The sequence below is a fragment of the Nocardia sp. NPDC059177 genome (assembly GCF_042755165.1).
Classification (GTDB): domain Bacteria; phylum Actinomycetota; class Actinomycetes; order Mycobacteriales; family Mycobacteriaceae; genus Nocardia.
The window spans coordinates 101327-156898 of the sequence record NZ_JBHZBX010000012.1; the positions used below are offsets into that span (position 1 = coordinate 101327).

The 55572-nt window shown below is 70.2% G+C and carries 55 protein-coding genes and 2 pseudogenes (2 of these 57 only partly in view); 29 read left to right on the forward strand and 28 right to left on the reverse strand.

The features are described 5' to 3' along the window. A protein-coding gene (locus ACFXK0_RS17080) for a LysR family transcriptional regulator (RefSeq protein WP_379411278.1) crosses the window boundary here: on the reverse strand, positions 1–335 show its beginning. 664 nt of this gene lie to the left of the window's left edge; the window shows 335 of its 999 coding nt (coding positions 1–335); the start codon lies at positions 333–335; its stop codon lies beyond the left edge, outside the window. Between the two features lie 34 nt (positions 336–369). Next, positions 370–954, reverse strand: coding sequence for a YdcF family protein (locus ACFXK0_RS17085; RefSeq protein ID WP_379411280.1), 585 nt, complete (start codon positions 952–954; stop codon positions 370–372). Positions 955–1014: 60 nt separating this feature from the next. Between ACFXK0_RS17085 and ACFXK0_RS17090 the strand changes: the two genes are divergently transcribed. From ACFXK0_RS17090 to ACFXK0_RS17105, 4 genes are read left to right on the forward strand one after another with little or no spacing between them, the layout of a single operon-like run. Next, complete coding sequence (locus tag ACFXK0_RS17090; RefSeq protein WP_379411281.1) at positions 1015–2076, forward strand: YeiH family protein; 1062 nt, start codon at positions 1015–1017, stop codon at positions 2074–2076. A 60-nt stretch (positions 2077–2136) separates the two neighbouring features. After that, positions 2137–2808, forward strand: coding sequence for a FadR/GntR family transcriptional regulator (locus ACFXK0_RS17095; RefSeq protein WP_379411283.1), 672 nt, complete (start codon positions 2137–2139; stop codon positions 2806–2808). Continuing rightward, positions 2805–3587 carry an ABC transporter ATP-binding protein gene (locus ACFXK0_RS17100; RefSeq protein WP_379411284.1) on the forward strand — a complete coding sequence of 261 codons (783 nt, stop codon included), beginning with the start codon at positions 2805–2807 and terminating at the stop codon, positions 3585–3587. Before ACFXK0_RS17095 ends, ACFXK0_RS17100 begins: the two co-directional genes overlap by 4 nt. A 53-nt stretch (positions 3588–3640) precedes the next feature. Further along, positions 3641–3904, forward strand: a complete 264-nt coding sequence (locus tag ACFXK0_RS17105) for a hypothetical protein (protein ID WP_379411286.1) — start codon at positions 3641–3643, stop codon at positions 3902–3904. Between the two features lie 7 nt (positions 3905–3911). Here ACFXK0_RS17105 and ACFXK0_RS17110 read toward each other — a convergent pair whose 3' ends face one another. Both ACFXK0_RS17110 and ACFXK0_RS17115 read right to left on the reverse strand, forming a co-directional pair. Beyond that, positions 3912–4400 (reverse strand): hypothetical protein, encoded by a 489-nt coding sequence (locus tag ACFXK0_RS17110; protein WP_379411287.1) that lies wholly within the window; start codon positions 4398–4400, stop codon positions 3912–3914. A 46-nt stretch (positions 4401–4446) separates the two neighbouring features. Further along, a complete protein-coding gene (locus ACFXK0_RS17115; RefSeq protein WP_379411289.1) occupies positions 4447–5097 on the reverse strand; it encodes an HAD family hydrolase in 651 nt (216 codons plus the stop codon). A gap of 193 nt (positions 5098–5290) precedes the next feature. Here ACFXK0_RS17115 and ACFXK0_RS17120 point away from each other — a divergent pair, with 193 nt between their 5' ends. From ACFXK0_RS17120 to ACFXK0_RS17155, 8 genes and pseudogenes are all read left to right on the forward strand, one after another. Then, a complete protein-coding gene (locus ACFXK0_RS17120; protein ID WP_379411290.1) occupies positions 5291–5965 on the forward strand; it encodes a PaaI family thioesterase in 675 nt (224 codons plus the stop codon). Between the two features lie 190 nt (positions 5966–6155). Continuing rightward, positions 6156–6918 (forward strand): annotated as a pseudogene (locus ACFXK0_RS17125) (GntR family transcriptional regulator). After that, on the forward strand, positions 6918–7145 hold the full coding sequence (locus ACFXK0_RS17130) for a ferredoxin family protein (RefSeq protein ID WP_379411292.1): 228 nt from the start codon (positions 6918–6920) through the stop codon (positions 7143–7145). Before ACFXK0_RS17125 ends, ACFXK0_RS17130 begins: the two are co-directional and overlap by 1 nt. Before the next feature lie 16 nt (positions 7146–7161). Then, positions 7162–8586 carry an ABC transporter substrate-binding protein gene (locus ACFXK0_RS17135; protein WP_379411293.1) on the forward strand — a complete coding sequence of 475 codons (1425 nt, stop codon included), beginning with the start codon at positions 7162–7164 and terminating at the stop codon, positions 8584–8586. Then, the gene (locus ACFXK0_RS17140; protein ID WP_379411295.1) at positions 8583–9545 is read left to right on the forward strand and encodes an ABC transporter permease; all 963 of its coding nucleotides are present in this window, start codon (positions 8583–8585) and stop codon (positions 9543–9545) included. The genes ACFXK0_RS17135 and ACFXK0_RS17140 overlap by 4 nt, the downstream gene beginning before the upstream one ends. Then, entirely contained in the window at positions 9542–10282 is a 741-nt protein-coding gene (locus ACFXK0_RS17145) for an ABC transporter ATP-binding protein (protein WP_379411296.1), read from the forward strand. Before ACFXK0_RS17140 ends, ACFXK0_RS17145 begins: the two co-directional genes overlap by 4 nt. Further along, positions 10279–13005, forward strand: coding sequence for a fumarate reductase/succinate dehydrogenase flavoprotein subunit (locus ACFXK0_RS17150; protein ID WP_379411298.1), 2727 nt, complete (start codon positions 10279–10281; stop codon positions 13003–13005). Before ACFXK0_RS17145 ends, ACFXK0_RS17150 begins: the two co-directional genes overlap by 4 nt. 143 nt (positions 13006–13148) lie before the next feature. After that, entirely contained in the window at positions 13149–14402 is a 1254-nt protein-coding gene (locus ACFXK0_RS17155) for a serine hydrolase (protein WP_379411299.1), read from the forward strand. A 30-nt stretch (positions 14403–14432) separates the two neighbouring features. On the opposite strand, the gene cynR is transcribed toward ACFXK0_RS17155, so the two are convergent. Together cynR and ACFXK0_RS17165 are read right to left on the reverse strand one after the other, a co-directional pair. After that, positions 14433–15323, reverse strand: a complete 891-nt coding sequence (gene cynR / locus ACFXK0_RS17160; protein ID WP_379411301.1) for a transcriptional regulator CynR — start codon at positions 15321–15323, stop codon at positions 14433–14435. An 82-nt stretch (positions 15324–15405) separates the two neighbouring features. Then, positions 15406–15687 (reverse strand): hypothetical protein, encoded by a 282-nt coding sequence (locus ACFXK0_RS17165; protein ID WP_278262560.1) that lies wholly within the window; start codon positions 15685–15687, stop codon positions 15406–15408. A gap of 279 nt (positions 15688–15966) precedes the next feature. Here ACFXK0_RS17165 and ACFXK0_RS17170 point away from each other — a divergent pair, with 279 nt between their 5' ends. After that, on the forward strand, positions 15967–16113 hold the full coding sequence (locus ACFXK0_RS17170) for a hypothetical protein (protein ID WP_379411302.1): 147 nt from the start codon (positions 15967–15969) through the stop codon (positions 16111–16113). A 54-nt stretch (positions 16114–16167) separates the two neighbouring features. Here the strand turns inward: ACFXK0_RS17170 and ACFXK0_RS17175 are convergent, their stop codons facing one another. Both ACFXK0_RS17175 and ACFXK0_RS17180 read right to left on the reverse strand, forming a co-directional pair. Then, positions 16168–16812, reverse strand: coding sequence for a response regulator (locus tag ACFXK0_RS17175; RefSeq protein WP_379411303.1), 645 nt, complete (start codon positions 16810–16812; stop codon positions 16168–16170). Beyond that, the gene (locus tag ACFXK0_RS17180) at positions 16809–17957 is read right to left on the reverse strand and encodes a sensor histidine kinase (RefSeq protein ID WP_379411305.1); all 1149 of its coding nucleotides are present in this window, start codon (positions 17955–17957) and stop codon (positions 16809–16811) included. The genes ACFXK0_RS17175 and ACFXK0_RS17180 overlap by 4 nt, the downstream gene beginning before the upstream one ends. A gap of 109 nt (positions 17958–18066) precedes the next feature. Between ACFXK0_RS17180 and ACFXK0_RS17185 the strand changes: the two genes are divergently transcribed. From ACFXK0_RS17185 to ACFXK0_RS17200, 4 genes and pseudogenes are all read left to right on the forward strand, one after another. Then, positions 18067–18615, forward strand: coding sequence for a hypothetical protein (locus ACFXK0_RS17185; RefSeq protein WP_379411307.1), 549 nt, complete (start codon positions 18067–18069; stop codon positions 18613–18615). Beyond that, positions 18588–18713 carry a hypothetical protein gene (locus ACFXK0_RS17190; protein ID WP_379411308.1) on the forward strand — a complete coding sequence of 42 codons (126 nt, stop codon included), beginning with the start codon at positions 18588–18590 and terminating at the stop codon, positions 18711–18713. The genes ACFXK0_RS17185 and ACFXK0_RS17190 overlap by 28 nt, the downstream gene beginning before the upstream one ends. 173 nt (positions 18714–18886) lie before the next feature. Beyond that, complete coding sequence (locus tag ACFXK0_RS17195; RefSeq protein WP_379411310.1) at positions 18887–20347, forward strand: alpha/beta hydrolase; 1461 nt, start codon at positions 18887–18889, stop codon at positions 20345–20347. 27 nt (positions 20348–20374) lie between these two features. Next, positions 20375–20842 (forward strand): annotated as a pseudogene (locus ACFXK0_RS17200) (MFS transporter); the annotation flags it as partial. Positions 20843–21014: 172 nt separating this feature from the next. On the opposite strand, the gene ACFXK0_RS17205 reads toward ACFXK0_RS17200, so the two are convergent. Both ACFXK0_RS17205 and ACFXK0_RS17210 read right to left on the reverse strand, forming a co-directional pair. After that, a complete protein-coding gene (locus ACFXK0_RS17205) occupies positions 21015–22022 on the reverse strand; it encodes a hypothetical protein (RefSeq protein ID WP_379411311.1) in 1008 nt (335 codons plus the stop codon). 133 nt (positions 22023–22155) lie between these two features. Then, positions 22156–23550, reverse strand: a complete 1395-nt coding sequence (locus ACFXK0_RS17210; protein WP_379411401.1) for an amino acid permease — start codon at positions 23548–23550, stop codon at positions 22156–22158. Positions 23551–23716: 166 nt separating this feature from the next. Between ACFXK0_RS17210 and ACFXK0_RS17215 the strand changes: the two genes are divergently transcribed. Then, the gene (locus ACFXK0_RS17215) at positions 23717–24709 is read left to right on the forward strand and encodes an LLM class flavin-dependent oxidoreductase (protein WP_379411312.1); all 993 of its coding nucleotides are present in this window, start codon (positions 23717–23719) and stop codon (positions 24707–24709) included. Between the two features lie 5 nt (positions 24710–24714). Here the strand turns inward: ACFXK0_RS17215 and ACFXK0_RS17220 are convergent, their stop codons facing one another. Next, on the reverse strand, positions 24715–25542 hold the full coding sequence (locus tag ACFXK0_RS17220; RefSeq protein WP_379411314.1) for an NADPH-dependent oxidoreductase: 828 nt from the start codon (positions 25540–25542) through the stop codon (positions 24715–24717). Between the two features lie 128 nt (positions 25543–25670). Between ACFXK0_RS17220 and ACFXK0_RS17225 the strand changes: the two genes are divergently transcribed. Continuing rightward, positions 25671–26303 (forward strand): pyridoxamine 5'-phosphate oxidase family protein, encoded by a 633-nt coding sequence (locus ACFXK0_RS17225; RefSeq protein WP_379411315.1) that lies wholly within the window; start codon positions 25671–25673, stop codon positions 26301–26303. Here ACFXK0_RS17225 and ACFXK0_RS17230 read toward each other — a convergent pair. Next, positions 26252–27244 (reverse strand): SMP-30/gluconolactonase/LRE family protein, encoded by a 993-nt coding sequence (locus ACFXK0_RS17230; RefSeq protein WP_379411317.1) that lies wholly within the window; start codon positions 27242–27244, stop codon positions 26252–26254. The two genes, ACFXK0_RS17225 and ACFXK0_RS17230, sit on opposite strands and share 52 nt — an antisense overlap. Positions 27245–27365: 121 nt before the next feature. Here ACFXK0_RS17230 and ACFXK0_RS17235 point away from each other — a divergent pair, with 121 nt between their 5' ends. Beyond that, positions 27366–28112 (forward strand): M50 family metallopeptidase, encoded by a 747-nt coding sequence (locus tag ACFXK0_RS17235; protein WP_379411318.1) that lies wholly within the window; start codon positions 27366–27368, stop codon positions 28110–28112. Here the strand turns inward: ACFXK0_RS17235 and ACFXK0_RS17240 are convergent. Continuing rightward, entirely contained in the window at positions 28103–28585 is a 483-nt protein-coding gene (locus tag ACFXK0_RS17240) for a gluconokinase (protein WP_379411402.1), read from the reverse strand. The genes ACFXK0_RS17235 and ACFXK0_RS17240 overlap by 10 nt on opposite strands. Positions 28586–28707: 122 nt before the next feature. Here ACFXK0_RS17240 and ACFXK0_RS17245 point away from each other — a divergent pair, with 122 nt between their 5' ends. Then, positions 28708–29625: an LLM class F420-dependent oxidoreductase gene (locus ACFXK0_RS17245; RefSeq protein ID WP_379411320.1), complete on the forward strand. Its 918-nt coding sequence runs from the start codon at positions 28708–28710 to the stop codon at positions 29623–29625. Positions 29626–29637: 12 nt separating this feature from the next. On the opposite strand, the gene ACFXK0_RS17250 is transcribed toward ACFXK0_RS17245, so the two are convergent. After that, positions 29638–31677 (reverse strand): CocE/NonD family hydrolase, encoded by a 2040-nt coding sequence (locus ACFXK0_RS17250; RefSeq protein ID WP_379411322.1) that lies wholly within the window; start codon positions 31675–31677, stop codon positions 29638–29640. Positions 31678–31928: 251 nt separating this feature from the next. Between ACFXK0_RS17250 and ACFXK0_RS17255 the strand changes: the two genes are divergently transcribed. Further along, on the forward strand, positions 31929–32732 hold the full coding sequence (locus tag ACFXK0_RS17255) for a VOC family protein (RefSeq protein WP_379411324.1): 804 nt from the start codon (positions 31929–31931) through the stop codon (positions 32730–32732). 3 nt (positions 32733–32735) lie between these two features. Here ACFXK0_RS17255 and ACFXK0_RS17260 read toward each other — a convergent pair whose 3' ends face one another. Next, positions 32736–34649 carry an alkyl/aryl-sulfatase gene (locus ACFXK0_RS17260; protein ID WP_379411403.1) on the reverse strand — a complete coding sequence of 638 codons (1914 nt, stop codon included), beginning with the start codon at positions 34647–34649 and terminating at the stop codon, positions 32736–32738. A gap of 213 nt (positions 34650–34862) precedes the next feature. Further along, entirely contained in the window at positions 34863–36587 is a 1725-nt protein-coding gene (locus ACFXK0_RS17265; RefSeq protein WP_379411325.1) for a PucR family transcriptional regulator, read from the reverse strand. 129 nt (positions 36588–36716) lie between these two features. Between ACFXK0_RS17265 and pruA the strand changes: the two genes are divergently transcribed. From pruA to ACFXK0_RS17280, 3 genes are read left to right on the forward strand one after another with little or no spacing between them, the layout of a single operon-like run. After that, entirely contained in the window at positions 36717–38369 is a 1653-nt protein-coding gene (gene pruA / locus ACFXK0_RS17270; RefSeq protein ID WP_379411327.1) for an L-glutamate gamma-semialdehyde dehydrogenase, read from the forward strand. Continuing rightward, on the forward strand, positions 38369–39331 hold the full coding sequence (locus ACFXK0_RS17275; protein WP_379411328.1) for a proline dehydrogenase family protein: 963 nt from the start codon (positions 38369–38371) through the stop codon (positions 39329–39331). The genes pruA and ACFXK0_RS17275 overlap by 1 nt, the downstream gene beginning before the upstream one ends. A 60-nt stretch (positions 39332–39391) precedes the next feature. Further along, the gene (locus ACFXK0_RS17280) at positions 39392–39970 is read left to right on the forward strand and encodes a TetR/AcrR family transcriptional regulator (RefSeq protein WP_379411330.1); all 579 of its coding nucleotides are present in this window, start codon (positions 39392–39394) and stop codon (positions 39968–39970) included. Here ACFXK0_RS17280 and ACFXK0_RS17285 read toward each other — a convergent pair. From ACFXK0_RS17285 to ACFXK0_RS17300, 4 genes are all read right to left on the reverse strand, one after another. After that, positions 39953–42019, reverse strand: a complete 2067-nt coding sequence (locus ACFXK0_RS17285) for an AMP-binding protein (protein ID WP_379411331.1) — start codon at positions 42017–42019, stop codon at positions 39953–39955. The genes ACFXK0_RS17280 and ACFXK0_RS17285 overlap by 18 nt on opposite strands. A gap of 386 nt (positions 42020–42405) precedes the next feature. Continuing rightward, positions 42406–42798 carry a hypothetical protein gene (locus ACFXK0_RS17290; RefSeq protein WP_379411333.1) on the reverse strand — a complete coding sequence of 131 codons (393 nt, stop codon included), beginning with the start codon at positions 42796–42798 and terminating at the stop codon, positions 42406–42408. Positions 42799–42870: 72 nt separating this feature from the next. After that, positions 42871–43665 carry a carbohydrate-binding protein gene (locus tag ACFXK0_RS17295; protein ID WP_379411334.1) on the reverse strand — a complete coding sequence of 265 codons (795 nt, stop codon included), beginning with the start codon at positions 43663–43665 and terminating at the stop codon, positions 42871–42873. Between the two features lie 471 nt (positions 43666–44136). Further along, the gene (locus tag ACFXK0_RS17300; RefSeq protein WP_379411336.1) at positions 44137–45372 is read right to left on the reverse strand and encodes a cytochrome P450; all 1236 of its coding nucleotides are present in this window, start codon (positions 45370–45372) and stop codon (positions 44137–44139) included. Positions 45373–45567: 195 nt separating this feature from the next. Between ACFXK0_RS17300 and ACFXK0_RS17305 the strand changes: the two genes are divergently transcribed. Then, positions 45568–46116 (forward strand): TetR/AcrR family transcriptional regulator, encoded by a 549-nt coding sequence (locus tag ACFXK0_RS17305; RefSeq protein ID WP_379411338.1) that lies wholly within the window; start codon positions 45568–45570, stop codon positions 46114–46116. Between the two features lie 3 nt (positions 46117–46119). Here ACFXK0_RS17305 and ACFXK0_RS17310 read toward each other — a convergent pair whose 3' ends face one another. From ACFXK0_RS17310 to ACFXK0_RS17330, 5 genes are read right to left on the reverse strand one after another with little or no spacing between them, the layout of a single operon-like run. Further along, positions 46120–47325 carry a cytochrome P450 gene (locus ACFXK0_RS17310; RefSeq protein WP_379411339.1) on the reverse strand — a complete coding sequence of 402 codons (1206 nt, stop codon included), beginning with the start codon at positions 47323–47325 and terminating at the stop codon, positions 46120–46122. Beyond that, complete coding sequence (locus tag ACFXK0_RS17315) at positions 47322–47924, reverse strand: ATP/GTP-binding protein (RefSeq protein WP_379411341.1); 603 nt, start codon at positions 47922–47924, stop codon at positions 47322–47324. The genes ACFXK0_RS17310 and ACFXK0_RS17315 overlap by 4 nt, the downstream gene beginning before the upstream one ends. Continuing rightward, positions 47899–48249, reverse strand: coding sequence for a DUF742 domain-containing protein (locus tag ACFXK0_RS17320; protein WP_379411343.1), 351 nt, complete (start codon positions 48247–48249; stop codon positions 47899–47901). The genes ACFXK0_RS17315 and ACFXK0_RS17320 overlap by 26 nt, the downstream gene beginning before the upstream one ends. Then, positions 48249–48659 carry a roadblock/LC7 domain-containing protein gene (locus tag ACFXK0_RS17325; protein ID WP_379411344.1) on the reverse strand — a complete coding sequence of 137 codons (411 nt, stop codon included), beginning with the start codon at positions 48657–48659 and terminating at the stop codon, positions 48249–48251. Before ACFXK0_RS17325 ends, ACFXK0_RS17320 begins: the two co-directional genes overlap by 1 nt. Beyond that, a complete protein-coding gene (locus tag ACFXK0_RS17330) occupies positions 48637–50022 on the reverse strand; it encodes a sensor histidine kinase (protein ID WP_379411345.1) in 1386 nt (461 codons plus the stop codon). Before ACFXK0_RS17330 ends, ACFXK0_RS17325 begins: the two co-directional genes overlap by 23 nt. A gap of 291 nt (positions 50023–50313) precedes the next feature. Here ACFXK0_RS17330 and ACFXK0_RS17335 point away from each other — a divergent pair, with 291 nt between their 5' ends. Continuing rightward, on the forward strand, positions 50314–50745 hold the full coding sequence (locus ACFXK0_RS17335; protein WP_379411346.1) for an SRPBCC family protein: 432 nt from the start codon (positions 50314–50316) through the stop codon (positions 50743–50745). Positions 50746–50811: 66 nt separating this feature from the next. On the opposite strand, the gene ACFXK0_RS17340 is transcribed toward ACFXK0_RS17335, so the two are convergent. Then, complete coding sequence (locus ACFXK0_RS17340) at positions 50812–52335, reverse strand: DHA2 family efflux MFS transporter permease subunit (RefSeq protein WP_379411347.1); 1524 nt, start codon at positions 52333–52335, stop codon at positions 50812–50814. Between the two features lie 42 nt (positions 52336–52377). Beyond that, positions 52378–53274, reverse strand: coding sequence for a 4-hydroxy-tetrahydrodipicolinate synthase (gene dapA / locus ACFXK0_RS17345; protein WP_379411349.1), 897 nt, complete (start codon positions 53272–53274; stop codon positions 52378–52380). Between the two features lie 71 nt (positions 53275–53345). Here dapA and ACFXK0_RS17350 point away from each other — a divergent pair, with 71 nt between their 5' ends. After that, the gene (locus ACFXK0_RS17350) at positions 53346–54236 is read left to right on the forward strand and encodes a LysR family transcriptional regulator (RefSeq protein WP_379411350.1); all 891 of its coding nucleotides are present in this window, start codon (positions 53346–53348) and stop codon (positions 54234–54236) included. A gap of 10 nt (positions 54237–54246) precedes the next feature. On the opposite strand, the gene ACFXK0_RS17355 is transcribed toward ACFXK0_RS17350, so the two are convergent. After that, on the reverse strand, positions 54247–54660 hold the full coding sequence (locus ACFXK0_RS17355) for a group 1 truncated hemoglobin (protein WP_379411352.1): 414 nt from the start codon (positions 54658–54660) through the stop codon (positions 54247–54249). 380 nt (positions 54661–55040) lie between these two features. Between ACFXK0_RS17355 and ACFXK0_RS17360 the strand changes: the two genes are divergently transcribed. After that, positions 55041–55572: the 5' portion of a PucR family transcriptional regulator gene (locus ACFXK0_RS17360; protein ID WP_379411353.1), read on the forward strand. 686 nt of this gene lie beyond the right edge of the window; 532 of the gene's 1218 nt are visible here — the first part of the coding sequence; the start codon lies at positions 55041–55043; the stop codon falls past the right edge of the window.

The window sequence follows — 55572 nt, forward strand, 5'->3', positions numbered from 1 at the left end:
CGGTGGTCGGCAATCGTTTTCGAGGCGGCGATGCGCAATCGCGGGGCCTGTTCGGCCCGGAGCCGGGCGATATCGTCGACCAGCTCGCCGACCGCGGCCAGCACGGTGCGGGCGTGCCCGACCACCGCCTGTCCGGCGTCGGTGAGCGCCGAGCCGGTCGGTCCCCGGTCGAGGAGTTTCACTCGCAGGCGCCGTTCGAGCGCGCTGATCCGCATACTGGCGGCCGGCTGGCTGATCCCGTGCCTGCGGGCGGCCGCGCCGAGGCTGCCCAGTTCGGCCACCGTCACCAGGAGGTCGAGTACCTCGAGGTCGGGCGTTCCGGGTGGCAGCGTCATGAGCCGATTATCGGCGACGGCTGCGCGTGGCGCATCAGGCGCGGGTGCGGCGCTGGATCTTCTTCACCAGGCCGTAGAGCGCGACCGCTGGTTTCAGCGGGATCCATTCCCCGAAACGGTAGTCGGCGCCGCGGACCAGGCGCGCCGCGAGTTCCGGGCTCTGTTCGGCCAGGTACTGCCGTGCGGTCTCGGCGTGGGTGGGCAGGGAGACGATCTTGATCCGGTCGGCGTCCTTCAGCAACGGGATGGCGAAGGCGATGTTCTCCCAGGTGGAGCGGCTGTCCTCCTCCAGCACCAGCTCGCCGCGATAGCCGCGGGATCCGGTCGCGTAGCGCGCCATCAGCGCAGCCTCGCTGTCCGGGCCCGCGCAGGCGCCGCCGCACAGCACCAGGCGCGATTCCGGGGCGGCCGGGTCGATCGAGCGCAGGCCGGCGCGGACACGCCAGCGGTTCATGGCATTGGCTCGCGGCCCGGCATTGCGATAGCCGAGCACGACCACCGCTTCGGTGCCCGCGGGCACCGATCCCAGGCCGCGATGCGAGGCGCGCCAGTTGGCCCATTCGCCCCAGAGCAGCACACCGAGGCCGGCGACGAGGGCCGACCGGGTCCGTTTCCGCACCTCCCCAGCAAAGCACACCCGGATGCTGCCAGCACGGCATCGAAGTCATAAGCCACCATTATGAGCACCTCCGAAACCGGCCTCTACCCGGCATTGCATGGTTGGGCGAAGGTCGACGGTATGAATCGCGCACGGACCCTCGCTCCCGGTCTCGCCCTCGCCGCGCTACTGGCCACCGTGGCGACGCCGGTGGGCCGGGCGCTGCCGATGGTCGGCACACCGGTGCTGGCGCTGGGCGCGGGTGCCGTCGCGGGTATGGCGCTGCGGCGCCGGATCGAGACCGAGGCGCTGTTCGATCCCGGCCTCGAGGTCGCGCGGCAGCGGCTGCTCGGGGTGGCGATCGTGCTGCTCGGGCTCGGGCTGCCCATGGGATCGGTGCTGAGCGTGGGGCGCGAGACCGCGATCGTGCTGCTGGGCACCCTGATCGTCGGCGCGGTGGCCGCGTTCGTGGTCGGGCGGATGCTGGCCGTGGACCGGGAATCGGCGACGCTGGTCGCGGTCGGCACCACCATCTGCGGTGCGTCGGCCATCGCGGCCGCCACCGCGGTGCTGCGGCCGGATCGGCAGCGGGTGGCCTATGCCCTGGGCACCATCTTCGTATTCAATGTCGCCGCGGTGCTGATCTATCCGCCGCTGGGCCGCGCACTCGGCCTGTCCCAGGAGGCCTTCGGGCTCTGGACCGGGACCGCCATCAACGACACCTCCTCAGTGCTCGCGGCGGGTGTGGCGTTCGGTGCTGGGGCGGCGCAGTTCGCCGTCATCGTGAAAATGGTCCGCAGTCTGGCCATCGTGCCGCTGTGTATCGGGCTGCACCTGGGCCGCCGGCGCATCACCGCCGACGCCCCTGCGGGCTCGCTGCGCCAAGCCTTTCCACTGTTCGTGGTGCTGTTCCTCGCGGCCTCGGTCATCGCCGGTCTCGGCATCCTTCCCACGTCCGTCGTCGATCCGCTCGGCACCGTCAGCGGCTGGCTCATCGCCGTCGTCCTGGCGGCGATCGGGACCTCGCTGAGTGTCGCCCGAGTGCGCATCGCGGGCGCCCGGCCGCTGCTGCTCGGCGGCCTCCTCGGGCTGGTGCTCGGTGTCTCGAGCCTGGCGCTCATGTACGCCACCGGCTGGTGCTAGCCGATCCGGTGGTGGGTACACTTCCCTCGTAACTCCTCAGACAAGTAGAGAGGTATTCGGGTGGTAGCGCAGGTACGGCGGCAGCCGCTGGCCGCTCAGGCGGCCGAACTCCTGCTCGCGCGGATCCGCGCGGGCGAATGGCCGCTGGGGCATCGATTGCCGGGTGAGACGTTGCTCGCCGCCCAGCTGGGGGTCGGCCGGTCGACGTTGCGCGAGGCGATCCGTGAACTCGCGGGCAAGGGTGTGCTCGACAGCAGGCAGGGTGCGGGGGTGTTCGTCACCGCGCTGGACGTGAGCGAGGACTGGGACGTGGTGCTGCGCGGTGCGACCATCGCCGCGGTGATCGAAGCCCGGATCGCCATCGAGGCCGAGGCCGCGGCCCTGGCCGCGCAGCGCCGCACCCCCGCCGATCTGCGCGCGATCCGCCGCGCGCTGGCGGGCAGGCGCGCCGAGGGCCAGAGCGTGGCCGAGCACGTCGACGCCGACATGACCTTCCATCGCGCGGTCGTCCTGGCCGCGCACAACACGGTGCTCACCCAGCTGTTCGACAGCTTCCTGCCGCGCCTGCGCCTGGCCATGATCGACATGCTCCACCTGCGTCCGGTCCCCTCCGAGGACGCCGACCACGACGCGCACGCCCAGCTCACCGACGCGATCGCCGCCCGGAACCCCCCGGCCGCAGCGGAATTCAGCCGCACCCACCTGACCGCCTTGAAGGAGGCCTTCGCATGACCGGCGTCCCGGTGATCGAACTCGACGAGGTGACCTTCCGCCGCGAAGGCAAGAAGATCATCAACGGCATCTCACTGACCGTGCGAGCCGGTGAACACTGGGCGCTGCTCGGCCCCAACGGCGCGGGCAAAAGCACCCTGCTCGGATTCTGCGGCGCGGTCACCTTCCCCACCACCGGTGTCGTGCGGGTACTCGGCGAGCAGCTCGGCCGGGTGGAGCTGGCGCGGCTGCGCCGCTCGATCGGGCACGTCAACCCCCGGCATCCGCTGGAGTACCCGCTGACCGTGCGCGAGGTGGTCCTCACCGGTGTCACCGGCACCATCGACACACCGATGTACTGGTCCCCCACCCGCGCCGATCTCGCGCGGGCCGACGCGATCATCGACACCCTCGGACTGTCGGGCAAGGCCGAGGGACGCTGGCCGACGCTGTCGCAGGGCGAACGCGGCCGGGCCCTCATCGCGCGCGCCCTGATCAGCGAGCCGCGGGTGCTGCTGCTGGACGAGCCGTCCACCGGTCTGGATCTGGCTGCCCGCGAACAGCTCCTCACCACCATCGACACCCTCGACCGCACCCACCCCGAGGTCGCCTCGATCCTGGTCACCCACCATCTCGAGGAACTCCCGAGCACGACCACCCACGCGCTGCTCATCGCCGGCGGCCACACCGTCGCCGCCGGCCCGGCCACCGAGGTCATCAGCACCGACCACGTCAGCGCCGCCTTCGACCACCCGATCGAGGTCGACTACGACGGCCGTTGGCGGGCCCGCGCCCGCTGACCTCGGCGTTAGGATCGACAGGCAGCACACGTCGGCACGAACAGGAGGATGTCATGGGAATCATCGCGCACCGGATCATCGCCACAGCGGGTGCCGCCGCAGCGTTGACCCTGGCCGCGGCGGGAATCGCGACCGCCGAGGAAGCCGAACCACCGTCGTCACCGCTGGTGCAGTACATCGAGTCCTGGCCGCCCGCGCCGGAGGGCTGCGCCGAGATGTGGGATCCGATCGAGGACGCCGTCGAGGACTCGGTGCCCGCCTACGCCGAAGCCGAGTTCGAGGCCTTCGACGACTGGTGCGAGGGCGACGACGACTGAGTTCGCGTCAACCGAACTCGCCCGGATCGAAGTCCAGGTCGGCGCCGAGGAGTTCGTCGGCGCGGGCCAGCGCGCGGTCGAGTTCGCCGGTGACCGAATCCAGTACCGACAGGCCGTCGAGCATGCCCGACAGTTCGTCGTGCAGGGCGTGCAGCTCGGCGATGCTGGTGTCGACCTCGGTCCAGGCGACGGTGTCGCGCCACCAGTGGTCCCGCTGCACCCACGACCACACGATGTCGCGCACGAACAGCGCGTCGGTGGTGAACAGCTGGCGCTGCCGGGCACCGTCGGTGTGTTCGAGTTCGTAGGTGCCGTCGTCGAGGTAGCGGGCCTGGATGCGCTCGGTCGCCGACCGGGTCAGCAGCAGGAACGGGTGGTCCGGCGCCGGATCGGCGACCCCGTCCCCCGGCGCGAACGGATCGACCATCCGTGGCACGTCGAAGCCGTCACCGACGTGGACGATGACCTCGGGCGGGTCGTCCTGCGCAGCACCCATCCGGCCAGTCTGCCGGATCGATCCGCTCCGGTCAGCACCGAGCGGGTCAGCCGGTGATCACCGCGGCGGTCAGCTGGTCGAGGTCGTCGATCACGACCGCGGCCAGCGCGAGTGCGTCGGGGGCAGGCGGGAACTCCGGGCGGGGGTCGGCGATCACGCGCATCCCCGCGCTGTGCGCCGACCGCAGGCCGTTGGTGGAATCCTCGACGGCCGTACAGTGCTCCGGCTCGACGCCGAGACGCTGGGCGACAGTGAGGTAGACATCGGGTGCCGGCTTGCCACGGCCCACTTCCTCGGTGGACAGGATCGCCGAGAAGTACTCGAGCAGGCCGGACTTCGCGAGCACCAGGTCGATCAGCGAGCGTGGCGAGGAGCTGGCCAGGCCCAGTTTCCACTGCCCGGCGCAGCGCTGGACGGCCTCGACCGCGCCGGGCAGCAGCGGCACGTGGTGGGCGTACCGGTCGGCCATCAGGTCGATGATCTTGGTCGAGAGTTCCTCGAGCGGCATGGCGACACCGAGGTCGTCGCTGAGGTACGCGGCCCATTCCTGGGTGCTCATGCCCATCATCTTGCGTTGCGAATCCGGTTGCCACCGGCCACCTTTGAGTTCGACGTACTCGCGCCGGACCTGTTCCCAGATCGGTTCGGAATCGATCAGCACGCCGTCCATGTCGAACACCACCGCCGCGATACCCATGCGCCCAGCCTTTCGCCGTTTCTCCGCCGGGCACCACACGGCACCCCGGCTCTGACGGTACGTACAGACCTGCTCGATGATCGGCACCCAGCCTAATAGAGGCGGACCGGCGGCGGTGAGACGTGTCACCGACACACCCCGAAGTGGGACACCGACGGCGAACATCCAGCTCGGCAGCGATAACGTGTTGCATATGGACGATACACAGGCTGCCAACTCGCTGCCGGACGCCGAGCATCACGAGGGCGGGTTCCGTCCGGTGGCCGACCTGATCCAGCAGCGCAGGGAGCGCGGGCTGGACCTGACCGTCGGCGGACCGCACTACGGCGAACTGGTCGAGCAGACACGCGAGCTCATGGACCGCATCCGGCTGATCAATCCGTCCGACGAGCTGGCCAAGGACGCCATCGCGACGCTCGAACAGCTCAACGCCCGCCTGGACGCGGCGGTCGTGGACGAGTGGTCCTCGCCCAGCTGGACCCGTGTCGATCTGCCTGCCCGCGGCAATGTCACCCTGCCGCCGTACACCGTGACCAGCTCCGCCCCCGAGGGCGTGACCGTCGCGCTGACCTTCCGCACCTTCCACCTCGGCGGCAACAACGCCGCGCACGGCGGGCACATCGCGCTGGCCTTCGACGACGTCCTGGGCATGACCGCGGCCGTGCACACCAATGCGGTGACCCGGACCGCCTCGCTGACCATCGACTATCGCTCGATCACACCGCTCAACACGGAGCTGACGGTTCGCGGCTGGACCGAGCGGGTCGAGGGCCGCAAGGTGTACCTGCGGGCCACCATGCACGACGGCGAACGGCTCTGCGCCGAGGCGCACGGCCTGTTCATCATGCTCCAGCCCGGACAGCCCTGATCCCGGCGGGCGACAATTCGATCGGCCTGATCCTAATGTCGCCCGCACCGGCCCGGGTGGCGCAATAGCGCTGTGCGACCGCATCCACGCAGGTCGATCGCCGAGCCACCCGGCGCAGAAACATCCCCTGAATTCTCCGCGTGATCGCGACTCGATCCCGGCCGGAAATCGGCCACTATCGTCGCTGTTCATGCAGGTCAGCGAGAAAACGGCAGCCACACCGATCCGTGGCGGGCGCGCCGGTCGGGCGCGCCGGGTCGCCGATGTCCTACGCCACCAGATCCTGGCGGGCGCGGTGGCGGGCACCCTGCCCGGCGAGCAACAGCTCGCCGCCGAGCACGGCACCTCCCGCAACACCGTGCGCGAGGCCTTGGCGCTGTTACGCGACGAGGGGCTCATCGATCGCGCGCCGAAGGTCGGCACCCGCGTCGCCGCCCGCAAGTTCGATCACGGGCTCGACGCCCTGCTCGGCCTGCAGGAGACGCTCAGGGAGCACCGTCCGCAACGAAGTACGCGCCGCCACCACCATCACCGCTCCCCCGGCCGTGGCCCGCCGTCTGGCGCTGGCACCCGGTGCGCGCGTGGTCTACATCGAGCGGCTGCGGTTCCTCGCCGAGCTGCCGCTGAGCCTGGACCTGACCTACCTCGCCCCCGACATCGGCGCCGAGGTACTCGCCCACGATCTCGCGACGACCGATGTGTTCGTCCTGCTCGAGCAGGTCACCGGGCGTTCGCTCGGCACGGCCGAGCTCGCCCTGGAGGCGGTGGCGGCCGATCCGCACACCGCGACCACCCTCGACACCCCGGCGGGCGCGCCGCTGCTCATGCTCGAGCGCCTGACCCATCTCGACGACGGACGGCCCGTCGATCTCGAATACATCCGCATGCGCGGTGACCGCATCACCATGCGCGGCAGCCTCACCCGCAGCGCACCCGAATGGAAGGTCCTCTAATGGCTCTGGTCCCCCAGCGCGCCGACGTCCCGGTGACGATCGACGAATCGCTGTGCATCACCGGCTGCAACCTGTGCGTAGACATGTGCCCGCTCGATTCCCTTGCCATCCACGAGGATTCGGGCAAGGCCTACATGCATGTGGACGAGTGCTGGTACTGCGGGCCGTGCGCGGCGCGCTGTCCCACCGGTGCCGTCACCGTCAACATGCCCTATCTGCTCCGCTGAACCCGGGAATCCACGCATGAAGTTCACTCGTCTCGTCCCCGTCGCGCTGGCCATCGCGCTCACCGCGGCGGGCTGCTCGCTGGAGAGCAGCGGTGCCGCGCCCGAGGGCACCGTGAAGGTCGTCGTCGGCTATCAGTCCAAGACCATCAACACCGTCACCGCGGGCACGCTGCTGCGGGCCCAGGGCTACCTGGAGCAGCGGTTGCAGCAGCTCACCGACGCGGGCGGTGCGACGTACCAGGTGGAATGGCAGGACTACGACACCGGCGCGCCGATCACCGCGCAGATGGTGGCGGAGAAGATCGATATCGGCTCGATGGGCGACTATCCGTTGCTGATCAACGGTTCCCGCACCCAGGCCGCCGAACGCGCGCGCACCGAGCTGGTGTCGATCACCGGCTACAACCCCAAGGGCGCGCTGAACATGGTTGTCGTGCCGAATGATTCGACGGCCCGCTCGCTCAACGACCTGGCCGGGCAGAAGATCTCGGCCAGTGTCGGTTCGGCCGGGCACGGCACCCTGGTGCAGGCGCTGACCCGCGCGGGGATCGACCCGGTCACCGGTGTGGAGGTGCTCAACCAGCAGCCGCAGGTGGGCGCGACCGCGCTGGAGTCGCATCAGGTGGGCGCGCTGTCGCAGTTCGTGGCCTGGCCGGGTCTGCTGGTGCAGCAGGACAAGGCCAAGCTGCTCTACGACGGCGCCGAGCTGAACGTGCCGACCTTCCACGGTGTGGTCGCGCGCCGCGCCTACGCCGCCGGGCATCCTGAAGTGCTGCAGGCGTTCCTGGCCGCGCAGCTCGACGCGACCGCGTTCCTCAACGAGAAGCCGTTCGAGGCCGCCGGCATCGTCGCGGAGGGCTCGGGGCTGCCGCAGGAGGTGGTGTACCTCTACAACGGTCCCGGCGGCACCAGCTTCGACACCACGCTCAAGCCGAGCTTGATCGCGGCCTTCAAGGACGACGTCGACTATCTGAAGTCGATCGGCGACTTCGCCGAACTCGACATCGACGCCTTCGTCCAGGACGGTCCGCTGCGCGAGGCCTACGCCGGTCGCGGCGACTACGACGCCGATCTTGCCTCGGGGACCAATCCGAGCAAGGTCACCGGGACCGACCCGGTCTGCGGGGTGCCCGTCACCGATCCGGCACTGGCGGGCGAGGTGTGGGTGGACGGCGCCGACAAGCCGCAGCCCGCGGCGAACCCGGACTGCCTGCTGCGCGCGGTGCGGGCCGCCGAGGCGCAGGGCACGACGATTCGCGCGGTCTATCTGCCCGATGCCGAGCTGGGCACCCGCTGGTTCGCCGACAAGGCCGTGTGGCTGCGCGACGGCGAGCGCTACCTGCCGTTCACCACGCAGGCCGCGGCCGACCGGTACCGTGCCGCGCACGCCGAGGCGACTCCGGTGACCTACCGCCAGGCCGTGACGGAGGTGCGCGGATGAGCGCGGTATCCGACCGGCGCTCCTCGGTCGCGACGCAGTCGACCGCCGATACGGCTGCGGCGCACAAGATCTCGATCGCGGGAACCGACGGCGACGGCGTGGATATCGGCGCGCGGGCGACCCACGACGACGGCGTGCCGGTCGCGGTGGTGTCCGGGCGGGAGACTTCCGCCGCACCGGGCAGGTCGGTGTGGATGTCGCGGGCCATCCGGATCACCTCGGTCGTGGTGGCCATCGGCGTGTGGCAGGCGCTCACCGCCGGTGATGTGCGGTTCGGGCTGCGGTTCGACACCTTGCCGACGGTGACCGAGATCGTCGCCGAGTTCGGCGAGCACCTGGGCACCGGCCAGTACTACCTGGATGTGGCGCAGTCGCTGGTACGCATCGTCACCGGGTTCGGGCTGGCGGCGGTGGCCGGCGTGCTGGCCGGGATCGGCCTGGGCCGCTCGCGGCTGCTGGCCGAGGTGTTCGGCCCGCTCGCCGAGCTGATCCGCCCGATTCCGGCGATCGCGCTGGTACCGGTGGCGATCCTGCTGTTCCCCAGCGACGAGTCCGGCATCGTGTTCATCACCTTCACCGCCTCGCTGTTCCCGGTGCTGGTGAGCACCCGGCACGCGACGCGCGCGCTGCCGACCATCTGGGAGGACGCCGTGCGCACGCTCGGCGCCTCCCGGCGCGAAGTGCTGACCAGGGTGGTGGTGCCCGGCATCCTGCCCGGTGTGTTCAGTGGGCTCTCGGTCGGGATGGGTGTGGCCTGGATCTGCCTGATCTCCGCGGAGATGATCTCCGGGCGCCTCGGCATCGGCTACCGGACCTGGCAGTCCTACACCATCGTCGACTACCCCGCCGTGTTCGTCGGCATGATCACCATCGGCGTGCTCGGCTTCCTCACCTCCGGAATCGTCGAACTGGCAGGCCGCCGGGTCACCCGCTGGCTGCCGAGAGAGGTCTCGTCATGACCAGCACCCTCGCCCCCGCCGTCTCGACCGGGATGCGGCTGGACCTGGAATCGGTCCGGATCAGCTACGGCGGCACGACCGTCGTGCACGACATCGATCTCGCGGTCGCCGCCGGGGAGATCCTGGTGCTGGTCGGCAAGTCCGGCTGCGGCAAGTCGACGCTGCTGCGCGCGCTCGCCGGGCTGCGCCTGCCCACCGGCGGCGTGATCCGCGCCGACGACGACACCGTCACCGGGCCGTCGGCCGATCGCGCCCTGGTCTTCCAGGACGACGCGCTGCTGCCGTGGCGCACCGCACGCGCCAATGTCGAACTGGCCCTTCGTCTTCGGGGTGTACCCCGCGCCGAGCGGGCCACGCGGTCGGGGCGTTGGCTCGACGAGGTCGGGCTCACCGGCTACGCCGACTACCTGCCGCGCGATCTGTCCGGCGGGATGCGGCAACGGGTCCAGCTGGCGCGCAGCCTGGCCGGTTCCCCGCGCGCGGTGCTGATGGACGAGCCGTTCGGCGCGCTCGACAGCCAGACCCGCACCGAGATGCAGCGCCTGCTCGTCGACACCTGGCGCGCGCATCCCACGACCATCGTTTTCGTCACCCACGACCTCGACGAGGCCCTGCTGCTCGGCGACCGGATCGCCGTGCTCGGCGCGGGTTCGCTGCGCGCGGTCGTCGAGGTTCCCGAGCCTCGTACCGCGGTGGACCGCGGCGAGCTGCGGGACCGGATTCTGGAGCTGCTGTGAATATTCCCGAGCTGACCGATCGCGTGCGGCTGGACTGCGACGTGCTCGTCATCGGCGGCGGCACCGCGGGCACCATGGCCGCGCTGACCGCCGCCGAGTCCGGCGCGAACGTGCTGCTGCTGGAGAAGGCGCATGTGCGTCATTCCGGCGCGCTGGCCATGGGCATGGACGGGGTGAACAACGCCGTCATCCCGGGCAAGGCGGAGCCGGAGGACTACGTCGCCGAGATCACCCGGGCCAACGACGGCATCGTCGACCAGCGCACCGTCTATCAAACGGCGACACGCGGTTTCGCGATGGTGCAGCGGCTCGAGCGCTACGGCGTGAAGTTCGAGAAGGACGAGTACGGCGAGTACGCGGTGCGCCGGGTGCACCGGTCGGGGTCGTATGTGCTGCCGATGCCCGAGGGCAAGGATGTGAAGAAGGCGCTGTATCGCGTTCTGCGCCAGCGGAAGATGCGTGAGCGGATCCGGATCGAGAACCGGTTGATGCCGGTGCGGGTGCTCACCGCGAACGGGCGTGCGGTGGGTGCCGCCGCCCTGAACACGCGCACCGGTGAATTCGTCGCCGTCGGCGCGAAGGCGGTGATCCTGGCGACCGGTCCGTGCGGGCGGCTCGGGCTGCCCGCCTCGGGCTATCTGTACGGCACCTACGAGAACCCGACCAATGCCGGGGACGGCTACGCGATGGCCTACCACGCCGGGGCCGAACTGTCCGGGATCGAGTGCTTCCAGATCAATCCGCTGATCAAGGACTACAACGGTCCCGCGTGCGCCTATGTCGCCAATCCGTTCGGCGGCTACCAGGTCAATGCCGAGGGCGAACGGTTCGTGGACTCCGACTACTGGTCGGGGCAGATGATGGCCGAGGTGAAACAGGAGATCGAATCCGCGCGCGGGCCCATCTATCTGAAGGTTTCGCATCTGCCGGACGAGACGCTGTCGACCCTCGAATCGATCCTGCACACCACCGAGCGACCCACCCGTGGCACCTTCCACGCCAATCGCGGCCACGACTACCGCACCCACGACATCGAGATGCACATCTCCGAGATCGGTTTGTGCAGTGGGCATTCCGCGTCCGGGGTGTGGGTGGACGAGAACGCGCGCACGACTGTCCCCGGGCTGTACGCGGCGGGTGATCTGGCGTGTGTGCCACACAACTACATGATCGGCGCGTTCGTCTACGGTGATCTGGCCGGCGCGCACGCGGCCGGCACCCTCGATGCCCTCGCCGCTCCCACCGAGCTGCCCGAGGACCAGCTCGCCGACGCACACGAACTGATCTACCGCCCGCTGCGCCAGCCGGAGGGCCCGCCGCAGCCGCAGGTGGAATACAAGCTGCGCCGTTTCGTCAACGACTATGTGGCGCCACCGAAGACCGCGGCCAAACTGTCGATCGCGGTGGAGACCTTCGAGCGGATGCGCGGGGAGGTCGAGGGCATCGGGGCGCGCACGCCGCACGAGCTGATGCGGGCGGCGGAGGTGTCGTTCATCCGGGACTGTGCGGAGATGGCGGCGCGCAGCTCGCTGACCCGCACCGAATCCCGTTGGGGGCTCTACCACGACCGGGCCGACCTGCCCGATCGCGACGACGCCTCCTGGAATTTCCACTTGAACCTGCGCAAGACCGCCGCGGGCGAGATGGAGTTCGTGAAGCGGTCGGTGGCGCCGTATCTGGTGCCGGTGCCGGGGCTGGACGATGTGCCTTCGGCGGAGCCGATCGTGGAGGTGATCGCCCAGCCGGAGCTGGTCGGTACCCGGGCACCGCAGCACGACACGCCGGTGCGCGGCCGGCCCATGGCGACCACACCGTCGTCGCCACGGCTGGTCACCCTGCTGGCGCTGGATTCCCCTGCGGTCGAGGATGTTTCGAGCTATCTGACCGATCCCGATCCGGTCGTGCGGGTGGCGGCCCTGTCGGTGCTCACCGAGAACACCCCCGACGGATTCGCCGACGAGCTGGTGCGCGCGCTCGGTGACGAGGCCGCCTCGGTGCGGCGGGCCGCCACCGAGAGTCTGCGCGAGCTGGTGGAGGTGCTGCCGGGTGCGGGTGCGCTGGCCGATCACCTCGGCTCGCCCGACCCCCTCGTCCGGGCGACCGTCGTCGACCTGCTGCGGGCATTGCGCGCCGGATCGGCCGCCGAATTCCGTGCGGCGCTGGCCGATGCCGATCATCGGGTGCGGATCGAGGCGGTTCGCGCGCTCGTCTCGCTCGACGACGCCGACGCGGTGGCTTCGATCGCCGCGGACGTCAACCGGGAAGTGCGGATCGCCGTCGCCCAGGGCCTCACCTCCATCGGAGCGGGCGGGATCGAGGTCGTCCGGGCGCTCTCCGCAGACCCCGACCCGCTGGTGCGCGCCGCCGCGCTGACGGCCTACGCGACATTGGGCCCGGTCGCCGAGGACATCACGCAACTCGCTGCCGCCTTACGGCATTCCGCGTGGCAGGTGCGCGTCGGTGCGGCGCGTGGGCTGGCGGGTGCCGCGCCCGAGGCGGCCGTCGCACCGTTGACCGGCGCGCTCGCCGACCGGCACCTCGACGTCCGCAAAGCCGCCGTGCTCGCCCTGGCCACCTGGCCGGGCGACGATGCCGCCGTGGACGCACTCGAAACCGCCGTCGCCGATCCGGACGCCGATGTGCGTGCCTATGCCCGCCGTGCCGTGGTGGCAGCGGGACGCACGCCGGCCAGGGTCACCGCGCTGACCGACGTCCCCGCGTGAGCACCGCCGGCCGGGGATGGTGCCGCTGCACCGCCCGGTCGCCGTTCCGCACCGATCGGCTGTTCCTGCCCTTCGCGCAGGTCAGCGCGCCGCGGTGTCTTCGTCACAGTGTCGGTGATCCGCGGCGTCGCTAGGGTGGGGCCATGAGTGCACGAACCGGCAGTGTGGTGGCGGTCGCCGAGGATCTGGGGTCGGTGACGACCGTCGGGCCGGAAGACGATCCCCGGGCGGCGGGGACCTCGCCCGAGGCGGTGGCGCGGCTGTGGGCGTCGGTGTGTGACTGGTATGCGATGGGGACCACGCCCGCGATCCAGGTGTGCCTGCGCCGCAACGGCAAGATCGTCCTGAACCGGGCGATCGGTCACGGGTGGGGCAATGCGCCCAGGGATTCCGCCGATGCCACGAAGATCCTGGCGACCCCCGACACTCCGTTCTGTGGTTTCTCCACTGCGAAGGGTGTCGCCGCCACGGTGATGTCCATGCTGGTCGAACAGGGCGCGTTCGCGTTGAACGACCCGGTGTGCCACTACATTCCGGAGTTCTCCGCGCATCGCAAGGACCGGATCACCATCGGCGATGTGCTGTCGCATTCGGCGGGCGTGCCGTTCCTCACGCCCCCGTACCGGGGCAGCGAGGTGGTGCCCGACGAGGAACTGGCTCTGTCCGCGCTCGCCGATCTCGTGCCGAGCTGGCCGCCCGGCCGGTTCCGCGTCTACCACGCGCTGACCGGCGGGCTGATCCAGCGCCTGCTGATCCAGCGGGCCACCGGCAAGCGGATGCGCGAGCACCTCGCCGAGCAGGTCCTGGTCCCACTCGGCTTCCGCTGGAACAACTTCGGCGTCGACCCGGCCGATATCGGCGGGGTCGTGCCGAGTGTGAAGACCGGTCCCCCGCCCTCGCGGCTGTCGCTGTTCCTGGCGCACAAGGCGCTCGGCGGGCGGATGGACAAGGCGTCCAAGTCCGACAACGACGCGTTCCTCACCGCCGAACTCCCTTCCGGCAACCTGGTGACCACCGCCTTCGAGCTGTCACGGTTCTACGAAATCCTCACCCGCGGTGGCGAACTCGACGGCGTCCGGATCATCCAGCCCGCCACCCTGCGCGACGCGATCGGACCGGCCGACCGCATCCCCGGCGCGGCGGGCCGGGTCAGCCGTGCGGGATTCGAACGGGGCGGGCGCCGATCGAAGTTCGGCCGCGACACCCGTTTCCACTTCGGCCGCAGCGGTTTGACGACCCAGTACGGCTGGGCCGACCCGGAGCGCGGGCTCGCCGGCGCCGTCCTCACCAGCGGCAAGGCGAGCACCGACACCCACCGCCCCTGGCAGCTGGTCGCCCAGGTCTCCGACACCCTGCCACGCCTCGACCGGGCACCGGACTGGCTGCACGTCCGGTAAGCGTTGTGCCTGCCGCCCGAGAGGTTCGGTCTACGCCTCGAAATCGGCGGCGCTGTCGTGGGCGATCGCGGCGAAGGCGCGCGCGGCGGCCGACTGGTAGGCCGAGCCGCGGCGCAGCAGTTCGACCGTACGGTTGGGCAGCGGGGGTTCGAGGGCGACCGGGCGCAGGTCGGGGTGGGCGCGGGCGATCGCGTCGGGCAGTACCGTGCCGAGGGTGCCGCGGCGGGTGAACTCCACCAGCGCGCTGATCGAGTTGGCCTCGACGACGATGTGCGGCACCACCGCCCAGGCGGCGAGATGGTCGTCGATGTGGCCGCGGGTGGCGAACCCGCGGCGCAGCAGCGCCAGCGGCTCGACCGCGAGATCCCGGATCGGCAGCGGGTCCGGCCGGGTGGCGAGTGGATGATCCGCGCCGACCACCAGGCCCAGATTCTCGGTGAACAGAGCCGTGCAGTCGACGCCGGCGAGGTGTGACCCGCCGAAGGCGATGCCCAGGTCGACGGCGTCGGCGAGCAGGTCCTCCTCGAGGCGGTCCTGGCTGGTCTCGGTGACCGCGACGGTGACATTCGGGTGCGCGCGATGGAAGCGGTCCAGCAGCGGGCCGATGAGGTAGGCGGTGATGGTCGGCGTCATCGCCACCCGCAGGTGTCCCCTGGTCAGGTCCTGGACATCGTGCACGGCGCGTTCCCCGGCTTCGAGGTCGCGCAGCGCGTTGCGCGCGTGCTCGGCGTACACCTGACCGGCGTCGGTGAACCGCACCGTCCGCCCGGAGCGATCGAGCAACTGCACATCGAGCAGGCGCTCGAGCTGTTTGATCTGCTGCGACAGCGTCGGCTGCGAGATGTGCAGCGCCTCGGCGGCCCGGGTGAAGTTCCCGTGGTCGGCGACGGCGAGCAGGTACCTGATGTGGCGCAGCTCCATGCCCATCATGATAGATAGCGGCTATCGAATCGACGGCAGTCGTGCGGTAGCCGCTATCGAGGAGCTGGGCTGTTCGGGCCGGTCAGGCCCCGATCACGGCGTTCATGATGGTGCCCGCGCTGGTCGCCACGGCACCGCCGGCCATGGCGCTGGCGATCATCTTCGGTGACTGCAAGCCGCCGCCGCTCCACTTCTCCCAGGCGAAGCGGCCACCACCGTAGGTGATGGCGGTGACCCCGGAGAGCAGGATCATCCAGGTGAAATACCGGCCCAACTGCAGGATCTTCTCCGCCATCGGCGGCGCCTCCGGCGTGGGATTGCCGACTTGCGCGAGAACGGCGCTGTCCAACACAGCCAGGATCATGCTCACGATCGTTGCTCCTTCGTCGGATATTCGTGGTGAAGCCGATGTCGAGAACTCGTGACGCGGTAGAACCCAGATCAATTGAACATTCAACCTCGAGCTGCACTCGGTGACGCAGGCGACACTCCGCAGCGAACATGATCGCCATCACAGGCGCTGGGCCGTGCCGTCGGTGTGCCGCGCCCCTAAGATCGAGTACGCGGGGCTTGTCCAGAATCGGCGCGACGAGGCGCTGACCACCACCTTCATCGCATGCCTACCGTACCGCGAGGAGGGCGCATGGCTTTCCTGATTCCCTTGATCGTCGCGATTCTTCTGGTGACCGCCACCATCGTCCTGGCGTCCTACGCCACCGTCTCCCTGACCTATTGGTTTGAATCCCGCCGGATCCGTCGCGATCGGACGGATCCACACCCCGCACGCTGAACGGTGCCCCGCGACCGCCGATGTCCCGTGCCGGTCGTGGGGCGCCGGCGTGCCTCAGCCGGGTTCGAGCCCCGCCTGGGTGGCGATCACCGCCGCTTGCACGCGCGATTGCACGCCGAGTTTGGTCAGCACCCGGGAGACGTGAGTCTTCACGGTGGCCTCCCCGATGTGCAGACGCCGCCCGATCTGCTGGTTCGACAGCCCAGCGCCCAGCCCCGCGAGCACCTGCCGTTCCCGCTCGGTGAGCGCGGACAGATCCGGTGGCGGTGCCAGCGTGGCCGGGCGGGGCAGCGCGGCGATCACCGCGCGGGTCACCTTCGGGTCGAGCACCGCGTCGCCGTCGGCCACCGCCAGGACGGCGCGGACCAGTTCGTCGCCCCCGACGGACTTGAGCAGGAACCCGCTCGCGCCCGCCGAGAGCGCGCCGAGGACGCAGTCGTCGATGGCGAAGGTGGTCAGTACCAGCACTTTCGCGTTCGTTTCGGCGACCACCGCCGCGGTGGCTTCGAGCCCGTCCACCCGCGGCATCCGCACGTCCATGAGCACCACGTCGGGGCGCAGCGCGCGGGCTTGGGTGAGGGCGGCGACACCGTCGCCCGCCTCGCCGATCACCCGGATCTGCCCGGACGACTCGAGCAGCATGGTGATGCCCGCCCGGATGGTGGCGTGATCGTCGGCCACCAGCACAGTCACCGTCATCGCTGCACCAGCGGTATCCGCGCGCGCACGCACCAGGCGCCGTCCTCGGCGCGCGCGGTGAGTGTGCCGTCCATCGATTCGGCGCGAAAGATCATGTTGCGCAATCCGTTTCCCTGCCCTTCGGCTCGCCCCGGGGTGATCGGGTTCGTGGCGGTGACCACCACCCGGTCCGCGTCGCGGCCGACATCGATGGTCAGCGGCGCGCCCGGTGCGTGTTTGGTGGCGTTCGCGATGGTCTCGCTCAGGATGCGGGTGAGCACCGCCTCGACGCCGGTGGGCAGGCTCAGCTCGGCCTGCCGGCGCAGGGTGACCGTGCCGCCTGCGGCCTGGGCGGCGTCGATCAGGCCGTCGAGGGAGGAGAGCCGGGCGGTGACGGCGGTGTCGTCCGGGGTGGTGAGCAGGTCGATCGTCGCGCGCATCTCCTCCAGGGCCGCCAGGCTGCCTGCGCGGATCGACTGCAGGACGGCGGTGTTGCCGGGATCCTTCTGCGCCACTTCCGACAGGATGGCGACCGCCGAGAGGTGACCGGCGACCGTGTCGTGCAGGTCCCTGGCCACCCGGCGGCGTTCCTCGCCGAGGGCGGCGGAGCGTTCGGCGTCGCGGGCGGCGAGTTCGGCGCGGGCCGCATCGCGTTCGATGCCCACCATGCGCCGTGAGGCACGCACGGCGCGCGCATAGCCCAGCGGCGACCAGGTGAGCGCGATCGCGATGAGGCCGGTATAGAGGCCCGCCCTGAGCCCGAACGTGAGCAGCGCCAGCAACGAACCACCCGCGGTGACCGCCACCGCGAACCAGCCGACTACCGCCCCGAGCCGGTCGGACCCGGTGCTGACGGCCAGGAAGATCACATCGGTCAGGGCGATCCACAACGGCAGCGACGGCCCGTACACGAAGTCGGCGGCGAGCAGGGCGACCATCAGCCCGAAGGCGAGGGCGGGCCGGTGCTGGCCGGTGAGCTGGATCGCGAATGCCGCGCACAGCAGCGCCACCTTCGCCGCGGGGGGATACAGGTCACGGTCGAGCACGACCGCCCACCCGCCCACAGCCCACAGCAGCAACCCCACCAGGAAGACACCGACCGCGGCCGAGGTCGCGCTGTCGAAGGCCGCCGCGAGCCGGTCCATAAGCGTGCGGGTGGCGGGCATGCCCCCATTTCAGCACACCGGCGCGCTGTCCCGGGTCCCCCGAAAGACGGACCGCATGCGCGCCGTCAGCACGACGACGACACACCGGTGTGCCGGGCACAGTGGGGAAATGGACGAGCTGAACAATCCCGTGCTGCTGACGATCGCCGCGTGCGAGGTCGGTTTCTGGGTGCTGGTGGTGGGTGGGTTGGGGCTGCGCTATGTCGCGCGACTGCGCCGGGCCGGGCTGGTGACGCTGGCACTGGTTCCGGTGCTCGATGTGATCCTGATCGTCGCGGTGGCCGTCGATCTGCATCGCGGCGGCGAGGTGGGTTTCGCGCATCGGCTGGCCGGCATCTATCTGGGCTGCACACTGATGTTCGGGCACCGGTTGATCGAATGGCTCGACGCGCGCTTCGCCTACCGCTTCGCCGGCGGACCCAAACCGCCGAAGCTGCCGAAGGACGGACCCGAACGCGCCCGGCGGGAGTGGGCCGACTTCGCGCGCTGGCTGGGCGCGGCCGCCATCGCCGCCGTACTCACCCTGGCATTGAGCTACACCGTGGCCGACGCCGTCCAACGCGAACAACTCATGGGCGTGTTCGGCACCCTCGGCGTGATCACGGTGATCTGGCTGCTCACCGGGCCGGTGTGGGTCTCGGGGTCGAGCCGCGGCTGACCGCCGAGGCCCCGGTACTGCGGCGGGTGCCGTTCTTCGTCGAACTCGCCGAGATCACCGCGGCCGACATCGCGGCCACCTTCGCCGCCGCGGACTGAACCGACGCGAGACGATGTGTCCGCCAACGACATTCGGGTGTCATCGGTACCCCAGCGACATGTTGGCAGGCCGGTGCCGGTCCGGCAGACTGACATCGGGAATCGTCGGGAACACGGGGGGTCAGATGCGCGCACGATGGGCCGGAGCGATCCGGCGGCTACGACCGGCAGCGGTGTCTGCACTGCTGCTGCTCGGCACCGCCTGCGCGGGAACCGATCCCGAGCAGGCGGGCGGGATGGCGAAGTTCTACCGGCAGACGCTGCAGTGGAGTTCGTGCGCCGATTTCGCCGGCGGCGCGGCGATCGCCGACGCGGGGTTCCAGTGCACCCGCGTCATGGTGCCACTGGATTATGCGGATCCGGACGGGCCCGTCGCCCAGATCGCGATCTCGCGACGCCTGGCCGACGGTGCCAAAGTCGGGTCGCTGCTGTCGAATCCTGGTGGCCCCGGCGCACCGGGTCTGGGCTTCATGGCCGCGTTCGCGAGCCATCCGATCGCGCAGCGGTTCGACTTGATCGGTGTCGATGTGCGCGGGCTGGGGGCGTCCACGCCGAAGGTGGTCTGCTCGACGGCGGCGGAGTTCCAGGCCCAGCGCACCGATCTGGACAACGACTTCTCCCCGGCCGGTATCGCGCAGACCGAGCAAGAGCACCGCGACTACGTCGCCCGCTGTGTGGAGCGCACCGGTGTCGATGTCCTCGGCAAGGTCGGGACCGCCGATGTGGCACGGGATTTCGACCTGATCCGGGCGGTACTCGGCGACGCGAAGCTGACCTACTTCGGCGGGTCCTACGGCACCCGGCTTGGCTCCACACTGGCGGAGATGTTCCCGGATCGCATCCGCGCGATGGTGCTCGACGGCGGCATCGACCCCGCCGCGCCCATGATCGACTGGGTGAACTTCTCGGCCGGCTTCCAGCGGGCCTTCGATGCCTACGCCGCCGACTGCGCGACCGCACCGACCTGTCCCGTCGGCACCGATCCCGCCCGCGCGACCGAGGCGTTGCGCGCACTGCTCAACCCGCTCATCGACCGGCCGGCCACCACCACCGACCCGCGCGGCCTCGGCTATCTCGACGCACTCAGCGCGGTCACCAATTCGCTGTACTCGCCGCTGGCCTGGCCGGGCATCACCGCTGGCCTGACCGAACTGGCCCAGGGACGTGGCGACAAATTCCTCGCGCTCGCCGACCTTTTCGCCTCCTCCGGGGTGGTCGACCGCGATCTGCAGACCGCCGTGCTGTGCCTGGAGGAACCCCGCGTCACCGATCGCGCGGTCGCCGCCGATCTCGACCGCCGGACCCGCGCGGTCGCGCCGATCTTCGACGACGGCCGCGCCACCGGCCAGGCACCCCTGGACGTATGCGCGTTCTGGCCGCTGCCGACGGCCTCCCAACCCCGCACACCCACACCGACCGGACTACCCCCGGTGGTGGTCGTCTCCACCACCGGCGACCCCGCGACACCACACCAGGGCGGGGTGAACCTCGCCCATGCACTCGACGCCTCGCTGATCACCTACGAGGGCGTGCAGCACGGCGTGGTCGGCCAGGGCGTGGCCTGCGTCGACGACGCCGTCCTCCGCTACCTCGTCGACCTGACACCCCCACCGGCCGAGCTGCGCTGCGCCTGACGAAAGGGCCCAGGTGGCAATCGATACCCGCTGGCGGGTATCGCGGGGTGGATGTCGCTGCGCCACTTCACCGAATCGGCGCCGCGGCGGTCTCAGCGCATCGACTACCTCGGTGCCGCGTTGCTCACCGTGGGCGCCGGTGCGGCGATTCTGGCGCTGCTGGAAGGCCGGCAGGAGTGGGCGTGGGACTCGCCGATGTCGTTGGGCTTGTTCGTGGGCAGTGCTGTGGTGCTGTTCGCCGTGGTCCAGACCCGGGTTCCGAATCCGATTCTGCCGCTGTGGATCTTCACCCGCCGGGTGGTGGTCGCCGGTAGCACGGTCTCGCTGCTGATCGGCGCGATCGTGCTGGGCCTGACCTCCTACATCCCGACCTTCGCCCAGGGCGTGCTCGGCACCACCGCCCTGGTCGCCGGATTCACCGTCGGCGGGTTGACATTGGGCTGGCCCCTCTCCGCCTCGCTGGCCGGAAAACTGTATCTGCGCTGGGGATTCCGCTGGAGTCACCGACCCCGACCACCCGGCGCCGGCCGAGCTCGCGACCTGCATCCACCTGGTCTTCGCGGCCATGTTCGCGATGGCGATCGTGCTGCTCGGCGCGGCGGCGACCATGCCGGGACGCCGTGCCGGCGACACACCCTGATATCGCCGAAGGCACAGGGCCGGGTACTCAGTGCATCGGCTCCCCCGGTCGGCGAACCACGTCGACGATCTCGCCCGGGGCGAACTCGACGACGCGGCGGACCCGGGAGTTCGCCACCGGCGCCAGATCGACGACGATCGGGGTGCCGGTACCGGGCTGGGTGATGGCGGTGATCCGGTCCTGGAGGAAACCGCCGTCGGGGACGGGCACCCGGATCACGTCACCGACGGTCAGCGCCTCGGCGCGGATCTGGCCGCCGGTGGCCGCGGCGGGATCGAAGGTGCCGCAGCGGGTGGTGCCCGCGGTGGCGCCGAGGCCGCGTTCGGCAACGGTCCACCAGACCGGTGCCGCCGGTTCGTCCGGGCCGACGCGCGCGTGCCAGGCCAGCACCCGGTCGCGTTCGGCTTCGGCGGCGGCTCTGGTCTCGTGCAGGGAGACCTGCCTGCGGACCGGGGCGTTGCGGGAGCGGGTCGTGCCCGCCGCACCGTCGATCACCAGGATCCAGCGCGCGCCGGCCGCTTCGTCGCGGCGGGCCGAGACCCGTTTGGCCAGCGCCAGGCCCGGTGTCGCGCCGAGCCGGTCGGCGGCCTCCTCGATGCTCTCGACCAGCCCGAGCGCGCGCAGCAGTTCGGCGGTGGTCAGCTCCGAGGTGCCCAGTTCCTGGGCGAGGGCTGGCATCGGCGTGCGCCGGCGCCAGCCGATCCGGGCACAGTGTTCGTGCCGGGTGAACCACAGGCCGCTGCGGGAGCGCCGGTGATGGTCGATCACCACCGCCCACCAGTCCCATTCCGGTTCGGCCACCAGCCGGGCGCGAATCCACTGTTCGCGCTCGGCAGCCGGTACCCGGTCCTCCGGTGGGACGAAATTGTGCAGGGCCGCGCGCACCGCCTTCTCGGTGCGGCCCACCGTCCGTGCGGTGGTGGCCAGATCGGCGCCAGCGCGCAGATCGTCGGCCAGTATCCGGTATTCCGATTCGCGCCAGGTGGTTCCGTGCTGGCGCGGCGGCAGCAGGTCGCCGCGGTTGTCGTCACTCATCTCGTGCCCCCGTTCTCGCACCGTCCGGCCACACCCGCGCCGGACTCGTCGTGACACCTCTCACGATACCGAGGGGGTATGACAGAAAACGCTTGTCTGCCAGCGGCTTTCCAGCAAACGACGGCGCCGGGACCTACTTCGCCGCGACCGCGGGACGACGGCCGAAGGCGTAGTAGCCCAGACACACCAGCACCGCCCACACCGCGCCGACGACCAGCGCCGAACGGCCGCCGTCGGTCCACAGCAGCAGGATCACGACCAGCCCGAGAAAGCCCAGTGCCGCCCAGGTACTCACCGGCGCGCCCGGCAGGCGGTAGTCGCTGGCCGGCAGCTGTCCGGCCCGCACCTTCGCGCGGTACTTCAGGTGGCACACCAGGATCACGCTCCAGACCACGATGATGCCGACGGTGCTCACCGAGGTGATGTAGGCGAAGGCCTTGTCCGGCGAGACCAGGTTGACGATCACGCCGATCACCATGGCTCCGGCCGAGGCGCAGATACCGGTGAACGGCACCGACTGCTTGCTCAGCCGCGCGAACCGCGTGGGCGCCTCGTCGCGCAGCGCGAGGCTGCGCAGCATCCGGCCGGTGGAGTAGATGCCGGAGTTGCACGACGACAGCGCCGCGGTGAGCAGCACGAAGTTGATGATGCCCGCGGCGGCCGGGATGCCGATCTGCTCGAAGACCTCCACGAACGGACTGCGGCCCGCGTGGAAAGTGCGCCAGCTCGCCACCGACATGATGATCACCAGCGCGCCCACGTAGAACAGGCCGATGCGCAACGGCAGGGTGTTGATCGCCTTGCGCAGCGTGGTCTTCGGGTCGCGGGCCTCCCCGGCGGTCACCCCGACGAGTTCGACGCCGACATAGGCGAACACCACGATCTGCAGCACGAGCAGGGTCTGGCCGAAGCCGTTCGGGAACACCCCGCCGTCGGCCCAGAGGTTGGTGACGGTCGGGTTCGCGGCGTGACCGACGCCGAAGACCAGCACCCCGATGCCGATCAGGATCATCGCCAGAATGGCGGTCACCTTGATCGTCGAGAACCAGAATTCGCCCTCACCGAAGAGCCGGACCGAGATCAGATTGGCGGTGAACAGCACCGCCAGCACCACCAGCGCGGTCACCCATTGCGGGATGTCGAACCAGTACTGGACGTAGTGGCCCGCGACGGTGATCTCGGCCATGCAGGTGGAGACCCACACCGCCCAGTAGGACCAGCCGGTGGCGAAGCCGGCGAAGCGGCCGAGGAACTCGTGGGCGTACTCGGCGAAGCTGCCCGAGACCGGGCGGTAGGTCAGCAGTTCGCCGAGCGCGCGCATGATGACGAAGATCGCCAGGCCGGCGACGAGATAGGCCAGGATCAGCGACGGGCCCGCCTGCTCGATGGCAGCGCCCGCACCGTAGAACAGGCCGGTGCCGATGGCACCGCCGATGGCGATCATCTGGATGGTGCGCGGGTTCAGACCGCGCTCGTATCCTTCCGATCCCGTGCTCGGCGCGGCCGCCGACGCGGCAGCGATGGACAGGCCGGGGCCGTCAGCTGACATGGAATCCAGTCCTTCCTCACCTCGATCAGTGCTGCACGCTACCGCCCGGCAACAGTGGCTCCGGTCACCCCCACCGGTGTCCGGAAATATCCGGGGTGCTGTTGCCGGTTGCAGCCGCAGAGATCATTCGGTGTGGAGGAGGCTCATGAACGCGGTGACAGTGTCGGTGCTGGATCTGGCGCCGGTGCAGGCCGACGCGACCGCGGGCGAGGCATTGCGTGCCACGACGCAGTTCGCGCAATACGCCGAGGAGCTGGGGATTCGCCGGTTCTGGGTCGCCGAGCACCACAATATGCCCGGCATCGCGAGCGCGGCGCCCGCGGTGGTGCTGGCGCATCTGGCGGCGTCGACTTCGCGCATCCGGGTCGGCTCGGGCGGGGTGATGCTGCCCAACCATCCGCCGCTGGTGGTCGCCGAACAGTTCGGCACGCTCGAGTCGCTGCATCCCGGCCGGATCGATTTGGGTATCGGCCGCGCGCCGGGCACCGATCAGACCACCGCGCGTGCGCTGCGCCGGCACGCCGAAGGCCTCGGCGCCGACTCGTTCCCGCGCGAGCTCAGCGCGCTCATCGGGTATTTCCGCGGCACCGATCCCGACGGCGTGGTCGCCAGTCCCGGCCGCGACGCCGAACCGGAGCTGTGGCTGCTCGGCTCGAGCGGCTACAGCGCGCAGGTGGCCGCGATCCTCGGGCTGCCCTTCGCCTTCGCCCACCACATCGCGCCGGAGAACACCGCCGCCGCGCTCGCGCTCTACCGCGACAACTTCCAGCCCTCGCCGACACTGGCCGAGCCGTACACCATCGTCGCCGCCTCCGCCGTCTGCGCCGACACCGACGCCGAGGCCGACCGCCTGGCCGCGCCCCGCGATCTCGCCTTCGCCCAGCTGCGTTCGGGCCGTCCGCAGGCACTGGCGACCCCCGAGCAAGCCGCCGGTTTCCCCGGTAGCGAGGCCGAGCGGCGCTTCGCCGACCAGCGCAAGACCGGGCAGCTGCAGGGCTCGCCGGAGACGGTGCGCGCGCAGGCGGCCGAGCTGCTGGCGGCCACCACACCCGACGAACTCATGGTCAACACCCTCGTCTACGACATCGACGCCCGCCGCCGATCGCTCGCGCTGACCTGCGCGGCGATCAACGGCTGAGGTGCTCAGCGCAGCCCGAAGCCCCGGGCGGTCAGGTGCTCGCGCAGCCGGTCGCGGCCGTTGAGCGAGGCGGCCGAGGCCAACCGGGCCAGCACCCGCTCGATCCAGGAGAACGGCAACCCCTGATCGCGGTAGAGCTCGCCGATCCGCTGTTCGTAGTCGGCGACCGCGGCGCGCTGCACCGCCAGGTCGTAGCTCTCTCGATGCAGCACCGCCGCACGCGGCAGACGCGGCTTGACCCGGGTGCCCTCGGTGGGGTCGGGATGACCCACGACCAGCCCGAACACCGCGAAGACACCGTCGGGCAGCTGCAGCTCGGCGGCCACCCGTTCGGGGTCGTTGCGCAGTGCGCCGATATAGACGGTGCCCAGCCCGAGGGATTCGGCCGCGACCACCGCGTTCTGCGCGGCGAGGGCGGCATCGATGAACCCCACATAGCTGGATTCGAGGTAGTCCGAACCGGCCAGCGGTGCGTCGCGATCCTCGGCCAGCTGACGCAGCCGCGCGAAATCGGCGGTCCAGACCAGCAGCACCGGTGCCTGCTCGATGTGCTGCTGGCCGCCCGCGACCGCGGCCAGACGAGCCCGGCGCTCGGCGTCGCGCACCTCGATGACGCTCCACACCTGCAGATTCGACGAGGAGGCCGCCGACTGCGCGGCCGAGACCAGCAGCTCGATCGTCTCCGGAGACACCGGATCGGGCAGGTAGCGCCGCACCGATTTGTGCTCGTGCAACACCTGCAGCACAGGATTCCATGCACCGGGAACCGCGAGGGCCGGATCCGCGTAACGCTGCTGCACGGGATGGACGGGGCTGGGGGCGATCTGGGTCATGAATTCATGGTCGGACACCGCGCGGCCCGCGTCAGCGGTAACCCTCACCGTGAACCGAAGGACGCCGGTCCGCACCCGATACACTGCGCGTGGGGAGCTCGCCGCCGGGCGGGACGAGGGAGGGTGTGATGGGCAAGATCTTCGAACGCATCGACGACAAACTACGGGCCTTCATCGCGGCGCAGCCGATGTACTTCATCGGCACAGCACCGTCGGCGGGCGGTCATGTCAACATCTCCCCCAAGGGATATCGCGACACCTTCGCGGTGATCGACGAGCACACCGTCGCCTATCTCGACCTGTTCGGCAGTGGTTCGGAAACCATCGCGCACCTGCGCGACAACGGGCGCATCACGGTGATGTTCTGCTCGTTCGACCGCGTCGCCCGCATCCTGCGCCTGTCCGGCACCGGTCGCTTCGTCCGCCCCGACTCCCCCGAATTCGCCGCGCTCAGTGGCCGTTTCGGCACCGGCCACACCGGTGTCCGCGCGGTGGTGGTGGTCGAGGTGGACCGCATCGCCGACTCCTGCGGCTGGTCGGTCCCGCGCATGGACCTCGTCGAGGAACGCCCCGTTCTCGACGAGGCGCACACCCGCCGCACCGACGCCGACTTCGCGCGCCGCATCACCGGCGACAACTCCGTCAGCATCGACGGCCTGCCCGCCCTCGAACCCGACCACCCACTGCCCTCCGCGCTGCGCCGCGACGATCAGGGCACCGCACTCACCGCGACCGCCGACTCGGACAGGCTGCCGAGGTAGAGCGTGCCGTCGCGTTCGGCCACCGCGGTGACCATCGCGAAATCGGTGCCGTCGCGCTGCAGATCGTGGACGACGGTCCCGTCGAAGTCCAGCGCGAGCACCCAGGTGGTGCGCCCGGGTGCGGGCCGCAGCCGCTCCGGCAGCGCCCAGGTCAGCCGCCGGAAGATGCCGGGCAGCGCGAAGAACCGGTCCAGCAACGGATTTCGCGGAGCGACCAGTGCAACCCAGATCAGCCCGTCGCTGCCGAGCGACATGTTGTCGGGCGAACCGGGCAGATTCTCGACCAGATGGTCGTTGCTGCCCGCGCGTGGCCCCGACAGCCAATGGCGCGAGATCCGGTAGGAGCCGGTCTCGGCGACCAGTACGCACGAGCGGTCCGGGGCGAGCACCACGCCGTTGCCGAACTGGAGACCGTCGATGAGCACCTCGAGCGCACCGTCCGGGCTCCGCCGGATCAGCTGCCCGCTGCCGGAGTGCTCCAGGATGTCGCCCATCCACTGCGCCAGCGGCCACCGGCGGGACGCGATCGAGAAATAGACGGTACCGTCCTCGTCGCGCACCACATTGCTGGGGAAGGTCAGTGGGGCGCCGTCGATCTCGTCGACGACCACCTCGAGCTCCCCACCCGCGGCCGGGAGCCGCAGGATGCCGCGACCGGCGACGCAGATCAGCAGCGATCCGTCGGCGTCGGCGTGCAGCCCGAGCGGGCGGCCGTCGACCCGGGCGATCTGCTCGACGGTGCCGTCGGCCGGATCGATGCTCCAGAGGACCCCGTCGTCGGTGCCGGTGACCACCCGGCCCGCCGCCGTCAGCACCACGTCCTCGGGGCCGGTACCGGCCAGCGGCAGCAGCCGCACCGGCGGCAGCGCCGGGTCACTGTGCGGGTGACGGGCCCGCGCGGTGGGACGGGGCGGGGTCCAGCGGTGAGGTCGCATCTGCATGCCCATTGCTACCACGTGGCTGCGGCCGGAAAGGCCACGCGCACAACGGTTGTGTGCGCCGGGTCCGGGCGGCCCGGCCGACCGGGCGGTGGTGTGGGCGATTCACGGTTAAGGTGCGGCGGTGGATACCGGATCCGTCAGCACGACGTTCGACCGTCTTCTCGCCCCGCAACCGGCGCCGCCGTGGTGGCTCGTACTCGTCACCGCCGTGCTCGCGCTGGTGCTCGTCGGCTACCGGCCGCTGTGGCGGCTGGCCAGGGCGGCGGTGACCGTCGCGCACGAGGGTGGGCACGCGCTGGTCGCCCTGCTGACCGGGCGGCGCCTGCACGCGATCACCCTGCACACCGACACCTCCGGGCTCACCGTGTCCAGCGGCAAACCCACCGGTCCCGGCATGATCCTGACCGCGGCCGCCGGGTACACCGCGCCGGCGATCCTTGGCCTCGGGTACGCCGCGCTGCTCGGTTCGGGACGGGTCACGGTAATGCTGTGGGCGACTCTGGCCATGCTGGCCGCGGTGCTGATCAAGGTGCGCAACATCTACGGTTTGCTGACCGTGGCGGTGCTCGGGGCGGCGGTGTTCGGGGTGTCCTGGTTCGGCAGCGATCTGCTGCAGGCCGGATTCGCCTATCTGGCGGCCTGGTTCCTGCTGGCCGCGGCGGTGCGGCCGGTGGTGGAGATGCAGCGCGGCAGGCGCAGGCAGCCGGGCCGCGGCGATTCCGACGCCGATCAGCTGGCCCGGCTGACCCATCTGCCCGCGGTGCTGTGGGTGCTGTTCTTCGCGGTGGTGTGCCTGGCCGCGGCCGTGGCCGGGGCGTGGTTCATGCTGGCACCGGTCGAGGAGCTGCACCCGCTGCTTCAGCGGTGATCGGCCCGCCAGGCCGCGATCGCCTCGGTGACCAGGAGTTCGGGTGCCACGGTGGCGTCGAGGGTCACGCCCGCTTCGCCGGGCTGGAGCGGTTCGAGCGTGTCCAGCTGGGAGTCGAGCAGCGTCGTCGGCATGAAGTGACCGTGCCGGTTGCTCAGCCGCCGCACCAGTTCCGCGCGGTCGACGGCCAGCTGGACGAAGTAGGTCTCGGCGGCGCCGGCCCGGAGCCGGTCGCGGTAGACGCGGCGCAGTGCCGAGCACGCCGCGACCCCGCCCGCGATCTCGTGCTGGTGTAGCCAGCCCGCGACGAGGTCGAGCCAGGGCGCCCGGTCCGCGTCGGTGAGCGGTATCCCCGCCGCCATCTTGGCGATATTGGCGTCGGGATGGAAGTCGTCGCCCTCGGCGTAGGGCAAGCCCAGCCGCTCGGCCAGCAGCACCCCGACCGTGGACTTCCCGCACCCGGACACACCCATGACGACGATGACGGGCTCGCCCACCTCGACCTCCTCGCGCTCGATCGCTCCGATCCCCCATCTTCGCGCACCGGAGGCGGGCCGGACGTGGGACCGGCCGGGGGTCGGGCACGATGGTGATCATGGATCTTCGCATCTTCACCGAGCCGCAGCAGGGCGCCGACTACGACACGCTGTTGTCGGTGGCTCGCGCCACCGAGGACCTCGGCTACGACGCCTTCTTCCGCTCCGACCACTACCTGGCCATGGGTGACGCCTCCGGTCTGCCCGGCCCGACCGATGCCTGGATCACCCTGGCCGGACTGGCCAGGGACACCGCGCGGATCCGGCTGGGCACCCTCGTCACCGCCGCGACCTTCCGGCTGCCCGGACCGCTGGCCATCCAGGTCGCGCAGGTGGATCAGATGTCGGGCGGCCGGGTGGAGCTCGGGCTGGGCAGCGGCTGGTTCGCCGCCGAACACGCCGCCTACGGCATCCCCTTCCCGGACAACCGGTTCGCCCTGCTCGAGGAGCAGCTGGCGATCGTCACCGGGCTCTGGGAGACCAAGCCGGGCGATACCTTCGATTTCGAGGGCGAGCACTACCAGCTCACCGACTCCCCCGCGCTGCCCAAACCCGTCCAGAGCCCGGTGCCGGTGGTGATCGGCGGGCACGGCACGGTCCGCACCCCGCGCCTGGCCGCCCGCTACGCCACCGAGTTCAATATGCCGTTCTCCTCGGTGGCCGACAGCGCCGCGCAGTTCGACCGGGTCCGGGCCGCGGTCCGCGCGGCCGGGCGCACCGATGCGCTGGTGTACTCCAACGCGCTGGTCGCCTGCGTGGGACGCACCGACGCCGAGGTGGCGCGCCGGGCCGCGGCGATCGGGCGCGAGGTCGACGAGCTCAAGGAGAACGGCCTGGCCGGTTCGCCCGCCGAGGTGGTCGACAAGATCGCCGGCTACCGCGAGATCGGCGCGACCCGGATCTACCTGCAGATCCTCGACCTCGCCGACCTCGACCATCTCGAACTCATCGCGGCCGAGGTCAAGTCGCAGCTGTGAGGCTCGCGGCGGTCACGGGAGCGGCTTGTCGGTGGGCAGGTTGACGAAACTCGGGGCCGCCGGGTCCAGCAGCAGGTGCTGGGGTTTGAGTTCGGTGTTGTTCAGCATCGGCCGGAAGGCCAGTCCCTTGGGCGAATTGCCCGCGAAGACGTCGACGCGGACGCGGTGTCCGGGTGCCAGCACGGCCTGGGTCGGGATGACGGCGATGTCGAGCGCGACCGGCTGACCGGGCACCACCGGCAGCAGCCGGTCCAGGCTGAGCGGGTTGAACGGTGCGGTGAGGTCACCGTTGACCGAGCGGGCGCTGCGGCGCTCGTCGATGGCGCGCATCGAGGCGGTGAGCTGACCGGTGGTGAGCACCGTCGAGGTGCCGTCGGGGGCGACGTCGTTGACGGTGACGTTCCAGTACCCGTCGGCGGCGTCGTGCATGGTGTTGAGCCGCACATTGATCGGGCCCGAGATCACCGTCTGCTCGGTCACCGCCCCGCTGGTGAAGGTCAGACCGTTGCGTTCGGCGATGCGGGCGTCCTTGGCGCACAGGTCGAGCACGGCGGTCATGCCCGCGGCGCCCTGAGCCGCGTCGCGCGAGCAGGCGGTGGTGAGTCCCGGTGCGACGGTGAGGGTTTCGGTGCTCGTCGGGCCGGTCGGCGACAGTGATCCGTCGTGCAGGCTGTCCTCGGTGGTGCCGCTGGCCGCCGGGGTCAGGTAGACGCGGCGGTGGGTGACTCCCGGCTGCGGGAATTCGGTGAGGGTGATCCAGCCGCCACCCTGCTGTTTGACCGTGACCGGGCCGAAGTCGTCGACGCCGCTGTCGATGTCCTTGAGCCACTTGTCGAACCAGGCGCGTTGCAGCACGTCCAGGCGCGGCGGTGCGCCCGGAACACCGGTGCCCGCGCCGGGATTGGCGTGGTAGGTGTCGCCGACGACGAGTTGCTTGTGTCCCGGGTCGAGGGGGATCTGCTCGTAGAGTTTGGTGGCACTGTTGGCGAAGATGTCGTGCCAGCCGCCGTAGACGAAGGTGGGCACGGTGATCCGCTCCGGATGACCCTGGATTGCCTGGCGGAAGGCGGAATCGTCGTCCAGGGCGGCGGCGAGCTCGGGCTGCATATCGTCGAGGGTCGGGGTGAGCAGGGCCTGGGCGAGCAGATCGAAATTGGTGACGGGATCGGCGATGCGGTCGTGCAGCCAGGTCCAGTCGAACTCGCCTTGGACCATCGAGGCCACGTCGGGGACCATCTTCAACTGGTTGACCGAGTTCAGCCACATCGGCAGGAATGTCGTGCCGACACCGCCGCCGGGGGCGACCACATCGCGCATCAGGTCACTGCCGGGCTCCACCGGGAAGATGGCCTGTAGCGGCGCAGGCGCGTTCTCCGCGGCCCGCAGCTGGTTGATCCCGGAGTAGGACCCGCCGCTCATGCCGATGCGCCCGTTGGACCAGGGTTGCGCGGCCGCCCATTCGATCACCTCGCGGGTGTCGAGTTGTTCACGGACACCGAGGGTGTCCCATGTGCCCTGGGACAGACCGGTTCCGCGCACATCGGCGACGAGCACGGTGTAGCCGGAGCCGATCAGTTTGCGGTCGACGCCGAGCATGGTCTCGATCATGCCGCCGTCGAGTGCCTGCATCAGATCACCGAAACCGCTGATCGGCGTGGTGGACAGGTTGAGCCTGCGCACCAGATCCACGGCCATCGGCTGCAATCCCGGGGTGGCCGCGGCGGATTCGATCAGCCCGGTCATCAGTTTCGAGTACGGGGTGAGGCTGACGATCGTCGGCAGTGGCCGCTGCTCGATGACGCCTGCGGCGTCGGCGGGCCGGTACAGATCGGCTTTGAGCACCACGCCGTCGCTCATCGTGATCTGCACACCCCGCTCGACCCGGACCTCCGGGTAGGCCGATGGCCCGTCGTGCCGGGCGGTCCACTTCGCGGCGGGGGTCACGCCGGGTTGCCCACCCGCCGGTCCACCGCCGCAGCCGAGCACGACCACCAGCGCGAGCAGCGTCGTCAGCAATCGGACGAGCCCGCGTTCGGAACCTTTCCGCACCATGTGTTGTCGCTCCCCGACCGGTTCGTGTTCGTCGTTGACCAAGCCACCGCAGGATCGGCGCCGAAAATGTAACAGGGGTAACGACCCGCCCCGCCCATCGTCGGCCCGCTCGGGCTGTCGCAGTGAAGACGTGTTGTTCCAGTTCAGCGGCCCGGCGGCGGCGAGCCGGCTTGTCGGTGGGTGGTGGTTGACTGGCCCATGCCGGTGCGGATCCGACCGGCTTCCAGCCATCGCCGAGGAGGATGTTCGACATGCCGATACGTGACGAAGCTTGGCCGCAGGGCACGCCCTGCTGGATCGATTGCCAGGTCGACGACACCACCGCAGCCCGCGACTTCTACAGCTCCCTGTTCGGGTGGCAGGTCCAGGACGGTCCCGCCGCGGCGGGCGGTTATCTGATGGCCACCCTCGACGGCAGACCGGCCGCGGGCATCGGCCCCAAACCCGAGGGCATGTCCGAGATGCCGTCCACCTGGACCACCTATCTGGCCGCCGACAGCGCCGACGAGATCGCCGGACGAGTCGGCAAGGCGGGCGGCCAGGTGTTCATGCCGCCCTTCGATGTCCTCGACGTCGGCCGGATGTTCGTCGCCGCCGACCCGACCGGCGGGGTGTTCGGGGTCTGGGAGGCCAAGGCCCATCGCGGCGCCGGTGTCTACAACCAGCCCGGCGCCTACTGCTGGAACGAGCTGCACACCCCGGGCTACGACCAGGCGCACGAGTTCTATCACCAGGTCTTCGGCTGGCAGTACACCGAGATCGGCGACGGCGCGACCTTCACCTACTCCACCTTCGCGCGCCCCGGCGAGACCGAGGCGATCGGCGGCATGATGGACGCCGCCGGCCTGAATACCCCGCCCTACTGGCTCACCTGGATCCAGGTCGACGACACCGACGGCGCGCTGGCGAAGGCGACCGGACTGGGCGCCGCGGTGATCATGGGCCCCGACGACAGCCCGTTCGGCCGGATGGGCATCCTGCAGGCGCCGCAGGGCGAGGTGTTCGGCGTGATCGACCCGGCGACGACCGTCGGCGAGGTGCCGACCGGGTCCTGACCGCTACGGGGTGACGATCGCGAAGTCCCGGTCCGGCTTGTCGAGCAGGCCGGGCAGCTGCGCCAGCCCGGTGATGTCGCCGGTGACGGCGATGTCACCGCGCGCGACCCCTTGCCGCAGGTCGCCGCCGCCGACCAGGGTGGCGATCAGGGTCGCGCGGGTGAGGGTGATGGTCACCTCGGGCGCGGGCAGCGCGTCACCGCGATGCCGGTCGTGATGCACCAGCACGCCGTTGCGCAGTTCCACGCGGTGCACGCGGTTGTCCTCGTCGCTGATCCGCCAGTCGGTGACCATCCGGGTGTCCCAGGCCTTCGGGCCGTCGATGCGCAGGGCGACCGCGTCGAAGACCTGGTCCACGCTCAGCGCGGCCGCCAGCGCCGCGGAGTTCGCGGTGGTGGGGGTGCCGAAGGAGCCGTGACGCAGTTCGTGGGCGCCGCTGAGATAGAAGTTGCGCCAGGTGGCGTTCTCGGCGCCGTAGGCGAGCTGTTCGAAGGCACTGGCCTGCAGGTTCTTGGCGGTGGTGTTGGTGGGGTCGGCGAAGATCACGTAGTTCACCAGCTGCGCGACCCAGCGGAAGTCGGCGGCGTCGTAGGCGCGCTGGGCGGTGCGCAGTACCGCGTCGGCGCCGCCCATCGCTTCGACGTGCCGGTGCGCGTTCGCGACCGGCGGGTGCTCCCACAGGTGCGCGGGATTGCCGTCGAACCAGCCCATGTACCGCTGGTAGACGGCTTTGACATTGTGGCTGACCGAGCCGTAGTAGCCGTGGGTCGACCACGCCGCGGTCAGCGCGGGCGGCAGTTCGATCATCTCGGCGATCTCGGCGCCGACATGGCCCTGGTTGAGCAGGCGCAGCGTCTGATCGTTGAGGTACCCGTACAGATCACGTTGCAGCGACAGGAATTCCACGATCCGGTCGGTGCCCCAGATCGGCCAGTGGTGCGAGGAGAAGACGACGTCGGCGGCGCGACCGTAGCGGTTGATCGACTCGGTGAGGTATTTCGACCAGACGTGCGGGTCGCGCACCAGTGCCCCGCGCAGGGTGACGACGTTGTGCAGGGTGTGGGTCGCGTTCTCGGCCATGCACAGGATGCGGCGATCGGGGAAGTAGAAGTTCATCTCGGCGGGCGCCTCGGTGCCGGGTGTCAGCTGGAACACCATCCGCACACCGTCGACGACCACGGTCTCGTCGGTGCGGGTGATGTGGCGGGTCGGCGGGATCAGGCCGACGGTGCCGACCGAGGTGGTCTGGCCGAGGCCGGCGCCGACCTGGCCCTTCGGGCCGCGTGGCAGGGCAGCGCCGTACATGTAGGCGGCGCGTCGGGCCATGGCGGTGCCGGTGTAGATGTTCTCCGCCACCGCGTGTTCGAGGAAGCCGGCGGGTGCGATGACCGGGCACCGGCCCGCGGCGACGTCCTGCGAGGTGAGCACGCCGTAGCTGCCGCCGAAGTGGTCGACGTGGGAGTGCGAGTAGATCAGGCCGGTGACGGGCCGGTCGCCGCGATGCGCGCGGTACAGCGCCAGCCCGGCCGCGGCGGTCTCGGCCGAGATCAGCGGATCGATGACGACCACGCCGGTGTCGCCTTCGACGAGTGTCATGTTCGACAGGTCGAAGCCGCGGATCTGATAGAAGCCGGGCGCGATCTCGTAGAGGCCCTGCTTGACGGTGAGCTGCGAGTGCCGCCACAGGCTGGGGTTGACCGACTGCGGGCAGGAACCGGCCAGGAAATCGTAGGACTCGGTGTCCCACACCGTCTTTCCCGCGGCATCGGTGATGGTGCCCGGTTCCAGGGCGGCGATCAGGCCGCGGTCGGCGTCGGCGAAATCGGCGGTGTCGCCGAAGGGCAGGGTCTCGGCGAGCGCGCGGTTGGCGTCCACGATCGCCTGGGTGGGGTCGGTCTGCGTGGCCGATGCGGTGATCGGGCTCGTGTCGTCGCCGCAGCCGGTCGCCGTGGCGCCCAGGGCCACCGCGGCGGCGGTGCCTGCACCGACACCCAATATGCCGCGTCGCGAGAATTCGATCCGCCGTCGCTGTGCACTGTCCACCGTTGTCGCTCCTTCCGGACGCCTCGCCCGTCCCGCCGATTCGTGCTCGGCAGGTCGGCCGTAGCTATTGCAGCATAACTGCAATAGCTACGGCTGGGTACCCGATTCGGGCAGCGCGGCGAGTTGCAGCTCCAGGAGCAGGCGGTCCGCGGGGTCGCTCAGCGCGATCCCGAGGACGGCCTCGACCCGGCGCAGGCGGTAGCGCAACGTGTTCGGATGCACCCGCAAGGCGGCCGCCGCGACACTCACTTCCCCGTGCGCGCGCAGATATGCCTGCACCGAGTGCCGCAACTCGGCGCCGTGCGCGCGGTCGTAGTCGTCGAGCGCGGCCAGGCGCGGGTCGTGCAAGTGCGGCCGGGCGCGCACCAGCTCGACGATCTCGGCCAGCAACACCGCGGTCAGCGCCTCGGCCAGGGTGCTGACCCGGGCGTCCGGGCCGGCCGGGCTGTCGAGCACCCGATCGACCTCACCGCGCGCGGACGCGACCGCGGCCAGCCCGGCGACCGGCGCCGCCACCGCGGCACGCAGCACCAGCCCGCGAGCCTGTTCGAGCTGAGCGAGGAGCTCGCGCACCCACGAGCCGACACCGGCGACGGAGTGATAGGCAGGCAGCAGCACATAGACCCGGTCGCCGATCACCTCGGTCACCGAGTCTTCGCGAAAAGCGCTGGCGTACAACCGGATCAGGCCGCTCGCCACCCCGGAAGCAGTAGCGGTGTCCGCCCCGGCATCCCGGATCTCGGCCGCAGCCCGGGCCCGGCCCGCCGCGTCCACCCGGCCTACACCGCGGTCCGCCGAACCGATCTGGGCACCCGGCACGTCCCCGAGTTCGGCGAAGCCGATGACCGCGGCGGGACCGTCGATCGGCAGGTCGAGGGCCGCGGCGACCGACGGCACGTCGACGCCGTCACCGTGCGCGCCGAACAGCCTGCGCACCAGCAGTGCCTCGGTCGACGGCGCGCCCTGCCTGCGCGCGATGATCCGGGCGGCCACCGCGGACGCGCCGCGCAGCACCTGCGCGGCGTCGGGCCGCAATGGTTCGGCGCCCTGCTGCAACCAGATGGTGCCGAGCATGCGCGTCCCGGCGCCCGTGCCGCGCCGGATGCCGACGACGAGCCTGCGCCGCATCTCGAGTTCGGGATGCTCGGGCACATCGACGACGTCGTCGCTGCGCCGCACCCGGTCGAACACGCCCCAGGACCGCAGGATCCGCAGATAGTCGGCCGGACCCTCGCGGCCGAGGATGGACTGGATGCGTAGCCGGTCCGCGGCGGAATCGGAGGCCGAATAGGCGAGGACGTGCGAGTGCGGGTCCTCGATGGAGACCATGCCGCCGGTTTCCCTGGCGACCACCTGCGCGAGACCGAACAGGTCGGTGTCGGGGGCGAGCAGGTCGTGCTCGCCCGCGGCCGCGCGCTGGCCGGGCGAGCGGGCCAGCATCCGGCGCACCAGCGGGAACACCTGCTCCCAGCGGGCATGGCGGTGCAGGTGCACCAGCGCGATATCGGCGTCGCGTGCGGCTGCGCGGACCGCGGGCGAGTCCGCGGCGCTCTTGGTCATCAGCACCCGCGGCCGCAGCGCCCACTCGCGTGTGCCCACTGCGCGCAACCAGCGCACCGTCGCCTCGGCATCGGCGCCGACGAGCAGGTAGACCCCGGGCAGCGCCCCGGCGATATCGGCGAGGTCGGCCGGTTCGCCGAGCGCGACCGAGCGCAGTGCCACGCCCTCGCCCGCGGGCGCGTAGAGCAGGGTGGCGACGGTCTGGTCGAGCGCGGCGAGCAGCTCGCCGAGGGTGGTGGCGTCGTCGGACATCACTGTCTCCGTCCTTTGGCCGATCGGACGAACCCCATGCCGGATATTCGTCCGATCAGCTGATTATGCGCGTCGGGTATCGGTGTTGACTACGTCACATCCCGCCACTACGACGCAGGAGCCGCACCCATGGACGCCATCGCGATCACTCCACCCCCGGTCAACGAACCGGTCAGCAGCTTCGCGCCGGGAACCCCGGAACGTCGCGCACTGCAAACCGCACTCGCCGACCTCGCCGCCACCCCCACCGAGATCACCCACGTCATCGGCGGTCACCGGCTCCGTGGCGACGGGCCGGAGTTCGCGGTCGTCCAGCCGCATCGGCACGCCGCGGTCGTGGGCACCCTGCGGGACGCGAGCGCCGCGGAGGCGGCCGCCGCCGTCGCGGCCGCCACCGCCGCCGCCCCGGACTGGCGGGCCATGTCCTTCGAGGACCGGGCCGCGATCTTCCTGCGCGCCGCCGATCTGCTGGCCGGTCCCTGGCGGGCGCGGATCGCCGCGGCGACCATGCTCGGCCAATCCAAATCGGCCTATCAGGCCGAGATCGACGCACCCTGCGAGCTGGTCGACTTCTGGCGGTTCAATGTGTACTTCGCGCGCGGGATCCTGGCCGAGCAACCGATCTCCACGCGGGGTGTCTGGAACCGGATGCAGTACCGCTCCCTGGAAGGATTCGTCTACGCGGTCACCCCGTTCAACTTCACCGCCATCGCGGGCAACCTGCCGACCGCGCCCGCCCTGATGGGCAACACCGTGGTGTGGAAACCGTCCAGGTCCCAGGCCCTCGCGGCGTACCTGACCATGCGGCTGCTGATTGCGGCCGGACTGCCACCGGGCGTGATCAACCTGGTCAACGGGCCTGGCCCGGAGATCTCGGAAGTGGTGCTGGCCGACCCGCGACTGGCCGGTGTGCACTTCACCGGATCGACGGCCACCTTCCAGCACCTGTGGCGCGAAGTGGCGCAGCGGCTCGACCGGTACCGCACCTATCCGCGACTGGTCGGCGAGACCGGCGGCAAGGACTTCGTGCTCGCGCATCCGTCGGCCGATCCGGCGGTACTGACCACCGCCCTGCTGCGTGGCGCGTTCGACTATCAGGGCCAGAAGTGCTCGGCCGCCTCGCGCGCGTTCGTCCCCCGCTCGGTGTGGACGGCGATGTCGGAGGACCTGATCGAGAAGACCGCGGCGCTGCGCTACGGCGATGTCACCGATTTCACGAATTTCGGTGGCGCACTGATCGATCGGCGGGCCTTCGACCGCAATGCCGCCGCGCTGGACCGGGCCAAGGCCACCCCCGGCGTGACGGTGGTCGCGGGCGGGCACACCGACGACAGCGAGGGCTGGTTCGTCGAACCGACGGTCCTGGTCGGCGACGATCCCGCCGACGAGGTCTTCCACACCGAGTACTTCGGCCCGATCCTGGCCGTACACGTCTACGACGACAGCACCCCGGGCGGTTTCGCCGATGCCATGGATCTCGTCGACCGGGGCAGCGCCTACGGGCTGACCGGCTCGATCATCGCCGAGGACCGCGCCGCGATCACCGCGGCCACCGAGCGGCTCACCTTCGCCGCGGGCAACTTCTACATCAACGACAAACCCTCGGGCGCGGTGGTCGGGCAGCAGCCCTTCGGCGGCGGGCGTGCCTCGGGCACCAACGACAAGGCGGGTTCGGCGCAGAACCTGCTGCGCTGGACCTCGGCCCGCACGATCAAGGAGACCTTCACCCCGCCCACCGACCACCACTATCCCCATCAGGCGACCGAGACGGCGGCCGGCTGATGGCGGCCGTGCTGCGCTCGTCGCTGCTGGCCGCCGCACGGTCACCGCGGCTGGAACGCGCGATCACCCGATTGCCGGTCTCGCGCGAGGTGGTGGCCCGTTTCGTCGCGGGCACCACCGTCGAGGACGCCGTGCGCACCGCCGAAACCCTGTTGCGCTCGGGTTGTTTCGTCAGCATCGACTATCTCGGCGAGGACACCACCGATCTCGCCCTGGCCGCCGCGACCGTCGAGCAGTACCGCACCCTCGTCACCGCGCTCGGCCGGCTGCCGCAGGCCCAGGTCGCCACCGGAGCCGTCCGGCCGCTGGAGGTTTCGGTGAAACTGTCGGCGCTGGGCCAGGCGCTGCCCCGCGACGGGCACGCGATCGCCCGCGAGCACGCCCACCGGATCTGCGCGGCCGCCGAAGCCTCGGGTGTCTGGGTGACCGTCGATGCCGAAGACCACACCACCACCGATTCGACGCTGTCGATCGTGCGTGAGCTGCGCGCGGACTTTCCCTGGCTGGGCACGGTGCTGCAGGCCTACCTGCGGCGCACCGAGGACGACTGCCGCGCGCTGGCGGGCCCCGGATCGCGAATCCGGTTGTGCAAGGGCGCCTATGACGAGCCGGTGGCGGTGGCCTTCCGGGAGCGCGCCGAGGTCGACGCGTCGTATCTGCGGTGTCTGGCGGTGCTCACCGCGGGCGCGGGCTATCCGATGATCGCCTCGCACGATCCGGCGGTGCTCGCCGCGGCACAGGTCGGGGTGCAGTCGGCCCAGCGCAAGGCCGAGGAGTACGAGTATCAGATGCTGTACGGGATCCGCGCCGACGAGCAGCAGCGACTCGCCGCCGCGGGCAACCACGTTCGCGTGTATGTGCCCTACGGCGACCAGTGGTACGGCTATTTCATGCGCAGGCTGGCCGAACGGCCCGCCAACCTCGGCTTCTTCCTGCGCGCCCTCACCGCCGGGAACGGGTGAGGAGCCCCGCGGCGAGAGGCGAGTAACCCTGCGGCGGGCGGGCTGTGCTGTGATGGATCGATGAGTTCAGGGCAGCAGTCGCGGCGGCGGCGGGATCCGGCGAAGACGCGCCTGGCCATCATCGACGCGCTGCTGGCGGCCATCGCCGACGGTGATTTCGCGCCGACCACCCGCGACGTCGCCGCGCGGGCCGGCGCCTCGGAACGCAGTGTCTTCGTGCACTTCGCCGACCGGGAGGCGCTGCTGGTGGCCGCCGTCGAGCGGCAGTCCGAGCTGGTCGAGGCGTGCCTGATCGAGCCCGACCCCGCCCGGCCGCTCGCCGAGCGCATCATCAGCGCGGTGCGCCAGAGCGCGGCCATCTTCGATCTCCAGCGCACACCCCGGCTGCCCGGCCTGCAGGAATCGCGCACCGTCGCCGCGATCGATGCCCGGATGCGCGCGACCGACCACACCATCCGCGCCACCCTGGGCAGGCTGTTCGCCCCGGAACTCGGCACCGACCCGGAGCTGCTCGATCTCCTCGACGGCACCCTGGCCTGGCCGATGCGCCACCACCTCGAGGACCGGCGCGGCCTGACCCGCGAGCAGGCCGACGCGACACTGGTCCGCGCGCTGGACGCGCTACTCGCTCAGCGCTGACTCCGGATGCACCAGTACCCGTTTGAGGATCTTGCCGGTCTCACCGCGCGGCAGCGCGCTCAGGAAGGTCACGTCGCGCGGGACCGAGAACCGGCTGAGCCGATTGCGGATATAGGTGCGGACCATGTCCGAATCCAGGCCCGCCCCCTCCCGTTTCACCACGAACGCGGCCAGCCGCTGCCCGAACTCCCGGTCCGGCACGCCGACCACGGCGACCTCGGTGATCTGCGGCAGATGCGCGAGCGCCTCCTCCACCGGCCGCGGGAACACGTTCTCGCCGCCGGAGATGATCATCTCGTCGTCGCGGCCCGCCACGAACAGCCGGCCCGAAGCGTCGAGGTAGCCCAGGTCGCCGGTGTCGAGCATGCCGTCGGCCTCCTCCGGCGGCGCCGAGTTGACATAGCCGTCGAAGAGCATGTGATTGGCGACGAAGATGTGCCCGGTGGTGCCCACCGGCACCGGCCGCAGATCGGGGCCGAGCACCGCGACCCGGGTCCCCAGCGGCGGCCTGCCCGCTGTGGTCGGCGAGACGCGCAGGTCGGCCGGGGTCGCCACACTCGCCCACGACACCTCGGTCGAGCCGTAGACGTTGTAGAGCAGATCGCCGAAGGTGTCCAGGAAGCGCAGCACGGTCGCCCCGGCCAGCGGTGCGCCACAGCTGATCACCTGGCGCAGGCTGGACAGATCGAGGCCCGCGCGCACGGATTCGGGGACGTCGAGCAGGCGTTCCACCATCGTCGGGACCACGATCAGCGTGGTGATCCGGTGTTCGGCGATCGCGTGCAGGCAGGCGAGGGCGTCGAAGCCGTCACTGAGGACAACGGTGGCGCGCAGCGCGGTGCTCAACTGCAGCCCGGCCAGCCCCCAGGTGTGGAACAGCGGCGCGGGGATGAGCATGACCTCCTCGACGCGCAGCGGGATCCGCGACAGCAGTGCGGCGATGGTGCCGAAGCCCTTGGCATGCGGGCGGCGCGCGCCCTTGGGTGAGCCGCTGGTGCCCGAGGTGAGCACGATCAGCCGGCCAGGATGCGCGGGCACCGGGAAGTCCTTCTCGCCCAGCGCGATCAGGCTCTCGATCGTGGTGCGTTCCCGGTCCGGCGGCTGGTCGTCGGTGGTGAAACGCGGAACATCGTTGTGCAGGTAGCGGATCAGCGTTTCCAGTTCACCGTCGACGAAGACCGCGTTGAGCCGGTGCCGCTGCACGATCTCCTCGATCCGCCGCCCGGACAGGCCCGCGTTGAGCAGGGCCACGTCGACGCCGAGTTTGCCGGCCGCGACCATGGTTTCGACCATGCCCGCGTGGTTGCGCGCCAGCAGGCCGATCGCGTCACCGGCGCGCAGCCCGAGCGCGTACATCGCCCCGGCCAGCGCGGTGGAGCGGACGTCGACCTCGCCGAAGGTGCGCCGGCCGTGCGGGTCGATCAGCGCGGGACGGTCCGGGGCGTACGCCGCGCCCGCCGCGTACCCGCCGGCCAGATTGAAACCCCACTTCGACAGTGAGCGCAGCTGCCGCACGATCGACACCGGCTCCGGGCGCATCAACCCGGTCGCCGCGATGTTGCGGGCCACCCCGGCATTGCGGCGCAGCGGGGAACGTTCGGCATTGACCACCACCGAGGACCTGGTGCCTGCGATCACGTCGGCGGTGCGGCGCAGCCCGGCCCGAACCCAGTCGGTGACCACCGAATTCGCGCACTTCGCCAGCGACGGATGCACCCGCGCGGCGGCGAACAGGGTGATGTCGAGGCGGGTGCGCTGCTGGTCGCCGCGCAATCTGATCGCGGCGAAGCTGCCCAGCTGGGAGCTGCGCAGTTCGAAACTCTCGTACCAGCGCCCGATCGAGAGGACGAATTCGTGGGTCTCGATCCCCGCGGCCGCCGAACCGACGCGGACCTGCCACACCACCGCCCCGTCGGGGCGTTCGACCCGTTCGCAACTGCCGATCCCGGTGAACATCCGCGGATAGCTCTGCGGCTCCAGCAGTACATCCCACAATGCCTGCCGCGCGATGGTGAAATCCGCGGTGACATCGATGACGTCGGTGACCAAACTGCGTGTTCTCTTCCCGTCGGCCTGTTCGACCGGCTCGGTCGGCGGGCGAAAATGGGCGCGGCGGCCGATACCTCCGCGCGGGTCGTCACGGTACCCTCCCGTGCTGATCCCTGATCAAGAATCAGACAAAACCGGTGGTTTGGGATGGTTTTCGCCGGAGTTTGGTTTGCGCGCCACACCCCGCGACGTTGCAGATGTGAAACTGTCCAACGGCGTGCACCCGGCTCAGCTGCTCATCGGCTCCGCGCGCGAAGCCGCCCAGCGCACAAGGACGGGCTCATCGTGGTCATCGACGAGCTGCACGTCGTCGGCGCGACTCGGCGAAATAGGTGGCCGACGGCAGTGGCCCGGTTCGCCGGACCGGGTCACTGCCGTGCGCCGGGTCAGCCGCCGGTGACCACGCAGGATTCGCCGAACTGGTAGCCGCGGCCCACCGAGACGGTGGAGCTCGCACCGATGCCGTCCTGGTAGGCGGTCATGGTGTGGATGCCGGTGCTCGCGGGCACCCAGTTCAGCATGGCGACACCGTCGGTCGGCGCGACCACGGCCAAGAGCACGCCGTTGTCGTAGAAAGACACAGGAACAATGCCGACGCTGAGCCTGGCCAGCAATTGATACGTGCACCCGGTGCCGTAATTGGTCGACGAACCGACACTGAGGTTCGGTTTGACGGTCAATTGCGAGACCCCCGCCGATGCGGTGGGTGCGCCGATCGTCATGGCCAGCATCGCCGCGCCGGTGGCCGCGGTGGCGAAGGCGAATTTCCTGTCACTCATCTCTCACGTCCCTTCGAGTCGGCCTCAATCCTCACCCGATCGGCGAATCGATGGTGGGAGAACACACGCGATTCATGCCCGCGACCACAGCGCCGGGGTGTTCGGTGGCGTCCAATTGGGGTCGTGCACAGTGTGCGCCTGCCGGCAGGTGTAGGTGACACCGTCGTAGGTGACTGTGTCGCCGATGGCGTAGGTGGCGCCGTGGCGCCAGGGCGGGGTGGCCGGTGCGGTGGTGGTCGGGTGTTCGTGGCCGCCACCCGGAGTTGTGGTCGTGGGTGGTTTCGTGGTCGTCGGTGGTTTCGTTGTGGTGGGGGCGGGGGTCGTTGTCGTCGGCTTCGGGGTGGTGGTCGGCGTCGAGCTGCCGCCGATCTCGAGGTCGACGCAGCTGTAGAAGGCCGCGGCGGTATCACCGATGTTCCAGACCGCCCGCAATGTCTGACGGCCGGAATACTGCGACAGATCGATGGTGTGGGTGACTTCCATCGGCGGCTGTTCGTTACGCCCGTCGAACACCGCGATTCTGGTGTCGCCGAGGAAGTATTCCCAATTCAGGGTCCGATGATTGGCGGTGTTCTTCCAGGTGAAACTCGTGGCGCCGGAGACTTTCTGCGGCACCCAGCCGAGAGTGTCGTCGTCGAGTTCCGGATACTTGTTCGCGCTGCAATTGGTGAGCCCCTTGGGACCTTCGACGCTCTGCGGTTCGTAGCGCACCGCGCCGCAGGACACGATTCCGGCGGCGCACTGTTCCTGTCTGCTGGCGGGGCCGGTGATCCACCCGTGCGCATGGGCATTCCCGGCGGGAACGAGCAGGGTGGACAGGGGCGCCAATGCCATCGCACCGGCGAGGAACAGAAAACGATTTCTCACTGAATACTCCTTGGAAACGCACACGGAGGACGGCAGGGGCCGGCGTGCCGTCCGGGAAACATTTCGAGCGAAAGGGACAGTAGGACGGCGAAGATCGGCCGTCAAGAGTCGGTGCGCACCCGAAATTCCCTTACCCATCGGTATTTCGCGATTTCTTCCACCGGCTGCGAATCCGGCCAACTTCCACGCTCCGAACCAACCGGTATCCATGACCGGCTATCTTGTGGTTAAATTCGCAGCTCCGGCTGGTGCCGAGATTTGCCGGATGTTGCCGACAACCGCGCCGGTTGCCGGCGAGGGTGTTTGTCACGCACCCGAGCTGCCACTGTCCCGGACAGTGGCGAACATTGCGCGACGTCCGGTGAATTCCCCGGGGAGCCTGCCCGATTCAGGCGAGGAAGGCCAGGATTCCGGCGGTGATCAGCTCGGCATGGCGGGCACTGCCCTCGCGCGCCTCGACCGGTGCGGTGGTCATCGCGGTTCGACACGCAGCGGCAGGCTCGCGTGGCGGCGGACCAGCAGGCTCGGCACCCAGCGCGGTGGCTCATCGATCCGCAGGGTGAAGTGGCTGGTGCGGTCCAGCAGCAGGGTGAGCGCGGCGGTCGCTTCGAGCCGGGCCAGTGCTGACCCGATACAGAAGTGCGCGCCCGCGCCGAACGCCGCGTGCGCCCGGCCACGCGGGCGCGCCAGGTCGACGGCATCCGCGTCGGGGTACACGGCCGGATCCCGGTTGGCCGCGCCCCACAGCAGCAGATGGCTACCCGCGGGCAGCTCGACCCCGCCCAGGTGGGTGTCGGCGACGACGTGCCGATGATGGCCGCGGAACGGTGATTCCAGCCGCAATGCCTCGTCGAGGAAGGCCGGGATCAGGTCCGGGTGGTCCCGCAGCCGGGCTTGCAGGTCGTGGTCGGTGGCCAGCAGGCGGGCTGCCGACGCGATCAACCCCGCGGTCGACTCGCCGCCGGCGCCGATCAGCTGCACCAGGATCAGGACCGCCTGCTGCTCGTCGATCCGGCCCTCGGCCACCGCGGCGACCAGCACATCGAGCAGCGTGCCGGGTGAATCACGCTCCCCCGCAGTCTCTTTCGCCGACCGTAAGGCCAGGTGGGCGTAGTGGGCGAGTTCGGCGGCCGAGGTCACCAGGGTGGCCATCCGGCCCTCGGCGACCATGCCACCCAGCATCTCGGTGGCGTCGTAGGCCCAGGTCAGCAGCTGGGGCACATCGGTGGACGGGAGTCCGACGAGGGCGGCGATCAACGCCAGCGGCAGCCGGTCGGCCATGCCGGTGGCCCAGTCGATGCGGTCGCCGTCGAGTTCGGCGGCCCAGAGCTGTTCGGTCAGCGCGGTGACGACCGGACCGAGTGTGCGGACGCGTTTGACCAGCGCCGGCCCGACGGTGCCGCGATGCGCGGCGTGCGTGGCGCCGTCGGCGGTGGCGAGCACGTGCACGGCCTGCCCGGTGACGTCGAGGTCGAAGGTCGAGGGCGCGGCGCCGGGCTGGGCGACGAGCACACCGGTCAGGTGTGAGGAGAAGTCGGCGGTGCGCGCGGTCGCCTCGGTGACCGCGGCCCACGAGGAGACCAGGAAGAAGCCGGTCCCCGGCACGCGGTACACCGGAGCCTGGGCGCGCAGGGCGCGATACAGCGGGTACGGGTCGTCGAGAACCGCCGGGTCGAACAGGTCGAACGCTGCGAGATCGGTGGTCATGGCCGCCGCCTTTCCTGGTCGGATCATCGGCGCTCACCGTGCTCCGGCGCGAACACACCGTCAACGATCGTCTCGGAGTGAGACAGCAGCCGAGGCCGCCGAGCGGTACCGATTCCGGCGAAAGGCTCTCTGAACAGCACAGAATCGGCTAGACAGAGTGGCCGGGATGTCTCACCGAGAGAATGGGTGGCGAGGATGGCCGAGGACTGGCTGACCGGCGGTGATCGCCGCGCCGTCGCGGTCGACCGCATCGAACGCGCCGCGCTGGCACTGTTCCTCGAACACGGCATCGACAGCGTCACCGCCGAGGACATCGCCGCCGCGGCGGGGTGTTCGCGCGCGACGCTCTACCGCTACGTCGGCGGCAAACCCCGCCTCGTCCGCGCCGTGCTCGTCCGGGCCGCGGGCACCGTCGTCGCGCGCGTCGAGACAGCCGTGGCGGCGGTCCCGCCGCAGCGCAGACCCGTCGAAGCCATTCTCGCGGCCGTGACCGCCCTGCGCGCCGATCCGGTGCTGCGACAGTGGCTGATCCGGCACCGCTCCCCCGGCACCGACGAATTCCTGGCCGCCGCACCCGAACTCGGCCGGCTGGCGACCGCGCTGACCCGCATCGCGCCCGACGACGCGGCCGCGGACTGGATCGTGCGGGTCGTCCTGTCCCTGATCACCTGGCCGCTGACCGACGCGGCGGCCGAACGCGCGCTGGTCGAACGGTTCGTCGGCCCCACGCTGCGCTCGCGCTGACCGTCAGGGCATCGGCAGCGGCGGCGTCTTCGGGAACTCCACCGGCAGCGCGGCCAGCGAACGATGGAACGGACCAGGCCGCCACACCAGTTCCTCGGCGGGCACGGCCAGCGACAGCTCGGGCAGCGCGTCGAGCAACTGGTCGATCGCGTCCTGCACGATCAGATACGCCACCGACTTGGCCGGGCATCCGTGCGGGCCCGCGCTCCAGGCCAGGTGCGCCCGATTGTCGACCACATCGCGACCGGCGATGGCCGGATCGTTGTTGCACGCCGACATCGAGATCACCACCGGCTCGTCGGCGGGCAGCCACGTGTCCTCGATCAGGATGGGCTCACGCGGATAGGTCATGCAGAAGTTGGCCAGCGGCGGATCGGTGAACAGCACCTCGTCGAGCGCGTCGCGGGTGGACAGGCTGCCGCCGAGCACGTCGCCGGCGAACCGGTCGTCGGTGAGCATCAACCGCAGCGTGTTGACCACCAGGTTCAGCATCGGCTCGATGCCCGCGCCGTAGAGCACCAGCAGCTGATGCACCAGCTCCTCGTCGGTGAGCGCGGCGGGATGGCGCAGCAGCCGGGTCGCGACATCGTCGCCCGGTTCGCGCTTGCGCAGCACGACCAGATCCGACAGCGCGCTGGCCAACAGGTTGTTGCCTGCCTCCGCGTCGTCGCCCTCGAAGATCTGCGCCATGCCGGTGGCGACCTGCTGACCGATCCCGGGCGTGCACCCGAGCATCGAGTTCAGCGCCTGGAACACCAGCGGAAACGCGTACTGGCTCAGCAGATCCGCCGAACCGGCCGTGCAGAAGCTGTTGATCAGCGGGATCGCGAACTGCTCGACGGTGTGGTGCATCGCGTACAGATCCACCCCGGCGATCCCGGCCACATTGGCCTCCCGGTAACGGGCGTGCTCGGCGCCGGTGGTGCGCAGCGCGGCGGGCCGGAACTGCAACATCGGCAGCACCGGGCAGTCCTGCGGGATATTGCGCTGCCACATCCGGGGATCGGCCGGGAAGTGCTCGGGATCGTTGAGGATGCGGACCGCGGCGCGATAGCCGATCACCAGCGTCGCGTGGATACCCGGCGAGAGTTCCACCGGCACCACGGAACCGAATCGGCGCCGCATCGCCCGGTAGGCGGCCTGCGGATCGGCGGCGAACTCCGGTGCGTACATCGGCACCCGCTCGTCGATCGACAGCTCCTGGGTCATGACGCGGCGACTTCCTGCCGGTGGAACAGGTACTCCGCCAGGGTGATCAGCGCGCGCAGCCCGTGGTCACGGCGACGTGCGTCGACCGCGACCACCGGGGTCTCCGCCGCCAGGTCGAGCGCCTCGCGAACCTCCTCGACCGGATAGCGCCGGAAACCCTCGAACTCGTTGATCGCGACCGCGTAGGGCACTCCGCGCTGTTCGAGCGCCGAGAGCACGTCGTCGGCCTTCTCGATGCGGCGGGTGTCGACGAGCACCAGCGCGCCCAGCGCGCCACGGGCCAGTTCCTCCCACAGCGGGGCGAAACGTTCCTGGCCCGGGGTGCCGAACAGGTACAGCGCCAGTTGCGGATTCAGGGTGAGGCGGCCGAAGTCCAGGGCGACGGTGGTCTGCACCTTGGTGCCCAGCCCGGCCATGTCGTCGACACCGACACTGGCCTCGGTGATCGTCTCCTCGGTGCGCAGCGGCCTGATCTCGGACACGGTACCGACGAATGTGGTCTTACCGACGCCGAAGTTGCCTGCTACCAGGATCTTCACCGACCGGGTCACGGTATCCGCGACGTAGTCGACGTCAGCCCGCGAGGGCACGGAGCCCATGCAGCACCTCCTTGATCAACGCTAGTTCCGGCTTCACCTCAGCCGGGGTGGGGCTCTGGAGGTGTCCGCTGTCGAGCAGATCGGACACGAGGATCTTCACCACCGAGGCGGGCAGATCGAGATAGGCCGACAGTTCGGCCACCGACAGCGCGCCGCGGCGGCTCAGCAACGCCAGCACGCGGCGCTCGTCGGGTCGGTGGTCAGGTCGCGGGTCGGCCACCGCCCGGACCAGGGTCACCAGGTCCAGCTGCCGAGCGGCCTTGACCCGGCCACCGGTGCGCACATACGCCCTGACCAGGTCGGGATCGCGCCTGCCGCGCGTCATTACCTGTCACCGTTGCGGGGCGCACTGCCGATCTCGTGACCGACCCGCGAGGCCAGCTCGTTCATCCGGTGGGCGACCAGGGCGACATCGACGTCGACCGTGGTCGCCACGCCTAGCAGCGCGCCGACCCCCGCGGCGGTGATCATGATCATGCCCTCGTCGTATTCGGTCATGTTCTGGCGCACCGCGTTCTGCGGCCCACCACAGAACTCACCGAGCGCCTTACCGAGCGAACGCAGGCCCGAGGCCGCCGCGGCGAACCGTTCGGCGTCGTCCTTGGCGATGCCGCGGGAGTGAGCGATGCGCAGTCCGTCCTCGGACAGCAACACCGCGAAGCGGACGCCGGGGATCTCCAGATCCCCGAGCAGCCACCCCAATCGGTTCGTGCTATCGGCCACCGGTGTGCTCATCGGCTGTTCCTTCCGTGGTTCGCTCGGTCGCAGCGGCGCGACCGCTCCGGGAACCGCTGTGCCAGGCAGCGGCGAGTTCGGGGCGAGCCTGCCCCGATTCGGTGACTGCCCCTGCCGAATCCGGGGCAACCGGCCTGCGACGGCGCTTGGGCAGGCCGCCGCTGGTGATCTCGTGGACCTCGGCGCCGCGTTCGGGCTCGGCGAGGTCGGGGACGGGCACCGGAACGTGCGCGGGCGCGGTGAGTTCCGGTTCGGGCAGCCGGGGGGCCGCACCGGAGACCAGCAGTGCGGCGGGCACATACACCATCGCCCGCATACCGCCGAAGATATTGGGCCCGTCGACGTGCACGGAGAAGCCGTAGCGGCGCGCCAGCGCGGCGATGCCGGGGAAGCCGACCTTCGGCGCGGGGCCGAGATCGTGGATGTCGACGGGACGTTCACCGCTGAGCACCTGCCGGGCGTCCTCGAGCTGCTCGGGACTCATCCGCATGCCCGCGTCGTCGATGATGACGGTGACGCCGTGATGACCCTCCTGGAAACCGACCTCCACGAACGACGACGGCGGCGAATAGCGCAGCGCGTTGTCGAGCAGGGTCGCCAGGGTGTGCACGAGCGGCTCGACCGCGCGGCTGATCACGACCCGGTCGGACTGTCCCGCGCGCACCCGCAGGAACTCCCTGACCCGGCCGGTCGCGCCACCGGCCACGTCGGTGAGCGACTGCTGTGGCCAGCGCCTGCCGGGCAGACCACCGGAGACGATCACATAGGACTGCGCCTGCCGGATCATCTGCTGCACGGTGTGGTCGATGCGGGTCAGCGTCTCGTAGATGGCGTCGTCTCGGTGTTCGCGCAGCGCGGCGCTCACCACCTGGCCGAGGTCGGTACCGAGGCTGACCACCGAGGTGCCGAACGAACGCACCGCGGCGCTGGTCGCCGCCCGCGAGGCCGCCGACAGTTCGTTGCCTGCCTGCTCGTGTGCGGCCGCGACCTCGGCGGTGCGGCGCTGCTCGCTGTAGCGCTCGACCATCGCCCTGGTGTCCTCGACGACCGAGCGCAGGTCATCGGCGTGCGAGGTCGCGATCCACTGCAGCGCCTGCCCGGCCGGGGTCTCCTCCAGCTCGGCGGCCATCTCCAGGCCGATCTGCGGGATCTCGTGCCTGCGCACGGCATCGGTGATGGCGGGCAACGTGGTCTGCGCCAGCCGGTGCACGGCCTCCTCGATCGCGAGGCGTTCCCGGACGGCCGCATCGGTACGCAGGCGCTGTTGCCGCTCGTTGCGCATGGCCACTACGGCGACGCCTATCGCGAGCAGTAACAGCGGTGCTCCGATGATGAGCAACAACACCGCGATTCCTGAATTCATCAGATCTTTCGTCGTCATCGACCACAGGGCGCCCTGGCCGGTAGGCCCTCACCGGCCTTCCCGGGAGGCATTCGCCGACCGCGCGGTGTTCGGTTATCCGATCCACACGCCCCGGTTCCAGCGACCCGCACACACTAGCAGCACGGTGAACGATCACAAGGCCGGATCATTGTGTCCGGCTTTCGAATTCCCGCCGAAAGCCACCCCGCGATCTGGTCGGCTGATCTATTCTGATCCGCTATGCCTCGAGCCGCTCGAGGTGGAACCTCGGGTACCGGATACGATCCCGGCGTGGCGAAACTCAAGCTCTCCGTCGATGTTCCCGTCCCGCCGGACGAGGCGTGGGCCCATGCCGCCGATCTCCCCCATCTCGGCGACTGGCTCACCATTCACGAGGCCTGGCGCGGCACCCTGCCCGACGACCTGACCCCGGGCACCGTGCTGGTCGGCATCGCGCGGGTGAAGGGGTTCCGCAACAAGGTGACCTGGACGGTGCGCACGGCCGAGCCGCCGCGGCGCCTGCAGCTCACCGGCGCGGGTATCGGCGGCACCAAGTTCGGTCTCGGGATGATCGTCGAGGCGCACGGCAGCGGCTCCAAGGTCAGTGTCGACATCGACCTGGGTGGCGCGCCCCTGTTCGGCCCGATCGGTTCGGCGGTGGCCAAGGCGCTGCGCGGCGACATCGAACGCTCGCTCGAGGCGTTCGTGAAGCTCTACGGCTGAGCGCTACGGGCGAGAAGGGCCCCGGGGGAACATCACGCTCCCCCGGGGCCCTCTGAATCGATCGCCTCAGACCATGACGGCTTCGGCGTCGACCGGAGCCTTCGGTTTGGTGCGCGGCAGGAAGAACGCCGGGATCAGTGTCAGCGCGGCCAGGATCACCGCGACCCAATAGGTGTGGCTGAACGCCTCGGCGGCCAGCTGCCTGCCCTGTTCGATCACCGAGGCGGGGAACTGCGCGGCGAGTTCCGGTTTCACGGTGGCCGCGATACCGATCTCGGTCTCGGGGTGATTGTTGAGCTGCGCGGCGAGCACCACCGACATGGTCGCGGTGCCGATCGAGGCGGCGGTCTGGTTGATGATGTTCATCAGCGTCGATCCGCGCGCCACCTGGGCGTGAGTCAGCGTCTGGATCGCCGCGGTCATCACCGGCATCATGGTGCAGCCCATGCCGAGACCCATCACGAACAGCGCGGCGCCGATCACCAGATACGAGGTGTCCGCGTCGAGCTGGGTGAAGAAGGCCAGGCCCGCGGTGATGAAGGTGATACCGAACAGCACGATCTTGCCCGGTCCGATCTTGTCGACCAGGAAGCCGGCGACCGGCATGGTCAGCATGGCGCCGATGCCCTGCGGGGCCATCAGCAGACCCGAATCGAAGGCGGTCTCACCACGCACCTGCTGCAGATAGTTGGGCAGCAGGAAGCCCGCACCGAAGAACGCGGTGGCGAACAGCGACATGGTCAGCACCGAGAAGCGCAGTGACAGGTTCTTGAACAGCCGCAGGTCGATCAGCGGGTGCTCGGTACGCAGGGCGTGGAACACGAACAGCACCAGCAGGATCGCGCCGACGACGACCGGGATCAGCACCCGCGCCGAGAACACGGTGCCCATCTCCGGGATCGAGGAGATACCGAACAGGAACAGCGCCAGACCCGGCGAGGCCAGCAGCATCCCGAGGAAGTCGAACGATTCCGACGGCTTGGGCTTGTCGGCGGGGAACACGATGAACGACAGGACCAGTGCGAGCAGCCCCAGCGGCAGGTTGATCAGGAAGATCCAGTGCCAGCTGAAGGAGTCGATGAGCCAGCCGCCCAGGATCGGGCCGCAGATCGGGCCGAGCAGCATCGGCACACCCAGCACCGCCATCACCCGGCCGATCCGCGCCGGGCCCGCCGCGTGGGTCATGATCGTCATGCCCAGCGGCATCAGCATGCCGCCACCGATGCCCTGGATGACGCGGAAGGCCACCAGCGACTCGATGCTCCAGGCCATCGAACACAGCACCGACCCGAGAATGAAGAAGGTCAGCGCGGCCATGTAGAGGCGTTTGGTGCCGAAGCGGTCGGCGGCCCAGCCGGTCATCGGGATGACCGAGGCCAGGGCCAGGGTGTAACCGGTCATCGTCCAGGCGACGACCTCGACGGAGGCGTTGAAGTCCGTCATGAATGTCGGGATCGCCACGGTGACCACGGTGATGTCGAGGATCGACATCACCGCGCCGAGGACGACCACGCCGGCCACCTTGAGTACGGCGGCGTCCAGCTTGTCGGAAGTGGGATCGGCGGCGCCGATATCCGGAGGTTTCGTCACCGCTTGAGCCAAGCACCTTTCCGCGTCGATGACAACAACCGGTCACACTGCCCCGACGGCCACGATCGCCGCTTCGGCGGCCAGCGCGGTGGCGGTCGCCGCGGCGGAGGCGGGCAGCAGCGGCAGCCGCACCGAGGGGCTGGGAATGTGGCCCCGCGCCGCCAGCACGGCCTTGATCACGGCCGGGTTGGGTTCGGCGAACAGGGCCGCGGCGAGGGCGTCGAGCCGGTGCCCCAGCGCGCGGCCACGGGCGAGGTCACCGTCGCGCCAGGCGGTGACCAGCGCGGCGTAGGCGGCCGGGGCGATATTGGCCGCGGCCAGGATGCCGCCGTGGGCGCCGAGGCCGAGCAGGGCCGAGGCGAAGCGGTCGTCGCCGCTGAGCACCGTCGTGCGGGTGCCCGCGCGCGCCATCAGCTCGACCGAGGCCGCGTCGATGGCGCCGACGCTGTGTTTGAACCCGGCGATGTTCGGGATCGCGGCCAGGCGGACGAGGGTGTCACCGCTCAGCGGCCGGGCGGTGCGGTAGGGGACGTCGTAGACGAGCACCGGGACCGGGCTGTGCGCGGCGAGCTCGGTGAAGTGCGCGATGACGCCGTCCTCGCTGGGACGCACGTAGTACGGCACCACCGACAGCACCGCAGCGACCTGGTCGGGCAGCGCGGTGACCGCCCGGATCGCCTCGGCGGTCGCGGTGCCGCCGGCGCACACGATCAGCGGTGCGGCCCGCTGCGCGCTCACCTCGGCGCAGATCTCCAGGACCCTGGCTCGCTCGTCAGGGCTCAGCGCGCTGGGTTCGGCGGTGGTGCCGAGGGCGACCAGGCCGGTCGCGCCCGCGTCGAGGACGTGGTGCGCGTGGCGGGTCAGCGCCGCGTCGGCGAGGGTGCCGTCGGCGGCGAACGGCGTGATCAGTGGGACGAACAGTCCGTGCAGTGCGGTCATGTGCCCATGGTCGGCCCGGCGGATGCATCAAGTCCAGTTCACGTACTTGACGTGATACGTAAGCTGAACTGATGCTGGATGTCCGCAAGCTCCGCCTCCTGCGCGAACTGGCCCACCGGGGCACCATCGCCGCGGTGGCCGAGGCGCTCAGCTACACCCCCTCGGCGGTCTCGCAGCAGCTGACCGCGCTCGAGCGGGAGGCTGGCGTGCCGCTGCTGGAACGCACCGGCCGTCGCGTCGTTCTCACGCCCGCGGCGCACCTGCTGGTCGGCCACACCGAGACGATCCTGGCCGCGCTCGAACACGCCGACGCCGAATTGGCTTGCGCCCGTGACGATCTGGTCGGTCTGCTGCGCATCGGCGCCTTCCCCACGGCCGCGCGCACCCTGCTCTCGCCCGCGCTGGTCTCGCTGAGCACCGACCATCCCCACCTCGAGCTCACCGTCACCGAGATCGACCCGGCCGACGCCCCCGACGCCTTGCGCGCGGCCACCCTGGACATCGCCTTGGTCCACGATTACGACCTGGTGCCCGCCGACCCCGGCCCCGCGCTGCACGCCGAACCCCTCTACACCGAAACCGTCTACCTGGCCACCCGCGACCCGGTCACGCCAGGCACCGATCCCCTGCTCGCCCATCGCGAATCCCCCTGGATCGCGGGCACTTCCGGCACGCTGTGCCACACGATGACGTTACGCGCCTGTCAGGCAGCCGGTTTCACCCCGCGCGTCCGCCATCACGCCGACGATTTCGGCACCGTCCTGGCGCTGGTCGCCGCCGGCGCGGGCACCGCGATCGTGCCCGCCCTCGCACTCCCCGCACACCCGAGCGACGTCGCGCTCACCCCGCTGGCGACCAGGCGCCGCACCTCGCTCGCCTACCGCAACGGCACGGCGACCCATCCCGCCGTCCGCGCGGCGCGTGACGCGCTGCACGCGGCGGCGGAAACCGCGGCGCGGTAGGCGGATCGGCTCACCGCGCGCGCTTCGCCGCCGGCCCCGAGACGATCTCGTCGGCCAACGGCGCGACCACGTCGATGATCCGCACCGTGAGTTCCTCGGTCACCCCGGCGGCGCGCAGTGCGTCGGCGAGGTGGCCGGCGACGAGATCGAAATCGCGGTGGGTGATGCCGCGTCCGCGATGCACCTGCCGCAGCGACGCACCGCCGTAGAGGTCGGGTCCGCCGAGCGCGGCCGCGAAGAATTCGACCTGTCTGCCTTTCATCCGGGCGATGTTGACACCAGTGAAGAACGGCGACAAGGCCGCGTCGGCGAGTACGCGGGCGTACAGGTCGTCGACGACCACCTCCAGCGCCTCGAGACCGCCGATCCGCTCATAGATCGGCGGACCGCCGGACGGCACACCGGTCCCGTCGAGTCCGTTCATGCCAGTACTCCTCGCTGCGCGAGCATCGCCGATACCGCGATGTTCACTACCCATCGCGGTATGCGGATCAGCCAGAACTATTAGTAACTTAGCGCGCCGGTGGTTACTCCACGCCGGTTTTGCCCCACAGCGTCACATAACGATTCCCGCCTACCGTCCGGGCGATATTTATGCGCGTACAGCATGTTCTACCGAAGTAAGTGCGGCCGGTGTGCGCCGTGACACCAGAGTCCACAGCCAACGCATTCGCGCGAACCGTTCGAACACTTACGCAAGAATGATCATTTACTTCAACCTTGTGCGCGTGGCGGGTGCGTGGGAAACTACACGCCAACCATCCCTGTCGCGAGGGACGTTGCCCGCAGTAGAGGGAGTCACGGATGACTACCGACTATTCACCACGCCCGAGCCGCACCCGAACCGGTACCGCCGCACCGGAACCGCTACCGAACACCCGGGCGCTGGCCGACGAACTCGTCTGCCATTTCCTCGAGAGCATGGTGTCGCGCCGGGCCGCACCCGACGACGAGACCGACGTCACCGCCGTCACGCGAGCCTGTCTCGGCGTGGCCGTCACCCTGCTCGACGGCGGGGAGATCACCGCCCCGGAGAACATCCGGCCGCTGAAATTCGCCGCCACCCGATGGGCCCGCCACGGCGTGCCCATCGAGATGATCAATCACGCGGTGCACGAAAGCTTTCAAGTCGGACTGGAATTGATCGCCGCGAGCGAGGCAGGCACCGACGCCGACAAATTGACGGTCGCGCGCAGCCTGGCCGCCGAGGTGCTCGACATCATCACCTCCACGATGTCGCTGGACTACATCAAAGAACTCCAGACGGTGATCGCCGAACATCGCAGGCCCCCGCCCGCACTCACCGCCGCGCTGCTCGGCGGGCACGACACCGCGA

Coding starts and splice junctions, on each gene's coding strand:
- ACFXK0_RS17255 (WP_379411324.1), top strand. CDS start 31,929: ATGCCGATACGTGACGAAGCTTGGCCGCAGGGCACGCCCTGCTGGATC.
- pruA (WP_379411327.1), top strand. CDS start 36,717: ATGGACGCCATCGCGATCACTCCACCCCCGGTCAACGAACCGGTCAGC.
- ACFXK0_RS17220 (WP_379411314.1), bottom strand. CDS start 25,542: ATGACCCAGATCGCCCCCAGCCCCGTCCATCCCGTGCAGCAGCGTTAC.
- ACFXK0_RS17250 (WP_379411322.1), bottom strand. CDS start 31,677: ATGGTGCGGAAAGGTTCCGAACGCGGGCTCGTCCGATTGCTGACGACG.
- ACFXK0_RS17140 (WP_379411295.1), top strand. CDS start 8,583: ATGAGCGCGGTATCCGACCGGCGCTCCTCGGTCGCGACGCAGTCGACC.
- ACFXK0_RS17240 (WP_379411402.1), bottom strand. CDS start 28,585: ATGGGTGTGTCCGGGTGCGGGAAGTCCACGGTCGGGGTGCTGCTGGCC.
- dapA (WP_379411349.1), bottom strand. CDS start 53,274: ATGACCGCACTGCACGGACTGTTCGTCCCACTGATCACGCCGTTCGCC.
- ACFXK0_RS17330 (WP_379411345.1), bottom strand. CDS start 50,022: ATGAATTCAGGAATCGCGGTGTTGTTGCTCATCATCGGAGCACCGCTG.
- ACFXK0_RS17225 (WP_379411315.1), top strand. CDS start 25,671: ATGGGCAAGATCTTCGAACGCATCGACGACAAACTACGGGCCTTCATC.
- ACFXK0_RS17230 (WP_379411317.1), bottom strand. CDS start 27,244: ATGCAGATGCGACCTCACCGCTGGACCCCGCCCCGTCCCACCGCGCGG.
- ACFXK0_RS17180 (WP_379411305.1), bottom strand. CDS start 17,957: ATGCCCGCCACCCGCACGCTTATGGACCGGCTCGCGGCGGCCTTCGAC.
- ACFXK0_RS17165 (WP_278262560.1), bottom strand. CDS start 15,687: ATGATCCTGGCTGTGTTGGACAGCGCCGTTCTCGCGCAAGTCGGCAAT.
- ACFXK0_RS17170 (WP_379411302.1), top strand. CDS start 15,967: ATGGCTTTCCTGATTCCCTTGATCGTCGCGATTCTTCTGGTGACCGCC.
- ACFXK0_RS17310 (WP_379411339.1), bottom strand. CDS start 47,325: ATGACCCAGGAGCTGTCGATCGACGAGCGGGTGCCGATGTACGCACCG.
- ACFXK0_RS17090 (WP_379411281.1), top strand. CDS start 1,015: ATGAGCACCTCCGAAACCGGCCTCTACCCGGCATTGCATGGTTGGGCG.
- ACFXK0_RS17115 (WP_379411289.1), bottom strand. CDS start 5,097: ATGGGTATCGCGGCGGTGGTGTTCGACATGGACGGCGTGCTGATCGAT.
- ACFXK0_RS17110 (WP_379411287.1), bottom strand. CDS start 4,400: ATGGGTGCTGCGCAGGACGACCCGCCCGAGGTCATCGTCCACGTCGGT.
- ACFXK0_RS17350 (WP_379411350.1), top strand. CDS start 53,346: ATGCTGGATGTCCGCAAGCTCCGCCTCCTGCGCGAACTGGCCCACCGG.
- ACFXK0_RS17120 (WP_379411290.1), top strand. CDS start 5,291: ATGGACGATACACAGGCTGCCAACTCGCTGCCGGACGCCGAGCATCAC.
- ACFXK0_RS17300 (WP_379411336.1), bottom strand. CDS start 45,372: ATGACCACCGATCTCGCAGCGTTCGACCTGTTCGACCCGGCGGTTCTC.
- ACFXK0_RS17315 (WP_379411341.1), bottom strand. CDS start 47,924: ATGGGCTCCGTGCCCTCGCGGGCTGACGTCGACTACGTCGCGGATACC.
- ACFXK0_RS17130 (WP_379411292.1), top strand. CDS start 6,918: ATGGCTCTGGTCCCCCAGCGCGCCGACGTCCCGGTGACGATCGACGAA.
- ACFXK0_RS17245 (WP_379411320.1), top strand. CDS start 28,708: ATGGATCTTCGCATCTTCACCGAGCCGCAGCAGGGCGCCGACTACGAC.
- ACFXK0_RS17175 (WP_379411303.1), bottom strand. CDS start 16,812: ATGACGGTGACTGTGCTGGTGGCCGACGATCACGCCACCATCCGGGCG.
- ACFXK0_RS17355 (WP_379411352.1), bottom strand. CDS start 54,660: ATGAACGGACTCGACGGGACCGGTGTGCCGTCCGGCGGTCCGCCGATC.
- cynR (WP_379411301.1), bottom strand. CDS start 15,323: ATGGAGCTGCGCCACATCAGGTACCTGCTCGCCGTCGCCGACCACGGG.
- ACFXK0_RS17145 (WP_379411296.1), top strand. CDS start 9,542: ATGACCAGCACCCTCGCCCCCGCCGTCTCGACCGGGATGCGGCTGGAC.
- ACFXK0_RS17290 (WP_379411333.1), bottom strand. CDS start 42,798: ATGAGTGACAGGAAATTCGCCTTCGCCACCGCGGCCACCGGCGCGGCG.
- ACFXK0_RS17320 (WP_379411343.1), bottom strand. CDS start 48,249: ATGACGCGCGGCAGGCGCGATCCCGACCTGGTCAGGGCGTATGTGCGC.
- ACFXK0_RS17105 (WP_379411286.1), top strand. CDS start 3,641: ATGGGAATCATCGCGCACCGGATCATCGCCACAGCGGGTGCCGCCGCA.
- ACFXK0_RS17205 (WP_379411311.1), bottom strand. CDS start 22,022: ATGAGTGACGACAACCGCGGCGACCTGCTGCCGCCGCGCCAGCACGGA.
- ACFXK0_RS17100 (WP_379411284.1), top strand. CDS start 2,805: ATGACCGGCGTCCCGGTGATCGAACTCGACGAGGTGACCTTCCGCCGC.
- ACFXK0_RS17135 (WP_379411293.1), top strand. CDS start 7,162: ATGAAGTTCACTCGTCTCGTCCCCGTCGCGCTGGCCATCGCGCTCACC.
- ACFXK0_RS17305 (WP_379411338.1), top strand. CDS start 45,568: ATGGCCGAGGACTGGCTGACCGGCGGTGATCGCCGCGCCGTCGCGGTC.
- ACFXK0_RS17185 (WP_379411307.1), top strand. CDS start 18,067: ATGGACGAGCTGAACAATCCCGTGCTGCTGACGATCGCCGCGTGCGAG.
- ACFXK0_RS17280 (WP_379411330.1), top strand. CDS start 39,392: ATGAGTTCAGGGCAGCAGTCGCGGCGGCGGCGGGATCCGGCGAAGACG.
- ACFXK0_RS17275 (WP_379411328.1), top strand. CDS start 38,369: ATGGCGGCCGTGCTGCGCTCGTCGCTGCTGGCCGCCGCACGGTCACCG.
- ACFXK0_RS17215 (WP_379411312.1), top strand. CDS start 23,717: ATGAACGCGGTGACAGTGTCGGTGCTGGATCTGGCGCCGGTGCAGGCC.
- ACFXK0_RS17325 (WP_379411344.1), bottom strand. CDS start 48,659: ATGAGCACACCGGTGGCCGATAGCACGAACCGATTGGGGTGGCTGCTC.
- ACFXK0_RS17265 (WP_379411325.1), bottom strand. CDS start 36,587: ATGTCCGACGACGCCACCACCCTCGGCGAGCTGCTCGCCGCGCTCGAC.
- ACFXK0_RS17155 (WP_379411299.1), top strand. CDS start 13,149: ATGAGTGCACGAACCGGCAGTGTGGTGGCGGTCGCCGAGGATCTGGGG.